Source organism: Cohnella rhizoplanae (assembly GCF_948329515.1).
GTDB lineage: Bacteria > Bacillota > Bacilli > Paenibacillales > Paenibacillaceae > Cohnella > Cohnella rhizoplanae.
The window spans coordinates 1-57671 of the sequence record NZ_CAOJCN010000031.1 but is presented as its reverse complement, the minus strand read 5'-3'; the positions used below and the strand labels follow the sequence as shown (position 1 = coordinate 57671).

The following is a 57671-nucleotide window of genomic DNA, read 5'->3' as shown; positions in this document are numbered from 1 at the left end:
GACGTGACCGGACTCGCGCTGGATGAGGTCTCCGATGACGTCGTTCGGCACCCTGCCGCATAGCGCGCCCTGCCACTGCCCGCCCGCCGCGATCGGCAGGATGAAGAGCAAGGTCATCTTGTCGTGAAAAGCGGACGAACGAGGCCCGATCGCCTCCGTCAACGGATCCGGGAACGGACCGAACAAGCAGGGCCGCGCGGCATCGCTCCCGCTCCGTGCATAGTCCAAGCCGGCCGCGAATCCCGCATCGGTCCCGTAGGCTCGCCCCGTGTGCGGCGTATACGTCGAATACGAGACCTCCCCCTCGCCGTCGAGCAAGAAAATCTCCGTGAAATCCGTCGCCCGCGTATAGGCCGAGCCGACCAGTTTATCCAGCACCTCGGGAGCGATCCCTTCGCCGGACCGGGCGTTGCCTATGCCAACCGAACGCAGCTGCTCCAGCAGCCGGTCCAGATGGCGCCAGTAATCGGTCGTCCAATCCTTGAGAAGCTGCATCCGCGTCTCGGCGATGCCTTCGAATATCTCCTCGACATCGCGTTTTAACTTCCTGTTGAGCCTGTACGACCACCATAACGGGAGACCTTTTTTCACTCCGAGCCAGTCGAACATGCCACCCACCCCTTTTTCTATATATGGTGTTAGTAATTATATCATCATTCGACAACGCTTTCCTTAATTTTCCGAACATTCTACGGAAGAAATGAATTAATGTTATGATTTTTGACGTAAACAACTGGAAGAACAAGAAAAAACCCGTCTCCTGTGCGGAAACGGGTCGAATAATCAAAGATACTTAACACAGCGATCGCGGAGAACCGTGATTACTTGGTCAGATCCTCGACGAACTTCGGCAGAGCGAAGGCTGCGTGATGCAGGCGGGGCGTGTAGTACTTCGTGTCGAGCTCCGGCAGCTTGGACGCGTCTACCTGGAGCGGATCGTGCTTTTTGCTGCCCATCGTGAAGGTCCACAGACCGCTCGGGTAGGTCGGGATGTTCGCCGTGAACACGCGCACGATCGGGAACACTTCCTTCACGTCGCGATTGACGCTCTGGATGAGCTCGGCTTTGAACCAAGGGTTGTCCGTCTGGGCGACGAACAGGCCCTCTTCCTTGAGCGACTCGTAGATGCCTTGGTAGAAGCCGCGCGTGAACAGATGAGCCGCGGGGCCGACCGGCTCGGTCGTATCCGCCAGAATGACGTCGTACGTGTTCTTATGATCGAGAATATGCTTGAAGCCGTCATTCACCTGCACGTCGACCCGCGGGTCTTCGAGCTTGCCGGCGATCGAGGGCAGGTATTGCTTGGAGTACTCGATGACCTTGCCGTCGATGTCGACGAGGACCGCCTTCTTGACCTTCGGATGCTTCAGCACCTCGCGGATGACGCCGCCGTCGCCGCCGCCGACGACCAGCACCTGCTCCGGATTCGGGTGCGTGAACAGCGCAGGATGCGCGACCATCTCATGGTAGACGAACTCGTCCTTGACCGTCGTCATGACCATGCCGTCCAGCACCAGCATGTTGCCCCACTCTTCCGTCTCGATCATCGCCAGCTCTTGGAAATCCGTTTGCTCGTGCACGTATGTTTGCTTGATCTTCGCCGTAATGCCGAAGTTTTCGGTCTGCTTTTCGGTGTACCACAATTCCATGGAGGACATGGGATCCCTTCTTTCCTGTCGGATTCGACTGAACAAGTTGTATTATAGGGGATCGTGCGTAAAAAGCAATGCGGATTTGGACGGGGCTGGAATAAGAGGAAGCCGACTTTTCCATAATAAGGGGTGATCGTGCGAACGGAAAACGAAGGAGGGGTCGAAATGGATATGCGTACGGGCGGAAGCGCGCCGGTGCCTGAGGTGCCTGCCTCGGCAGGCATGGCAGCCCAGTCCGAACGCGGAGCGGGCCGCAAGCGGGCGGACGGCGGCAAGCGACGCCGGCTCGGATGGCGAATGGCGCTCGGCATCGCCTGCCTGCTGATCGCGGCCGTCGTCGCCGCGGCCGAACTCGCGCTCCGGTTCGGCAGCCTGCCGATGGCGGAGATGCCCCAATCGACCCGAATCTTCGACATGAACGGCCAGTTGCTCTCCTCCCAACAGGGCGGCGTAAACCGGCGGACGGTGGCGCTGCGCGACATCTCGCCCTGGCTGACGAAGGCGACGCTGGCGATAGAGGATCGGCGGTTCTACTCGCATGCCGGCGTCGATCTGCGCGGACTCGCGAGGGCGGCGTGGGTGGACGCGCGGCACCTGTCGCGCGAACAGGGGGCCAGCACGCTGACGCAGCAGCTCGCGCGCAATCTGTACCTGAGCCACGAGCGCACCTGGACGCGCAAGGCCAAGGAAGCATGGTACGCCGCGATGCTGGAGCGCAAGTACAGCAAGGACAAGATACTAGAGATGTACCTGAATCAGATCTACTACGGCAACGGCGCGTATGGCGCCGAAGCCGCGGCGCAGCTGTATTTCGGGAAGCCCGCGTCGTCGCTCAGCCTGGCCGAGGGCGCGCTGCTCGCCGGCATCCCGAAGGGACCGCGCTACTATTCCCCGTACACGCGGCTGCCCCAGGCGCTCCAGCGCCAGCGCATCGTGCTGCAGTCGATGGAGGAGAGCGGCGCGATCGATGCGGAGCAGCGGCGGCAAGCGCTCGCGGAGCATGTCGTCATCCGGCCGATGCCCGACAATCGCGGACAGAGCGCGCCCTACTTCGCGGATTACGTGCGGAAGCTGGCGGCCGGCAAGCTCGGCATCGAGGAGCGGCTGCTGAACGAGGGCGGGCTGCAGATCTATACGACGCTGGACAGCCGGATGCAGCGCGAGGCGGAAGCGGCCGTGGAGAAGCAGATGCCCAAGAACAGCCAGCTGCAGGCGGCGCTCGTCTCGATCGATCCGTCGACGGGATACATCAAGGCGATGGTGGGAGGCCGCCATTACGTGGATAATCCCTACAATCGCGTGTTCGCGGCCACGCGCCAGCCCGGCTCTTCGTTCAAGGCGATCGTCTATGCCGCAGCGCTCGACAGCCGCGCCGTCACCGCGGCGACGACCTTCCGCAGCGAGCCGACCGTCTTTTACTACGACGACTACCGCAAGGTGTACCGGCCGAGCAATTACAACGACCGATACTTCGGCGCGGACATCGGCTTGCGGCAGGCGATCGGCGCCTCGGACAACATCTTCGCGGTGCAGACGCTGATGAAGACCGGCCCCGAGTCGGTCATCGCCATGGCGCGCAAGCTCGGCATCACCGCCAAGATGAACGCCGTGCCGTCGCTCGCGCTCGGAACGTTCCCGGTGAGCCCGTACGAGATGGCGTCAGCCTACGCCGTATTCGCGGCCGGCGGCGTGAAGCGCGAGCCGACGGCCATCCTGCGCATCGCCGACAGCGCCGGCCATACGCTGTACGAAGCGCACCCGGAGGCCAAGCAGATCGTCTCCCCCGCGCTATCCTACGTCCTGACCGACCTGCTGGGCAGCGTGTTCGAGCCCGGCGGCACCGCCCGGCGCGTCGCGCACCTGCTGCACCGGCCGACGGCGGGCAAGTCGGGCACGACAAGCTCCGACGCCTGGTTCGTGGGCTACACGCCGGACCTGGTCACCTCCGTCTGGGTCGGCTACGACAAAGGCAGGGCCATCACCTCCAGCGAAGCGCACCGGGCGGCCCCCATCTTCGCGGAATACACGGAGGAGGCGCTGGCCGGTGTGGAGCCGCACGCCTTCGCGATGCCCGAGGGCGTCGTCGCCGCGGACATCGATCCCGCCTCCGGACTGCTCGCGTCGGCGGCCTGTCCGGCGCGCGTACACGCGGCTTTTCTGGCCGGCACCGAGCCGACCGGCACCTGCGGCGAAGATCCGGAGGCCGCGACGAGGGACGACGGCGCGCCGAAGTCGCTCTGGAGCAGGCTGCGCGGCTGGTGGAAGAGCTAGCGTGCCAGGTGCACAACCTCACAGCACCATGCCATGGGCTGCATTAAGACGTTGGCGCATCTCTATTTCTGGTGTGGGGCAACTTTTCCAACAAATAAGAAGTTGACGCATCACTATTTCGGACGCGACACGAATTTTCGGTCAATTAAGACCTTGGCATATCGCTATTCGGGACTTGAGGCCGTTTTCCGGTAAATAAGACGCTGACGTATTACTACTCCGGGCAAAACCGGCTTTCCCGGCAATATGTACGTTGGTGAATCGCCTTATAGACAAACAAGACTGCCGCAGCTCGCACAGGGGCCCCCTGTCGGCACGGCAGTCTTTTTAACGGCATTTAAATTTAAGCCAATTGATCCTTTAAGCCAACTGATCCTTCAGCGCCTGCGGCGAACGATCCCACCACTCGATGTTGTGCGATTGCAGCAAGTTGCGCAGCGCCGCCTTGTCCTGCTCGCCCAGCTCCTCGAGCAGAAACTTGCGCTTAAGCGAGCGGTCCATGCGGTTCACGTGCTCGGCCAGCAGCTTCCAGCCGCGCCGCGCTTCGGTATCGATCAGCATCTCGCACGCGGCTGCGCCGCCGTAGAAGCTGCCGCGCTCGTCGCGGTCGACGGCGACCCAGACGATCCACACTTGGCGGCCGTTGGGGACGTTTTCTTTTTCGGGCGAGAACTTGATGCCCTTCTCCACCTTGCTCTTGGCGTGCATCGCTCCTACGTCGATATACGCCTCGCCGCCGTCGATGATGACGGGCGACACCTGGCTCAGATCGATGCTGCCGGCGCCGAAGCCCTTATGCTCTTTATTGCTCACTACATTCAGCGCCAGCTTTTTCTTTTCCGGCTTGGGCTGCTGATCGTTTGCGTTTGTATCCACCTGTAATCCTCCATCCGCACGGGTACTGCTTTTATTGTAGCGAAAAGCGGTCGAAAATGCATCCGCCCTCGGATCCCGGGCGAGGACCGCGGCGGATCGCCCGCCCCTCCCGCCAGCGCCCCTGTCCGGCGTACGCCAATAGCGCCTTCCGGAGGGGAAAGGCGCTCTCGTTCAAAAGTCTGCTTAATATTCGGGAATGGCGATCTTGGCGAACACCTTGCCCGCCGTATCCTCCAGAGACTGGACGACTGGCGAATAAGCCCCGTACATCAGCTTGTACCTTGTCTTCAGCAGCGCGACCGCAGGCGCGTCCGCAGACGACGCTGCCACGATGCGCTGCACCGCCGTAATTTCCTTGACGCCGTCACCGTCGAGATCCCCGATATCGTACTTCGAGACCGGCTCTACCCGCGCTTCTCCCGCTGTCCCGCCGTGCAGCACCGCAGCCAGACCGCTGACCGGATCCTTGAAGCGTATCCCGCCGGACGGGTCGCGATCCAGCTCGTACCGCCGTTCGAGTTCAGGATCCGTGAAGGAAGGATCCGTCACGTCATATAGGGGAAGGTACCGGTTGAAAACCTCATAGATGCCAAGCCCAAGCGCCCCTTGGTTTGCGCCGGCGCCTTTGCGGTAGATCAGCAGCTCCGGTTCCCCGTCGCCGTTCACGTCCTCCAGCTTCGCCGCGGGCGTCTTGGCGAACGCGACCTCCGCGCCTTGCATCAAGGCGAAACGCGTCGCGCCGTCCTGCGAGATGCGCCAGCGAATAGGCTGACCGCTCTCGTCCAGATCGGCATAGATGGCAATATGTGCAGAACTCGCAGCCCAGTCTCCCGATGCCGCGGTCCCGGAATACACCTTCTCGCTCTTCGCGATCGGCAGCGTGCCCCCTTCGGAGACGGCCGGGGCGAGGGGCGGAGCCGCAAATTGCGGTTCGGCAGCCGCAGCGGCGGCCGACGTTGCGGTCAGCGCTCCCGCTGCCAGCAGACTGAGTACCGGTTTGGTCCATTTCATGTCCATCCCTCCTCGTATAAGAGTGTGTACCCATTATATGAGGAGGGCCAACCTTATAGACTTGCTTGTCCACGCAGGGGCGGTACGAACATACTCGCAGCGCATAGTGAAGTCCGCCGCTCGGCGGCATCGCGCTTCGCGGCGGACCTATATCTTTTATTCGTTCCAGAGTTTAATGCGTTCCTGAAGCAACGCGCTGAACTCTTCTTCCATCTGATGAACGCCGGCTTTCTCCAGATCGGCGATGAACTCCGCCCATACTTCCTCGAAGCGCTCCGGCTTCGCAAGAATCATCTCCGGCACTTTTTTCTTCACGATATCCTCGCACTTCTGGGCGATGACAGCCGCATCCGAGTCCTGAGGAATGTTGATCTGCCACGCCTTGCCCCACGGCTTGATCGGGAATTCGCTCTCCGCCGGATACAGGTCCTTCCACATCTTGGCCCCGTAGCCTGCCAGCACGTCCTTCTCGACGTCGGTATAGTTAGCGATGATCGTGTCGATCGAATCCGGCGTATACGTCTGGCCGGACGGATCCTTCACGCCGATGCCGTACTGCGGGAACGGGAAGCCGTAAACGCCGATCCCGGTTTTCTTGAAGTAATCCGGGTCGCTCTTGCGCTTTTCCATTTCCTCGGGCGGGATGACGCGCTTGCCGTCTACGACCCGGTAATTCTCGCCTTCGATGCCCCAGTTATTCAGCACCTGCGCCTCGTCGGACGCCAGCCAGTCGAGGAATTTGATCGCCCGTACGGGATCTTTGGCCGTCTTGCTGATGCCCACGCCCCATCCCGCCGAATAACCGGCGCTTTGGAAATCGGCATACTTGATATCCTCGTTCAGCGTGATCGGATACATACCGTACATTCGCTCCGGCTTATCCTGTCTCAGCGCCTTCTCCGAATCGCCGTACTCCCACTTCGCGTCCGCTAGCGCCAGCACACGCCCCGATGCGATCTTCTCCGCGTACTGGTCGTACTTCTGCACGAAGCTCTCCTTATCGAGCAGCCCGATGTTGTTCATGTGATTCAGCCATTTGAAGTACTCCTTCTCCTCCGGCCGCATGTAGTGGAAGACCGCTTTCTGCGTCTCTGGATCCACATACCATTCGCCGTCGTCCGGACCGCCGGAGGCGAACAACGCCGGATTGGTGACGGAAATCTTGTAGCGCCAGTCGTCCGCCAGAATGGACAGGCCGATCGTCGGCTGTCCGTCGATCGTCGGATGCTTGTCCTTGTAGGTCTTGATGGCGCTCTCAAAATCCTGCAGCGTCTTGAGCTTCGGATACCCAAGCTCCTGCACGACCGCATGCTGCAGCTCGAAGCCGGTCTCCGGCGTCCAGCGCTGCTCGTTCACCCCGTAAGAGCCGACGAAGTAGATGGAGGGATCCTCCTTGCTCCAGCGGAGCCGCTTCAGGTAAGGGCCGTAAAGCTTCTTCAGATTCGGGCCGTACTCCTCGATCAGGTCCGTCAGGTCCAGATAGGCGCCCGCGTCGACGAGAACATTCTCGTTGCCGTGCCCGTAGATCAGATCCGGATATTCGCCGCTCGCCGCCATAAGAGAAACTTTTTGTTTCTCGTCGCCGACGACGAACTCCATTTGCAGCTTGACGCCCGTCTCCTCCGTAATTTTTTTGCCGACGGGACTCTCCATGTTCTCGTAATTCGGGTTCGCTTGCGGCATGTACATCGTTAACGTAATCGGCTGTTTGTCGTCCGCCGAGGCGGCGCCGGACGCGCCGCCCGATGCCGCGGATTGCCCTTCGTCGCCGGAACTGCATCCAGGGGTCGCAGCCAGCGCTACCGCGAGCGCCATGCCGGCCCACGCAGGCCTTTTCCATCTCTTGACCTTCATCTTTTTAACCTCTCCCTTAACTCATGTAGATTATATCGACACACAGGCTCGGCCTGTCGATACCGTTCGTCGCGCTCAGCTTTTCACGGCCCCGAGCGTAAGGCCTTTAACGAAGTAATTTTGCAGGAACGGATAGACGACCAGAATGGGGACCGTCGCCACGATGGTGATGGACATGCGGATCGATTCCGGGGATACCCGGTTCGCGAGCTCCTGCCCGCCGTGGACCGCGGCCGCGTTCCCGCCGGATGCCGACGTGTTCTGAAGAATCTTCATAAGCTCGTACTGCAGCGTGGTCAGCGAGGTGCGGCCCCCGTTGTACAGGAAGGTGTCGAACCAGGCGTTCCACTGTCCGACCGCCAGGAACAGGGCGATGGTGGCAAGCACGGGCTTGCATAGCGGCAGGATTACTTTGGCGAAAATCTGCAAGTCGTTGGCGCCGTCCAGCTTGGCCGACTCCTGGAGCACGAAAGGGAGGCCGTCGATGTACGAACGGAGGATAAAGACGTTCCAGGCGCTGACGAGCCCGGGCAGGATATACACCCAGAAGGAATTAAGCAGGTGCAGATCCCGGATCAGCATATAGACAGGGACAAGGCCGCCGGAGAAGTACAGCGTGAACGCCAGCGCCAGCGATACGAATCTCCGTGCTACGAAATCCTTGCGGCTCAGACTGTAGGCGATCAGAGAGGCGCTGAACAGCCCGGCGAACGTGCCCAGCACGGTGCGAAGAACCGAGTTGCCGAAAGCCGTGAGCAGGTTCGAATACTGAAAAATCGTGCGGTAATTGTCAAGCGTGAACGACCGCGGCCATAAATAGATGCCGCCGCGCACCGTGTCCGCAGAATCGTTCAGCGAGATGGCCAGAATGTTGATGAACGGGTACAGGGTCACGACGCCTACCGTCGTCATTAACGCGTACAATAGCGCCGTGAAGATCCGGTCCGACGCTTTTCCTCCGGACTTGACTGCGGTCTGGGGCATGAAGTCCTCCTCTCTCCGGCCGTCCCGCGGATCGTGACGCGGGACGGCGCGCGTTTTTTTTAAATCACGCTTTCCTTGGTCATTCGCTTGAAAATGCCGTTCGAAATCAGAAGCAGGACGATGCTGACGACCGAGTTGAAGATGCCGATCGCCGTCCCGTACGAGTACCTGCCAACCTTGATTCCATAGTTAAGTACGTAGAGGTCCAACACTTCGGAATAGTCGCTGACGATCGGGTTGCCGAGCAGGTACTGCTTTTCGAAGCCGATACTCGTGAGCCAGCCGATGGAGAGGATCAGCATAACCATGATCGTCGGGCGAATCCCCGGAAGCGTGATATGCCACATCCGCCTGAAGCGTCCGGCCCCGTCCATCGTAGCCGCTTCGTGCAGCTCGGGGTCGATGCCGACGATCGCCGCCAGGAAGATGATCGAGTTCCAGCCTGTCTCCTTCCACATGTCCGACATCGTCACGACCCCCCAGAACCAATGCTCCCTAGCCATGAACTGGATCGGTTCGTCCGTCAGATGCAGCAGCATCAGCAGCTCGTTGACGATGCCGTCGACGGACAGCATCTTGGTGACCAGTCCCGCCACGATGACCCAGGAGACGAAGTGAGGCAAGTACGCGATCGTCTGGATCGAGCGCTTGAACACCCTCCCGCGCATCTCGTTCAGCAGCAGGGCGAACGCGATGGGCACGGTGTAGCCGACGAATAGGCCGAGCAAGCTCATGCCGAGCGTATTGCGCAGCACCAAGTAGAAGCGCTCGTCCGCGAACAGCTCCGCGAAGTGGGACAGCCCGACCCATTCTTGGTCGCCGAAGGCGCGCCCCGGCCTGAAGTTCTGGAAGGCCATCGTCCATCCCCACACGGGGAGATAGTTGAAGACAAAAATCCACAAGACGAACGGCACGGACATCAAGAACAGCCACTTCTGTTCCCTCCACAGCTTAAAGGAAGTCCCGCCTTTTCTGACTCTCTGCACCCTTTGCTCCCCCCTCGTGTAATGCGCTTTCATTAACTGATCTCAGGTTATCAGCGGCGAGGTTAGCCGCACACCCGGCAGATTGGCGTTCTTATCCCGTGACAATTCGAGATGCGGCGGCATAAAAAAGAGCCTGCCCTTCGGCAAGCTCTCCTTGTTATAAAAATAGTCAAACCGTCCGGCCCTTCTCCGTTCAATCGGCGCCGGTCTCCCGCTTGTACCGGGAAGGCGGCATGCCGACGTACTTGCGGAATTTGCCGTTGAAGTATTCGACATTGGCGTAACCGACCATCTCGGCGACTTTGCCCACCTTGTGGCCCTGCGCCAGCAGCGCCTTCGCCCTGTCCATGCGGACGCGGTCCAGATAGGTGTTGAAATACTCGCCCGTCTGCTGGCGGAACAGCTTGCCGAGATACCCGCTGTTGTAATGATACAGCTCGGCCAGCAGCTCCAGCTTCAGTTCCTGGTCGCAGTTGGCGCGGATAAACTCGAGCATGCCTTGCAGCGTCGCGTCCGGACGGCTGCGCCTAAGCGCTACGGCCCATCGTTCGAGACGGCCGGCGAACGCTTCGAGGAGCGCGTCCAGCGTCTCGTGGCGCCCCCAATCGGCCGAATCGCCGGCAGGCGCATCGGGCGCGTCGGCCAGTTCCCCGTAGGACGCCGTCAGCCGCCTGCGCAGCGCCATATCCACCATGGCGATCCGCATCTTGATCGCCAGCTCCGCTTCACTCTCGCTCGCGATCAGCCGAACCGCCTCTTCAGCGGCGGCACGCAGCGTATCCGCCTGCCCGGAGCCGACCGCCAGCGCGAGCCGCTGCGCGAGCGATTCCGCGTCGAACGTTTGCCGGCGCGGCGCCGCTGTCGCATGCCCGGCCTCGCTTCTGCCGGCGACGGTCTCTCCGGCCGCATCGTTAGCCGGTTGGGCGCCGGATTCGCGGACGTCGATCCAGAACCCGGCGCCCGACCGGCTGACGAACGGATTGCGGGCGAGCCGAAGCAACTGCGCGCAGGTAGCCGCCCACTCGGAAGACGACGCTAGCAGCGGACCGGCATAGACGGCGATTCTCCCCCCTTGCGCCTCGAACAATTCGACCACGCTTCGGATGAGCGGCTTGACCGATGCGGCCGTCACGCCGTCGCCCAGGACCATCAATACAAACTCTTCCACGGGAAGCGCATGGACCCCCTCGCGTTCCGCCGCAGCGCCGCGGAGCAGCTCTTTGAGCGCTATGCCCGCCACGGCGTCAGCCTTCCGGCCATCGATCGCCACGAGCAGCAGGCGGCTTCTGCGCCACGGCAGTCCCAGCAGCTCCTCGCCTCTGCGCATGATCTCCGGATCTAACGCGGCCCCCTTGTCGGTTGCTAACCGCAGCAGCAGCGCTTCCCGTTCCTGCGCCTCTCCTTCTTCCGCCCGGGCGATGATTCGGCGCTCCTTGTCCAGCTCCGCGCGAAGCTTGCCCATCCGTTCCGCGAGTTCTTCCGGGTCGATCGGCTTGAGCAGATATGCCGACACGCCTTGTTCGATCGCCTGCTGCGCGTATTGAAAATCGGAATAGCCCGTCAACAGCACAAAGCGGCAGGTCAGACCCGCTTCCCGGGCATCTGCCAACATATCGAGCCCGCTGCGGCCGGGCATGCGGATATCGGCCAGCACCGCGTCGGGCCGGAGGGCCAGGCACATCTCCGCGCCCTGCCGGCCGTTGGCGGCTTCGCCGCACAGCTCGAAGCCCTGCTTGCGCCAGTCGATCAACGTCTTCAACCCTTCCCGGATCGCGGGCTCGTCATCCACGATCAGCAGCCGGTACATCCATCTTCTCCTCCTCCACAGGAAGCTCTAAGGTGACGATCGTTCCCACGCCGGGCTCGCTCTCGATCTTGACGCCCCACTCCGGGCCGTAAGACATTCTGATCCGCTGATGCACGTTACGCAGTCCGATTCTGAAGCCCCCTTCCTCCTCGGCAGCGTCCAGCTCTCGCCGAACCCGCTTCAGCTTGTCCTCGGTCATGCCGACGCCGTCGTCCATCACCTTGAGCTGCAGACGGTCGCGATCGGCGAAGGCCTGCACGGACACCGTACCGCCTGCCTCTTGTCCTTCGAGTCCGTGTATGACCGCATTCTCGACGACCGGCTGCAGCAGCAGCCGGTACAGCTTGCAGCGCAAAGCCCGCTCGTCGGCATCCAGCGTATATCTGAGCCGTTCGCCGTAGCGGAATTGCTGGATGCTCAAATAATGCTGCAGCATGTCGAATTCCTCGGACAGGGGCCGCAGTTCTCCGCCGATCTCCAGACTCTTGCGCATCAGCTGGCCGAGCTGCAGAACGGCGCGGGCAATCTCCGCGTCTCCCCGGACATGGGCCTTCATGCGTATCGACTCCAGCGTGTTGAACAGAAAGTGCGGGTTGATCTGGCTGGCCAGCAGCCGGAGCTTCGTCTCCTTCTGCTTGAGGAGCAGCGCGTTGCGCTGATCGTTCGCTGCCGTCACTTCCTCGAGGGAACGCCGGAGATCGCCGACCATCATATGAAAATGACGGGACAGCTGGCCGATCTCGTCCTCGCCGTCGATGGCCGCGAACGCAAGGAAGTTGCCCGAAGCGACCTTCTTGATCTCGGTGTTCAGCTTGCGGATCCGTTTGCCCAGCAGACGCGTGAACAGTACGATGAGCAGCGCGGCGACGCACAGGCTGAGCAGAATGATGAGAAAAGCCACCCGGCTGATGCGATTGGCATCCTTGACGATGTCGTGGACCGGAACGATGGACACGATGTCCAGTCCGCCGGTGCTGGCCTCGGGCACGTAGCGCTGGGCGAGCACCTTGGAGGGCTCGCCCTCGTAGACGGTCTCGAACTGCCTGAGCCCGGTCCCGGCCGGCTCCATCTGCAGCCCCAGCTCCCGCAACGTCTTCCCGATTCTCTCCGCATTGTTCGAAGCCGCGACGTATCCGTCGTCCGTCACGAGCAGCGTGTCTCCGTGCGCCCGGGAGAATACGCTGCGCAGCCGCTCCGGGTCGACGCCCATGATCAGCACGCCGTAGCTACGCTCGTCCCGGTAGGTGATCGTACGAATCAAACTAAGCCGATACCGCCCCCCGCGGCTCGCATCGGGAATATAGCGCCACACGATACGCCCCTGGGCCTCGAGCGCCTCGGCATACCAGGGACGGGCCGCAACCTCCGCGTTTTCCGCAAAGAACTCCCAGTTGTCCAGCAGCGTATCGTTCCGCGTGTAGAACCGAACGGAATTAATCTCGCGGTATAACCGTTTGTAATCGCGAAAGGCCGTGAATTCCGAATAGGCATTGACGACATCGAACGTGCTCTCGAACCGCGTATTGACGATCTTGCGCAGCTTCTGGTCGATGAGCGCCTGATTCGAGAGATCGATCGGCACGCGCATCAACTCGGACGTCCGCTTGCGGACGTCCTCGACATTTCCCGTCGACTCGCTCACCGCCTCCGCCAGCGCCTTCTCCCGGAGCGTCTTCGTCAGCATCAGGCCGACGAGCAGCACCGGGATGACGACGACCACGATATAAGTAAGCAGCAGCTTCTTCTGAATCGTGGTATTGACGGCAAAATGACGGATGAGCGCCCTCATGCTTGCGCCAGGGGAGAGGAGACGGGCATCCAGTCCAATACGCGCGCCAGGCGCCCTTCCCAGAAGTTCCAATCGTGGCCGCCGGGGCTCTCTTCGTAATGCACGGACAAGCCCCGGCCCTCGCAGTGGTCGCGGAATCGCCTGCCGCTCTCCAGGTGCCTGACGTCCTCGGCCCCGCAGCATTGATACAGCATCGGATGCGGAATTCCGCTGGACGCGAGCCGGTCCGCCAACGCGAACAGATCGTTCGCGCTGCCCTCGAGCTCTTCGCGGCTGCCGAAGATGTTCGCATAATCGGGCGGGCCCGATGCGTACTTGCCGACCGGATCCAGCGCGCCGGAGAGGCTGGCTGCCGCCGCGAACCGGTGCGGCCGGCGCAGCGCCCATTTGAAGGCGCCGTAGCCGCCCATCGACAGGCCCGCGACGAACGTATCCTCGCGCTCTTCCGATACCGGGAAGCAGCTCCCGATCAGCTCCGGCAGCTCCTCGCTAAGGTATGTCCAGAAGGACGGACCGCTTTTCATATCCGTATAGTAGCTGCGATGGACCTCCGGCATGACGACGGCCAGTCCCCGCGCCTCGGCCAAACGCTCGATCGAGCTTCGCCTCAGCCAAGCCGAAGAATCGTCGCCGAGACCGTGCAGCAGGTACAGCACAGGGTGCAATCTCTGCGGGCTCGTCCGCTGCGCGCCGGGATAGACCGGAGCGGGGAGCAGCACCTGAACCCCTACGGACATGCCGAGCACTTGCGAATAAATGTGGCCTTGCCACCAGAGCATGATGGGCCTCTCCTTCTTATGTCCGTTTTGTAAGTTAGATTCATGAACGTTCGCGGCGGAACGAATCACTCAAATTGTAAAATAAGCGTTCGTCGCCGTCCATGGCCGCGTAAACCTAGCGGATCCGATCGGGCAGAAGCCGGTCTGAAGCACGAACGAACCGAGAAAGCCAGTTCTACCAAGGCTCGCCGGACTTCGGCCGGCCAGCTGCCGCCATACGCCTCTAATTGTAAGGGGGTAACCGGACGGATTGAGAGGGGATGGGCGAAGTTGTGCCAAGCCCAGATATAATCCGCGGACAACCCACATATACATCTGCTAGACGCTTGTCAACGGGAGGGTTACCGTCATGCCCCAACGCCCCATTTATCGTATCGCCGCGCTCGGCGTCGCCGCCGCCGTGCTGCTCGGCTCGGCCAGCTTCGGATTCGACGACGCCTGGCAATCCCAGTTCACCCTGCCCGCCTATGCCGCACAAGATCCGCTGACGGCGCAGTCCCCTGACACGGCTGCGGCGGCAGATCCTTCCGCGGATCCGGCCGGGGCGCCCGCAGCGTCTCCCGCGGCCGACGGGCAGCGCAGCGCCGCCGCGGCGCCCCAAGCGCAGCCGTCGCCGATCCCGGCGCAGCCGCAGTCCGTATCCCTCAGCAACCGAATCGTCGATTACGACATCTCGGTCAAGCTGCTGGACGACGGACGGCTCGCCGGCTCCGAGACGCTGACCTGGAAGAATCCCGGACGCAAGGCCGTGACCGATCTTTATCTCCATCTATATCCGAACGCATTCGCGCCCGGCAGCACGTTCCTGAACGAGTCGGACGGGCAGCTGCGCGGCGTGAAGATGACGCCCGGCAAGGACGGCGCCATGGAGCTGACCGAGCTCGCCACCGAGGACGGCGAGACGCTGCTGCCTCGTCTCCGGTACGTCCAACCCGACGACGGCAACGCCCAGGACCGGACGCTGGTGGGATTCCGGCTCCCCAAGGCCGTCGCGCCGGGCCAGAGCGTCACCGTCCGCATGAAGTTCGACGTCAAGCTGCCGCAGGTGTTCGCCCGGATGGGCCAAGCCGGAGACTTCGTCATGGCGGGCCAGTGGTTCCCCAAGGTCGCCGCCTACGAGACGGCCGGCGTCCGCGGACGCACGGCCGAAGGCTGGGATCTCCATCAGTACCACGGCAACTCGGAGTTCTATTCGGACTTCGGCGTTTACGGCGTGAAGATCGACGTTCCCGAGGACCGCATCGTGGCGGCGACCGGGTTCCAGTACAAGCAGCCCGTCGTGAAGGAAGGACGGAAAATTTATCAGTTCTACGCCGAAGACGTTCACGATTTCTCCTGGTCCGCCTCTCCCCGCTTCGTGACCGCGGAGGACTCCTTCTCCTCGGCCGGCGTGCCCGGCGTGCGGATCAAGCTTTATCTCGATCCGCTGCACGCGGGTCAGGAGGCGCGCTACATGCACGCGGCCAAGTCCGCGCTGGCCAAGCTCGGAGAGTGGTACGGCGACTATCCGTACACGACGCTATCCGTCGTCGTCCCTCCCCCTGACGCGGAAGGCGCGGGCGGCATGGAATACCCGACGCTCGTCACGGGCGCGGCGGCCAAGAACGACAATCCGGGCTACGAGCTCGAGCGCACCCTCGTACACGAGATCGCGCACCAATATTGGTACGGCATCGTCGCGTCCAATGAATTCGAGGAGGCGTGGCTGGACGAGGCGTTCACGTCCTACAGCGAGGATAAGCTGATGGCGGCCATCTACGGCGTCTCGCCCCGCACCCCCATCGAGTCGTTGTACATGACGAACCCCAAGCCGCTCAAGCTCGATTCCTGGGCCTACGGCAGCTCGGACGCCTATGCGGAGAACGTGTACATGCGCGGCAAACTGGTGCTCAAAGCCATCGAGACGTTGACCGGGGAAAAGACGATGTCGAAGATCATCCGGTCTTATTTTCAAAAATACAAATTCAAGCACCCGGACAGCCAGAGCTTCCAGCGCACCGTCGAAGCCGTCACCAAGGAAGACTGGAAAGACTTCTTCCATGCCTACGTGTACCGGGGCGAATCGGCCGACTTCGCGGTGGCCTCCGTCCGCACCGAGCCGGACGGCGAGGGCGGGTATCAGTCCTTCGTCCTGCTCACGAGGACCCAGGGCAGCCCGCAGGCCGCGACCGTACAGTTCGGCTTCAAGGACGGCAAGACCGTACGCAAGACGTGGGACGGCGTCCAGAATCATATCCAGATCCGTCTGCAGTCCGCGGCGCCGCTGTCGTACGTGTCGGTCGATCCGATGCTGGACGTCGTGCTCGACCACAGCCGCTACGACAATTACCTGAAGGCCGAAGCGCCGAAGCGCCAGCGGACCAAGCTGGACGTGACGCTGGGCCAGCTGATCGACGCGATCGTCGGCAGCATGGCCTGGTGAAGAGGAGGAGCCGATATGAACGACGCGATCCGGATAGGCTGGGAAACGACCAAGCGGCATAAATACGTGCTCGTCGCCCTCTTCCTGTACCGCTTGCTATGGGGATTTTTTCTCTACCGCTTCATCGACTCGGTCGTCGCCCCGCTCCTCCTCCGCTACCCCGACGAGCATCCGCTCGGCGCGGCGGCCAAGCAGCTGTTCGCGGTCGAAGCCCAGTTCCGCCTGCTGAAGACGGATCTGGCCGACGGCACGCTGCTCATGCTGGGCGGCATGCTGCTCCTCCGGATGCTGCTGACGCCGATCCTGAACGCGGGGCTGTACTATTCCTTCACCCACGCGGAGGACGCGAGGGGAACCCAGGTCCTGCAAGGCATCAAACGCGCATGGAAAAAGGTATCCCTCCTGTACGGCGCCGAAAAGCTGCTCGCCCTGGCGCCCGCGTGCTGGCTGGTCCCCTTCGGCCGCGCCGCCTATCTGAGCGAGCCGAACGCGGAGTCCTGGCTCGGCCAGATGCTCCCCTATGCGGCGGGCTGGGCGCTCTGGATGCTGCTGGTGCACCTTCCGTTTCTGTTCATGCAGTTCAGCGCCGCCGCCGGGGACAGCCCCTGGCAGGGCGCGCTCCGCTCGCTGCGCCGCCTGCTCCCCTTGCTTGGCGTGACGGTCCTGCTGCCGCTCCTCTCCCTGCTCGGCTCCGCGGCCGTATCCGCTGCCGCCTTCCTCTGGACCGGCTTGCTCGTGATCGTGCTGAACCAGGCCTTCCACTTCGCCCGGTCGACGATCGCGCTCTGGACGGCAGCCTGTCAGCATCGGCTGTGGCAGCGCGAGGAAGCTTGAACGCTCTGGTTAAATAAGCAAGAGACGACGCTCGGTTCATCCCGCGATGAACCGAGCGCCGTCTCTTTTTTTCGTCCGCTATTAATATCGAACGAGAGGGCGGCATAGACTACGTTCATACTCTTGCGACCGCAGCCTTGTCGAAGACTTGCTCCCTCTTAATCTTTCTCATTTATTCATAGGCCTGGCCTCACCTTCGCTTGCAGCCCGCAGCCCTTGTCGCGCTTAGGTTTCGAGACTTCGCCAGCATATTCCTTTTAATTTGGGACATTAAGGAATTCTAATCTTTAAGGAGCAGGAGTTGGGGCCTAAAAATCGAATTTCTAAAGCTAAGGTGCGAAAACTGCCGAATTCCCGCGCACTGGGAAACGGGGGAACCAGTCTTTACCGGGTGAATTGACTTTGCTCGCCGCAGAAGTCATAGGGAACCTTCAACCGAACCCTCCAGCTAACCTCGTAGGCACTTGGAAGGAGCTTGACGTTTTGCGTAAAGTTTCAGTCATCATTCTTGCTTTAACCTGCTTGCTGGCCTTCCAGATGGGCAGCGCGTCTGCCGCGTCCAAGCTCGACTCGACCGTCTCCAAGCTGATCGGTATCGATTACGATTACGGCGGCACGACGACTAGCGGCTTCGACTGCTCCGGATTTACGGCCTATGTATTCAAGAAGTTCGACGTCAAGCTTCCACACTCGTCCAAGGGCCAGTACGGCATGGGCGCCAAGGTCGCTCGCGACGATCTTCGTCCGGGAGACCTCGTATTCTTCAATACGAGCGGCAGCGGCGTATCGCACGTCGGCATCTATGTCGGCGACGATAAGTTCGCGCACTCGGCTTCGAAGGGCGTTACGATCTCGGATCTGGACGACAAGTACTATGCGAAGCGCTATCTGGGCGCTCGTCGCGTGATGGATTCCGATACTTACACTTCCGTGGCGATCGACCACGTGTAAGCGCGGACGTAGTGGAGTAGCTTAGGCAGAGACCCGCCCACAGAGCGGGTCTTTGCTGCTGCATGGAGTGAAATGGAGAGGTTACTTAGGTTGTACCCTGTCCAAGCGGGGCTTGAAACAGGCCCGCAAAAAAGTTTTATGATTTAATAAGGAGCTCCGGCATGACGCCTGAGCTCCTTTTATCATTCATTTCCTCCAGGGATAATCGGCGCCCAGACGGTCCGCTTCCTCGGACTTCACGCGGCCGCCGTAGCGGGCTCTGCCGTACAATTCGCCGAGCTGTCCCGACTTGCGGGCCAGCCAGCCGCCGGCGGCAGGCCTATCGGCCCGGGCCTTAGGCGCTTCGTCCTTGCCCTGCCATTCTTCGATCGCCCGGATCGTCTCGGTCGGCGTGCGCGATTCCTCATGCGCGTACCCTTCCCCGACGGCATCCGCCAGCGCAGCCGCATACAAGCTTCGCACCCGCTCCTCGGGCGGCAGCGCCGACCATTCGTCGAGCCTTAGCGCGCGCTTCGCCTTCGGACGGCGGCGAGAGAACAATCTCGCCAGCAGCTTTTCCCCTTGCAGCAGGCTCTCGCGCTCCTCGGTGTAGCCGAGGTCCGCCTCGCCCGCGCGCTTTCCTCCGAGAAGCTTGTCGTACCACGCCTTGACCCGCTCGGAGATTCGCCGCCACCATACGGCGTTCAACAGATAACGGCGCGCCAGGAAGTAGACGACGGCAAGCGCCAGCAGCGCGAGCGCTACGTACACGGCGTACTCCAACCATATCCAGAGCCGGTTGGGGCCTTGGTCCTGCTGCGGAATTATCGGCGGCCGAGGCGGCGCCTCGGGCTCCGGCACGGATTCTGGAGCAGGCTCGCCCGCGGGCGCGAGCGCGATAAGCCAACGGATGAACCTGGCGACCTGCGGCCAGATCGGCACCCCTGCGAACGGGAGAAAGACCAGCGCGACGACGAGGCCCCACAGCGCAAGGTATCGCTTGCCGGCGACCGCGAGCCGCCTCGTGACGAGTCCGGCATATAGGCCGGCCTCGGCCAGCGAACGCGCCTGCAGAAAGTACAGCGCAGCCGCCAGCCAGCCGATTCCCGCTGCAAGCAGCAGCGGCTTCGCGCCGGCGGCGATGCCCAGCGGTGAAGCCGCAGCGAGGACGAAGGCGTGCAGGCCGACCGCGGTAGAGGCGCGCACCGTGCGCGCCCAGTCGCGGCGGGCGCCCCACGACAGCACGCCGACGGGCAGGACGAGCCACAGCAGCCGCGGATTGGACATGCCGGCGGCGGCGGCCGTCGCCGCGATGAGCGCGAGATGCGCGAGCGACGCAGGGAACTTGCGGCGCAGGAGCGCGGGGAGGGCGCGCCCCGCAGCGGCGCCCAGCCAGGCGAAGCCGACCCACCCGGCCGCGGGCAGCTCCAGGTCCGCGTAGCCCATGAGCAGAAGCAGAATCGGATATACCGCGAGCGCGTCGGCTAGACTGCGGAGCGCCAGCTTGATCGTGCCCGTCGGCTGCGCCGGATCGCTGGTATGCGTCGAATTCGACTGTTGCGCCGGGTCGGTCGGATAAGTCCGTTCTATTGAATTCATGGCGTCCCTCCGACGGCTTGGCGCATAGCCGGACGGTCCTTATACAGCAGCATGACCTCCACCCGGTTGCCTGCCTGCCGCAGTCTGCGCACGGCCAGCTCCTGCTTCGGCGTCAGAAACGCCGTGATCAGCAGCAGATTCGCCCCCCGCATGCGGGAGCCCAGCAGCTCCTCGAGCAGATAACTCAGCTCCAGGCGAACGACGGGCTCGAATCCCGTCATCGCCTCCAGCATCGCGTAGAGCTGGCCTTTCCCCCGCGCCGGCTCGATTCGCAGCGGGATCGTCTCGTCGCCCTGAACGCGCCCGTTGTAGATAAGCCCCGCTCTTCCCCCGCCGTCGAGCGCCTGCTTGGCGACGGAGGCCGCGAGGCTGATGGCCTCTTCGAACTTTTCCAAGGCGATCCGCCTGTTCGTCGACGCATCGGCGACCTCGGCGTTAAGCAGCACGGTCACGTCGCCGCCGATCATCGTCTCCCGGCGGTTCACGAGCAGCTCGCCCGTCTTCGCGGTGGCGCTCCAATTCACCTGCTTCATGGGGTCGCCGCCGCGGTAGGCCCGTACGCCCGCCGTGTGGTAATGATCTTCGCGAAAAGCGTCCGGCGAGCTCATCGCGCTCTGCACCCAATCTCTCGCCGCCCGCGGCAGCTCCCTGACGCTCAGCAGCCTCGGATATACCGTCACGGCGCAGTCCGAGGCAACCTGCAGCGAGCCGGATGTCATGCCGAGCAAGTCGCCGTGCGTAATCGTGAGCGTGGGGACCCGGTATCGTCCCCGGTGCAGGCAGGCGACCTCATGCCGCCTCACCAGCTTCGTGTAGGGCCCGAGCGTGAACAGGCTCGCATGATTCTGCAGCGTCTGACCCACGCTGACGGCCAGATCCGCGGTCTCCTTGCCGAATCGCAGCGCGGACGGCATCTGCGTCTCGACCCGCAGCCAGGGCAGCGGCAGCCACTTGGCGTTGACGAGCCGCTCCTCCATCCAGATCCGGTCCCCCGCGTACGCCCTGGGCGCGCTAAATCTGCGTTCATACCGGATACGCCGCAGTCCGAACCGCCGGAACAGCAGCCGCTGCGCCATCGCGACGACGTAAGCAACGATCAGCAGCCTGAGGATCGGCATGCGCTAAGCGTATACCGCGTCCTGCTCGGCAGGCACGGGAATCCGGCTCACGATCTCGCGTACGATCGACTCCGCGCGGCCGCCGCCGGCCAGTTGATCGTGGAGCACCAGGCGGTGCGCGAGTACGGGTACGGCGAGCGCCTTCACGTCCTCGGGCAGCACGAAGTCGCGGCCGCGGAGCAGCGCCCTCGCCTGCGCGGCCCGCATGAACTGCAGGCTCGCGCGCGGGCTGGCGCCGACGGCCGTGTCTTCGCTGTCGCGGGTGGCGGATACGATCGCGAGCATGTAGCGCAACACGTCGTCGTGGCAGCGGACGTCCCGGAGCGTCTCCTGGAGGCGGAGGACCTCGTCCAGCGCGAGGACGGGCTCCGCGGCCGCGAGCGGATCGCCGCCCATGAAGCGGCGCAGGATCTCCGCCTCTTCGCCGGCGGAGGGATAGCCCATCGGGACGCGCAGCATGAAGCGGTCGAGCTGGGCTTCGGGCAGCGGGAACGTCCCGTGGCTCTCCACCGGGTTCTGCGTCGCGATGACGAGGAACGGCCGGGCCAGCGGATACGTTTCGCCGTCGATCGTCACCTGCCGCTCTTCCATGCTCTCGAGCAGGCTCGACTGCGTGCGCGGCGTCGCCCGGTTCAGTTCATCGGCCAGCAGAATATGGGTGAAGACCGGCCCTTTCCTCAGCTCGAAGGCGCCCGCCCGCTGATTGTAAAAGTTGATGCCCGACACGTCCGACGGCAGCAGGTCCGCCGTGAACTGAATGCGTTTGAACTCGCAGCCGAGCGACCTCGCGAGCGACTTGGCGAGCAGCGTCTTGCCCGTGCCCGGCACGTCCTCAAGAATGATATGCCCCGAAGCGAGCAGCGCGATGAGCGCATATTCCGCGGCCTCGGGCTTGCCGACCACGATCGCGGCGATCTGATCGAGGACGCGGCCGGTCTTGTCCCGAACTTCCCCCAGATGAACCATGGATGAGAACCTCCTTCACCTCAAACGCTTTCATTTTCCAGCTATCTTCATATTACAGAGGCCGGGGCGGAATAACAAACATGCCTTACCCGCCGGTCCCGCGCGCTCTAAAGATCCAACCAAAAAAGGCCGCCTCCCCCTTAAGGGGAGACGACCCTGACAGGTCAACCCTATACGACCGCCGCGGCTAACCGGCCGTCTTCGCGTACCGCGGACGGACTCGCCGCGGAAGCCGCCGGCGCCTGAGCATGACCCTCGGCCAGCCCGTAAGGCAGGCAGAGCGGCGCGCCCGTGCGCGGATCCGGGATGACGTCGGCGTCGATGCCGAATACGTCGCGGAGCATCGCAGGCGTCATGACGACCTCGGGATGTCCCTCGTAGAGCACCGTGCCGCGCTTAAGGGCGACCAGATGCTGCGAGAAGCGCGCCGCATGGTTGAGATCGTGGACGACCATGATGATCGTGCGCTTCTGCTCGCGGTTCAGCTTCTCCAGCAGATTCATGACCTCGATCTGATGAGCCATGTCGAGGAACGTCGTCGGCTCGTCGAGCAGCAGCACCTCGGTGCCCTGCGCGAGCGACATCGCGATCCAGGCGCGCTGCCGCTGGCCGCCGGACAGCTGGTCGACGGCGCGGTCGTGGAACTCGCCCATGCCGGTCGCCTGCAGCGCCCAGTCGATCATCCGGTTGTCCTCGGCGGACAGCGTGCCGAAGCCGCGCTGGTGCGGGTAACGGCCGAACGAGATGAGCTCCCGTACCGTGAGTCCCTCCGGGGAAGTCGGGTTCTGCGGCAGGATGGCGAGCTGCTTCGCCACTTCCTTGGTCGGCTGGCGGTGAATCTGCTTGCCGTCGAGGAATACGCCGCCGCTCTGCGGGTTCAGGATCCGCGCCAGCGACTTCAGGATCGTGGACTTGCCGGAGCCGTTCGCCCCTACCAGAGAAGTGATCTTGCCGTCGGGCACGGACAGATTGAGATTCTCCACAATACGCCGGCTGCCATAGGCGAGTGTCAGCTGATTCGTGCTTAACCGCGACATATCTTCACTCCTCCGGCGAACGGGTTCGCCTCTATGTTTGTCTATGATAATCGTTATCATTATCAATTCATAATAAGAATGATAATGGTTCTCAACCTTGAAGTCAACGATTTACCAGATTTGTTTTTGAATTTTTTGCGCGCAGCAGCTCCGACACGGTCACGAAGCTGTAACCTTCCTCGGCGAGCTTGGGCAGGATCACGCGCAGCGCGTCGATCGTTTGCGTCCTGCCGCTCACATAATCGTGCAGGAGCACGATGTCCCCGCCGCGCACGTCGTTCAGGATGCCCTTGACGATGTGACCCACGCCGGGACGCGCCCAATCGTCCGTGGCATGGTGCCACGACCAGAGCACCGTCATCAGTCCCTCCTCGCGCCCGACCGACAGCACCCGCGAATTAAAAAAGCCCTCAGGCGGGCGGAACAGGACAGGCATCGCGCCGGCGGCCATGGCGATGCTCTTCTGCGCCATCGAGATCTCGCCGCGGATCTGCGCGTCCGTGCAATGCAGCAGCATTCGGTGCGTGTATGTATGATTCGCGACCTCGTGTCCCTCCAGCGCCTCCCGCCTCACGATGCCGGGGTACTGCTCCGCCTTTTTGCCCGTGATAAAAAAAGTCGCGCGCGCCCCGTATTGCCCGAGCAAGTCCAGAATCGCCGGCGTATCCACAGGATCCGGACCGTCGTCGAACGTAAGCGCGATGGCTTTGCCTTCCACCGGAATCTCCCAGACCGCTTCGCCGCGCGACTCGTAATAAGCCCTGCCTTTGAACGCCGGCGTGCGCCCGGCAGCGTTAGAAGCGGACGCGGCCCCGGTCGCCGCCTCTCCGCTTGCAGCCGCCTGTCCCATCCCTGCCAAGATCAGGACGGACGACAAGACGAGCTTCGCTAGACCGCCGCTAATCGACTTCTTTCTTTTATTCGCGCCGACATGCCGCATCATCATGCTCCTTTCTATGGAAGAGGGAGCCCCGACGCGCGCCGGAGCTCCCGATTTTTCAATTCCCCGCGATGTTCAGAAGCCTTTGTATTGCGGCTCTTCCTGCTCCAGCTGCTGGACGCGCTGCTCCACTTGGTCGACGATCTGCTGCGTCTGAGCGGCAGCGTCGGTGAAGAGCTGCTTGGCCTGCTGATTTTGCGTGCCGATCGCGAATTGCTCCAGGCTGGCTTGTGCGCTCTTTAAAGAAGCGACGGTAGTTTTCACTTGAGATGCTACGGTCATGTCGATGTACGCCTCTTTCCGTCTTTAATGTTCCCGCGCTCGGGACTTATGTACTTTGCCCGTCCGCGCCTCCCCTCACAACTGCAAAAATTTGGTTAGCGGCCAATACCGGTCGCATTGCGGCTAAAAATCCGGTCCCCGAGGCATCCTCAATCTATACTGCCCGCCATTTGCTCAAGAGGAGGCGACCGCCGTGGCGAACAACAAGATCAAGAAACTGACTCCCGTGCAGCAGGAATACCGACAGCTTGCCCTGAAGCGGCAGCCCGCGCGTCCCGTCGCAATGAATTGCCTCCGCGCCTTCGTCGTAGGCGGCCTCATCTGCATCCTGGGGCAGGGCATCCAGGACGCGTTCATGCACTTCGCAGACATGACGCAAAAAGAGGCCTCCGCGCCAACGGTCGCCGTCCTGATCGCGATCGCCGTGGCGCTGACCGCGATGGGCGTCTACGATAAGTTCGGCCAATGGGCCGGGGCCGGCTCGGCGGTACCCGTGACGGGCTTCGCGAACGCGATGTCGTCCGCGGCCATCGAGCATCGCAGCGAGGGGCTCGTGCTCGGGACCGGCGCGAACATGTTCAAGCTCGCGGGTTCCGTCATCGTGTTCGGCACCGTGGCCGCGTTCTTTATCGGGCTCATTCGATTGGTATTCGGATATGGAAGGTGAGGGAGGCCCATGACGATCCTGAAAGGACATCAAAGCTGGCTGTTCCGCGACAAGCCCGTCATTCTGTCGGCGGCCACGGTCGTAGGTCCGTTCGAGGGACGAGGCCCGCTCGGCCATGACTTCGACATCGTGCATCAGGACTCGCTTGTCGGCCAGGACAGCTGGGAAAAGGCAGAACGCGCCTACCTTGAAGAAGCTGCCAAGATCGCGATGGAAAAGTCGGGCATGACGAAGGACCAGATCAGCTTCTACGTCGGCGGGGACTTGATGAACCAAATTACGAGCACCAGCTATGCCGCGCGGACGCTCGCGATGCCCTATATCGGCGTGTTCGGCGCTTGCTCCACCTCGATGGAGAGCCTTGCCGTCGCTTCCTACCTGATCTCCACCGGCGGCGCCAAATACGCGCTGGCCGGTACCTGCAGCCACAATTCAACCGCCGAGAAGCAGTTCCGCTACCCGACCGAATACGGCTCGCAGAAGCCTCCGTACGCGCAATATACGGTGACAGGCGCCGGCACCGCGCTCGTCGCGGGCGAAGGCGTCGGGCCCCGCGTCTCCGCGGCGACCATCGGCCGCGTCGTCGACATGGGCATCACGGATCCGTTCAACATGGGCGCGGCGATGGCGCCCGCCGCCGTCGATACGATCATCTCGCATTTTCGCGACCTCGGCGTCGGTCCGGACCATTACGACCTGATCGTGACGGGAGATCTGGCCAAGGTCGGCTACGAGCTCGCGAACGACCTTTTCGACAAGCATCGCATCCCGATGCACAAGACGCGTTACCGCGACTGCGGCATGATGATCTACGACTATGACAAGCAGATGGTGCAGGCCGGCGGCAGCGGATGCGGATGCTCGGCGGTGGTGACGTACGGGCACTTGCTGAAAAAGCTGCAAAAAGGCGAGCTGCGGCGGATTCTGGTGGTCGCGACGGGCGCGCTCATGTCGCCGCTGGCCCTTCAGCAGAGCGAATCGATTCCCGGCATCGCCCACGCGGTGGCACTGGAGGCGCCGGACACCATTTTGGAGAAAGAAGGTTAACGATATGCCGGTGTGGGGACACATCATATTCCGCTCGCTGGGCGCCTTGATCGTGCTCTTCGTCATGGCCAGGCTGCTCGGTAAAAAGCAGATCTCCCAGCTGACGTTCTTCGAATATATACTGGGCATCACGCTTGGCGAACTGGCGGGCTTCATTTCCACGGACATCGAGACCCATTACTCGCACGGCCTCATCGCGCTGGCGGTCTGGTTCGCCGTTCCCTTCTTCCTTGAATACTTGTCCATGAAGAGCATCCGTCTGCGTCATCTCCTGGAGGGCAAAGGGCGCGTCGTCATCAAAGAAGGCAAAGTCCTCGAAGATAATCTCAAAAAGGAGCATCTTACGACGGACGAGCTCATGGAGCAGCTGCGGGGAAAAAACGCGTTTAAACTGGCCGACGTCGAATTCGCGGTCATGGAGACCAGCGGCGAGCTGAGCGTGCTGATGAAGAAAGACAAGCAGCCGCTCACGCCCAGCGACATGGAGCTTCCCAAGGTGCACGAGGTCGAGCCGCAGGTCGTCATCATGGACGGCAAGATGATGAACGAACCGCTGGCCACCGCCGGCCTCAGCCCCGGCTGGCTCGCCGCCGAATTGGAGAAGATCGGCGTCACGGTGGATAACGTATTTCTCGGCCAGGTAGATGCTTACCAACAGCTATACGTCGACCTGTACGATGACAAGATCCAGGTACCGGTGCCTCAGGGCAAGGCGCTGCTGCTGGCCAGCCTCAAGAAGGCCGAGGCGGATCTGGAGCTGTTCGCCGTCGCGACCAAGGACGACAAGGCCAAAGCCATGTACACGCGCACGTCTGCCGCCCTGCAGAAGGTCATCGCGGATCTGAAGCCGATGCTCCAGGGCTGAGCCTGCAGAGGAGGATCAGTAAACGCGGCTGACGATATCCTCGAACTCGGGCTCCTCGACGTGCACGTCTGCGATGTCGCCCCACGCGGACAGCAGGCGCAGCACTTCCATCACGCCGATCTGCGCGCGGTTGAAGCTCACTGTCGCCTCCCGCTCGGCTACATCGATCACCTTGACCTCGGAGGGGGCGGATACGCCCTCTCCGATTCGCATGCCGGGCGCCAGCCCTATCGTCGTATCTCGGGCGTACGTCACGCTTACGGTCGTCGGCAGTCCGATCCGCTCGCGCAGCAGCGCCAGCCCGCCGTCGTACAGCATCTCGCCGCGGCTGATCACGATGACCCGATCGCACAGCGTCTCGATATCGTCCATATCGTGCGTCGTGAGCAGTACGGTCTTGCCGTATTCGGAATTAAGCAGCTTCAGATGATCCCGGATCTGACGCTTGGCCGCGGCGTCCATGCCGATCGTCGGCTCGTCCAGCACCAGAAGCGCCGGATCGTGTAGCAGCGCCGCGGCCAGATCGCCCCGCATGCGTTGACCCAGCGACAGCCGGCGGACCGGCGTGTCCCAGAACTCCCGCAGCTGCAGCACTTCATCCAGTTTCGACAGCTGCCGTTCCTTCTCCGCGGCGCCGAGCCGGAACATCGCCGCCAGAATGTCGAAGCTGTCCTTCAGCGGCAGGTCCCACCACAGCTGCGAGCGCTGGCCGAATACGACGCCGATGCGCCGCGCTACGCGCCGCCTCTCCCGCTGCGGGCTGAGCCCCGCGATCCTCACCTCGCCCGCGCTCGGGTGCAGGATGCCGCAGAGCATCTTGATCGTCGTCGACTTGCCCGCGCCGTTCGGACCGATGAAGCCGACGAACTCGCCTTCCTCCACGCGCATGTCCAGCGCGTTCACCGCCGTCACGACCTTCCGTTCGCGGGAGAACAAGGTTCTCACCGCCTTCAGCTTGCCCTCCTTGGGCAGCGCCGTAACGAAGGTCTTGCTTAATCCGCTAGCCTCTAACATGGCCATGATCATCCCTCCGGATTTAGTTTAGTGAATCCAATCAATTTCGTTAAACGCCGAGCTTAGTTTCCGCTGACAGTTGAAGCTACGTGTCTCGCACGCACATTAACGGAAATCAGTTCCGCTATCGGCCAAATCGCGTGCTCCGAGCCGGCCATAGCGGAAATTTGTTCCGCTAAGCACTGCTGCTACGTGTCTCGCACGCACTATAACGGAAATAAGTTCGGCTATCGGCCAAATTGCGTGCCCCAAGCCGGCCATAGCGGAAATTTGTTCCGCTAAACACTGCTGCTACGCTCTTGCACGCACTATAACGGAAATCAGTTCCGCTTTCTGCCAAATTGCTTGCTCCTAGCCTGCCATAGCGGAAATTTGTTCCGCTAACAGTCGTCGTCGCGTCCGTCGAGCCGTTCATCCTCACAGAACATTAGCGGTATCCGGCGCCTTCGGCACCCGCTTCATGTGCCCGTGCTCTGGTACTTGCGCACGCCCACGCGCCACAGCGCAAGCGCCGCCGCCAGAGACAGCGCGGCTACCGCGGCGGTCGCCGGAATCGTCCACCAGCCCCATTCGGACCGGACGATGAACATCGCGGGCACGTAGTTGATGAAGCCGAACGGCACCACGGTCAGGAGCAGCGTGCGGAGCCAATCGGGAAACAGGCTGAGCGGCAGCTGGCACGCCGTCGTCGACGCGTTGTCGGTAAGCACCGACAGATCCTCGGTGCGGGTCGTCCAGAAGCCGACCGCAGCGGTAGCAAGCCCCACGGCGAACATGATGACGGTGCCCGTGCAGACGATCAGCAGCGTGACGGGAATCGCGGCCCAGCCGACGGTTCCCTCTCCGAGCAGCTTGCCGAGACAGACGCCGAGCACGGTCAGCCCCTGGAGCAGCTCGCCGCCGATCATGCGCGTCCGCGACGTCAGCACGGACAGCAGGAGCGGCATTGGGCGCAGCAGCAGCTGATCCAGCTGGCCGTTCACCAGGTAGGGCTCGAAGTTGTTCACGGCAGAGCCGAAGCCCCGGTACAGATACTTCGCGGTCATCAGCACGCCGTAGAGATACCCGATCTCCCACACGTCCCAGCCTTCGATCGCGCCGAACGCATGCAGCACGACCGCCAAGCCCAGGAATTCGGCGACGGTCACGACGGACGCGAGCAGCGTGGTCAGCAGGAAGCTGACCCGGTACTGCATTCTCGCGCGCACGTTGATCTTGTACAGCATCCAGGAAATGCGCAGCCAGTTCATCCGCCCTGCACCTCCACCTTGCGGCGCACCGCCGACGTAGCCGCGACGCAGGCCAGCGAGAGCAGCGCGCACCAGACGAGCGGCGCGACGAGCGCAGCCGGCGCGGCCAGGCCGAGATAGGTTCGGGTGGGGATGTCGTTGAACACCGGGTAGGGAGACAGTCTCGATATCGTCTGCAGCCAGCCGGGCATCCACGCGATCGGCATGAGGAAACCGGAGAGCACGAAGCTAAGCGAGTAATTAAGCAGGCTGAACCAGCGGCTCTCCATCGTCCATAGCGCCGTCACCCCGATGCAGTACGAGATGCAGATCCCCGTGTAGGCGGCCATGAATAGCGCGACGAGCGTGCGCAGCCAGACCGCGGGATCGGTCGGCACCGGCAGTCCGAAGATCAGCGCGTAGAGAATGTACAGCGGAAGCGCGGTGAACAGGACGTTGTAAGCGGTCGAACCCGCCTCGCGTCCCGCCGAGAACGTGAACAGATGCACCGGACGGATGAGATCGGTCGCGATCTGTCCGGTCCGGACCCTGTCCTCCAAGCCGAGCCCATGCGAGGTGAAGGTCATCCACAGGATTACCTGGTTAAACGCCATGTAGGCGACCATCCCGTCCCTCCCGTATCCCTCGAGCTCGTGCTGCTCCCCGATCCCCTGCCAGATCGAGATGTAGATCATGCCGAATATAATGCTAGCGACGGTGCGTACGGCGTGCGAGGCCGTATATTGCAGGCGGCTCTCGTACGCGCTTCGGGCAAGCACCCATAGGACGGTCATATGAACCCTCTTTTCGCTGTAGAATGGCCCCTCCGGGAAGAGCATTCCAAATCATAACAAAAATGAGGAAAAAGACTAGACTATTCTTTTCCGGCGTGTTATTCTAATATTATAGATGTCAAGGACCCATACTTTCTTTTCGATCAGCCAACGCTGATCCCCCTCACTTAAAATTTGCCTAAAATCCGCCTTCGGCGGTTTTTTTTATGTTCCCGGCAAGATAATAACGCGCCGTGTGCGTAGCATACGTCCGGCGTCGACCGGCATAGGATAGTTCGAGCTTCGGCGGCTAGGTGCCAAAAAGTGGTTGTCGAAACGTGACATCGCTTGTAAAATCAGTATGACTCGGGGACAGGCTCCGCCCCCATCACGACCGCACTTTTGATACCGGGTTCGCACACTTCTTTGAAGATCTGAACCGTTCCGCTTATGTAGAACCGCCTAGCCAACCGGGATTGAGCCATTATCAGCATTAAAATTGACGCCTTTCCGCAAAGGGAGACTTGACGATGACATCCGACGATTCGAACAACGCGTGGAGCGGATCGGGGGCCTCGGACCCCGGACCCGCCCCGGATACAGGCGCTGCGGCGGACGCTTCGCCAGGCGCGTCCGCCGAGCCGGCGCGCGCGCACGAGGCCGCGGGAGCCGATAGCGGCAACCGCGGCGCAGGCGAGCATACGCCGGCGCATGGGGCGCAGGGGGCCGGTAGCGGCTTCCGCGCGGACGAGCCGCAGCAGCGGCAAGAGCCGTACGCGTCGCAGCCTTCGGCAGCGCCGGGCTGGCAGCCGGGCGGCGAATATCCGCCGAATGCAGGACCTCAGCACGCGTCGCACCATGCTGCGCAGCACCACGCGCCGCATCATGCCCAGCATCAAGGCGGCCACTATCCGCCGCCGCCTCCCAGCTCCGCTTATTCACAGCAGACGGGCTATGACCGGCACCAGCACGAAGCGGGCGGCGCGGCGCACTCGCCCCCATACCGCCCGCCGGGCTACGATTATGGCCGTCCGTATCCGCAGCAGCCGCCTGCGCGTTCGAACAGCAAATCGGTGGCGGGACTCATCCTCGGCATCGCGTCGATCATCATTCCTTTCATCGGCTTCTTCCTGGGCATCGTCGCCATCATCGTGTCCGCGATCTCGCTGAAGGAGATCCGCGCGCGCGGCGAGCAAGGCTCCGGCATGGCCGTCGCCGGCCTCGTGACCGGAATCGTCGGTACTTTGATTTACTTCGCGATCATCGTGCTGGTCATCATCTTCGCCGTCATCGGAGCGTCGGTGGAGAATAACTTCAACTACAACGACTACTCCAATATCCTCGACGCTTAATCTTAAAAAAAATCCCCCGCCAAGCGCCTTCGCCGGCGCCTGCGGGGGATTTTCGGTTATTCCTCGTAGATCTTCGACAACAAGGGGCCCAGCTCGCGGAGCGCCTCCTCCTCGCGTTCGCCGTCGACCTCCAGCGTCACTTCGTCGCCTTTGGCCAGGCCGAGCGAGAGCAGGCCGAGCGAGCTCTTGCCGTTAATTTTCTTGGTGCCCTTGATCAAGTTCACCTTGCAGTTGTACTGCGTCGCCGCATGGACGAAGATCTTGGTCGGACGCGCGTGGAAACCGGAAGGATGGATCACGGTAAACGTTTCTGACAGCATTAGGCATGACTCCTTTGTTCTACGAATTGTTGGACTTCCTCTTGCGTGCCGAGCTCGAGCGCTTCTTCGGCGAGCCGCGCCCATTCTTCCTTGGACAAGCGGCCGATCAGCTCGCGGGCGGGCAGCACGGACGACGCGCTCATGCTGAACTCGCCGAGGCCGAGGCCCAGCAGCAGCGGGATCGCCGTGAGGTCTCCGGCCATCTCGCCGCACATGCCGGCCCACTTGCCTTCGCGCTCCGCCGCCCGGATCACCATGCGCACGAGGCGCAGAATGGAAGGATGGTACGGCTGGTACAGGTACGATACGGCGTCGTTCATGCGGTCCGCGGCCATCGTATATTGGATCAGATCGTTCGTGCCGATGCTGAAAAAGTCGACTTCCTTCGCCAAGTAATCCGCGTTCAGCGCAGCGGCAGGAATCTCGATCATGATGCCGACCTCGATATCGTCCGACACGGGCACGCCCTCGCGCTCAAGTTTGGCGCGCTCCTCGGTCAGGATCGCCTTGGCCTGACGCAGCTCGCTTGCCACCGCGATCATGGGGAACATAATGTTGAGCTTGCCTGCCGTGCTGGCGCGGAGCAGCGCCCGCAGCTGCGTGCGGAACACGTCCTCGCGGCTCAGGCAGAACCTGAGTGCCCGCAGGCCGAGGAACGGATTGCTCTCCTTGGGCAGCGACAGGTACGGCAGCTCCTTGTCGCCGCCGATGTCCAGCGTGCGGATGACGACGCGTTTGCCGTTCATCTTGCCCAGCACATGGCGGTAGGTCTCGTACTGCTCTTCCTCGGTCGGCAGCGAGTTGCGCCCCATGTACAGGAATTCGGTGCGGAACAGCCCGACGCCGTCGGCGCCGTTCTCGATCGCCTTCGCGACGTCCTCGACGCCCCCGATGTTGGCGGCGAGCTCCACATGGACGCCGTCGGCGGATACGGAAGGCTGCGCCGCGAGCCGCTTCAGCTCGGCTACGCGGGCGTCGTAGGCTTCCTTCTTCGCGCGGTAGGCCGCGAGCTCATCGTCGCTCGGATCGACGATGACCCGTCCCTCCGTCGCGTCCAAAATGATCGTCGCCCCGTCCGGGACGTCCGCCGCGGACTTGCCCGCCCCGACGACCGCCGGCAGCTCCAGCGATCGCGCCATGATCGCCGAGTGCGACGTGCGGCTGCCGATCTCGGTGACGAAGCCGCGCACGTAGCCGAGGTCGAGCTGAGCCGTATCGGACGGCGTGAGATCCTGCGCCACGATGACGGTCTCTTCGCGAATGCCGGACAGCGCGGCGTACGCCTTGCCTTGGAGCAAGCTCATCACCCGGCCGGAGACGTCCAGCACGTCCGCCGCCCGCTCGCGGAGCATCTCGCTGTCCATGCCGCGCAGCATCTCGACGATCATGCCCGTCACTTCGTGCAGCGCGTATTCCGCGTTCAAGGATTCATTTTCAATCTGCTCCAATACCGCATCCACGAGGTCGGGATCGTCGAGCAGCATCAGGTGCGCCTCGAATATCTCGGCCTTCGCCGTGCCCAGACGACGCTCCGTCGACTGGCGGATCGCTTCGATCTCCGTCTTCGCCTTGGAGACGGCCGCGCGGAAGCGCTCCGCCTCCGCGGAGGCGTCGGCAACTTCGGCGCGCTGCGGCGTCACCGCGGCGGCGTGCGCATACCTGAACGCCTTGGCGATGGCAATGCCGGGAGAAGCGGCTATGCCGGTTAATGGTTGGGACATAAGGCATCTCTCCTTTTTATATAAAAGCGGCCGGAGGCGAACGTCGGCGGACCTTCAGCCCGGCGCCTGCGCCGCGAGGGCTTCGTATTGCCGGACGGCGAGCCGGTGCAGCGGATGCTCCGGCGGCAGGGACGTATACGCCGTCAGCGTCTCCGCGACGCCCTTATCCTGCAGCGACCGCTGCAGTTCGGCAGACTCCGGATCGTCCGGGTAGTCGAAGCGCAGCGCGGCCGCCATGACCTTGGCCAGCGCCGCTGGCTCCATGCCCTGCTCGTGCGCCTGAAGGGCGGGGCTGACGAGACGGTCGCCCGGCGACAGCTTGCGGATCGGCGAACGGCCGACGCGCGCGATCTCGTCCGTCAGATGCGGATTGCGGAAGCGCCCGAGGATCGTCTCGATATACTGCCGATGCGTATCGGGATCGAAGCCGTGTTTGCGGATGACCACCGCGCCGGTCTCGTCCAGCACCGCGCGCACCTCGCCCACGAGCGCCTCGTCCGCCATCGCCTGCTGGATCGTCTCGTAGCCTTTTAGATTACCCAGGTAGGCCGCCGAGGCATGGCCCGTGTTGACGGTGAACAGCTTGCGCTCGATATACGGCGTCAGATCGTTCACGTAGTGTACGCCCTCCACCCGCTTGAAGCCGGAGAACATGGCGGATTCGTCCACCGCCCATTCGTAGAAAGGCTCGACCGTCACGGCGAGCGGATCCTCGTTGTGCTGGATCGGCACGATCCGGTCCACCGCCGCGTTCGGGAAGGCGCAGACGGCGTCCGCCTTGCGCCGCGTCTCCTCGTCCAGATGTCCATACACATGCGCTTTGAGCTGGGCGCTGCCGCCGATCGCGTTCTCGCAGGCGATCAAATGGAGCGGGCCCGCCCCCGCTGCGATGCGCCGCTCGATGCCTCGGGCGATGCCGGCGGCGATATGCTTCAGGATGTTCACGCCGACGGCGGTCGTGACGAGGTCCGCCTCGGCCACGGCGGCGGCGACCGCCTCCGGATCGGAGCCGTCGATCGCCGTGACGCCGGAGACGCGCAGCTGCTCCTGCTTGTCGTCGGCCAGCGTCACCGTATATTCGCCGCGCTCGCGAAGCGCGTCCACCAGCGTCTTGTTGACGTCGGAGAACACGACCCCGTAGCCGGCGCCGGAGAGCAGCAGCCCGATGAAGCCCCGGCCGATGTTGCCGGCGCCGAAGTGAAGGGCCTTCATGCCTCTGCCCCGCTCTCGAAGATCTCGATCATCTCCGCGGGCGTCTTGGCCGCCAGGATGCGCGCCATGTTCTCGTCGTCCGAGCAGATCATCGCCACGTTCGTCAGAATGTCCAGGTGATCGTCGCCGATCGCCGCGATGCCGATGACCAGGTGCGCTTTCTCGCCGTCGCCGAAGTCGACGCCTGCCGGCAGCTGCACGATCGAGAGGCCCGTAGACTTGATAGTGCCTTTGGATTCGCTCGTGCCGTGCGGGATCGCGAGTCCGCCGCCCATATAGGTGGACAGAGAATTCTCGCGTTCGATCATGCTGTCGACGTAAGCGGGCTCTACGTGCCCCGCTTCCACCAGCAGTTGACCCGCAAGGCGGATCGCTTCGTATTTGTCGCCGGCGGATGCGTTCAATTTGACTTTGTTTTCGGACAGGATGCTCATATCGGTCACTCGCTTTCGGTTTTAGTGTAAAAAAAGTTCCTGAGGTTCCCCGCCAGCCGCTCGCGGATCGCCGCTTCGTCGCCCGCCTCGAGCAGCGCGACCGTCTCCTCGTCGAGCAGCATCGCGCTGATCTCGCTTAATACCTCCAGGCTCTCGCGCGTCAGCGCGCGGGGAGCCAGCATCAGCAGGAAGCGGTCGAGCTGTGCCGTCGGCTCGCCTTCCTGCGGCAGCGCGATCGGATGCCGCAGCCGGTACAGCTTGAGCGTCGAGCCGAGAATCTCCGGCGCCCGCGTATGGAAGAGCGCGAGTCCGGTGCCGGGGATTATCTGGCTGCCCTGCGCCTCGCGCCCCAGCAGTCGGTCGCGTACGGCGGCGGCGCCGTTCACCAGACCCAGCGCTTCCTCCTGCCGGCAAGCGACGTCCAGCGCCGCGAACAAGTCGCTCGCCTCCTCGCCCAGCTCGATCGTCCGGAATCCGCCGACGATCGATACGATCTCGCCGAGCGTCGTCTGCAGACGCTGCAGCCTGGCGAAGGCGTCGGCCGCCGCCGCGGCAGGATAGCCGACGTCTCCGCGCCGGGCTGCAGCCCGCTCCCGGCCCCACGGCGCCTCGCGGACGAACGAGCGCAGCCGGTCCGCCTCTGCCTGCGTGAGCAAGGGACTGACTTTGATATAATGCCCGGCGTCCAGCGGCAAGTCGATCGTAGAAATAATAAGGTCGTACGCGTCCTCGTCCAGACGGGCGGCCTCGTACCAGGACACCCGGTCCGCGACCTCGATCTGGGGAAGCTCCTTGCGAAGCCGCATCTGCAGAAGCTTGGAGGAGCCGATCCCGCTCGTGCACACGAGGATCGCGCGCACGCCGCGCTGCAGCTGCTTGAGCCGCTCCTGGGACGCGCCGAAGTGCATGACCAGGAACCCGACCTCCTCGTCCGGAACGGCCAGATGCGGCAGCGCCAGGTCTGCGGCCTCTCTAACTGCGGCGAACAACCCCCCGTAATCCCGGCGAATCTGCTCCAGCAGCGGATTGCGGATGCGCTGTCCGTCGCCGAGCCGCTGGATCGCTTGCTTCAGATGCTCGAACAAGCCGTCTCTGAGCGACCGGTCCTCCTCGTAATCCATACCCGAACTAGCCTGGACCGACCGGATCAGCTGACGGACCGCATCCGCCAGCGCCAGATCGTCGCCGGGCAGCAGCGCCATATCCTTGCCGTGCGCGTCCTGCAGCAGCTCGGCGATATACGCGGTCTCGGCCGGACCGACGGCCACGCCGGGACGCCCCGATAGCAGCTCCGCCAGCTTGGCGGCCTCGTCCGCTGCGCGCTGCGCCGGTGATCCCCCGTGCGGCGGCGGATGGGACGGCACGGGCGCTCCTGCCGCCGATGGCGCCGTTCGGCCCTGCCGGATTCGATGCAGGGCGATGGAGAGCCGGATGAGCAGATCGGTGTAGACCTGCTCGTTCAGGTTGCCTGCCCATCGGCTCTCCAGGCTCCACAGCGCGCTCTCGATGTCGGCCATGTCGTCATGGCCCGCCAGGTCGAGCAGCATGCGGTCCAGCGGATGCGGCGGCGGCTGGCTCCGGCTGGCGATCAGCTCCGCGTCGTCGAGCCGCAGCTTGATCAGCTGCCGGATCGTCTCGCGCAGCTCCGCCTCGCCGCCGCTCAGCTCGACGCCATAGCCTCTGCGGCGTATGAGCAGGACGCCATAGCGCTCCACCCACCCGGCCAGCTCCTCGAGGTCGCTGCCGATCGTCTGCACCGTCACCTTGAGCTCGTGCGCCAGCGCGAACTGCTTGACAGGCTCTCGCTCCCGCAGCAGCAGGCAGAGCAGATAGATCTGGCGTTCGTCCGGAGAGAACTCCGCCTCCTCCGACGCGGTCACGATATCGTGCAGGCGGGCCAGCGCCGCCTCGTCGCCGTGCAAGGCGATGCCCGAGCCGGACTTCTTGACCAGCGACACCGCCTGGCCGGCCAGCAGATCCTCCACGGCGGCCAGTTCGCGGTGCACGGTGCGCGAGCTGACCTGGAGTCCGGCGGCCAGCTCGGCGGCCGTCATCTCCCGCCCGCTGCGCAGCAGCAGCTCGAGGATGCGCCGGGTTCGGTTGGATACGCTCATCGACGGATCATTCCTGTCTATCCAAAATGGGCTGAACGCCGGCGTAAACTACGCCAGCGTCAGCCGTATCGATATGGGGGAGCATGCTGCCTTCAGGCCGGCATACGTCCGCCGGCCTGACGCGCGGCCGATCAGGTCAGCCTGTTCACCAGCACGTCGTATTCCGGACTCTTGAGGAAGTTGTCGATGGAGATATGCTCGGCGTCCGGCGCCTTCTCCCTGGCGCGATCCGTGAGCGATTTGTGCGTGATGACGATGTCCGCGTCTTCCGGAATATCGCTGATCGCGGTGTTGATAACCGTGATGTCCGAGCCCGCGGCCTTCATTTTCTTGCGCAGAATCGACGCGCCCATCGCGCTGGAGCCCATGCCGGCGTCGCAGGAGAAGACGATCTTGCGCACGTCCTCTTTGCCGTTAGCCGCGGAGACCGCGGATTGAAGCCCTGCGTCGACGACCGCCGTATCCGGCATCGCCGATCGCGATGCGCCGGTATCGGATGCGGTCCCGGCGCCGGACGCGGAGACCGCCGGGCTGGCCGATACGCCCGGGCTTGCCGCAGCAACCGCCGCGGCCGGCGTGCCTGCCGCCTTCATCGCCTTCATGCGGTTCTGGGCTTCCTCGATATCCTCGTCCTCCGCATTCTTCTTGGATGTCTTCAGCAGCAGCGCCGAGACCGCGAAGGATACGATGCCTGCCGTGAGCACGCCGCTCAGTACCGACAGCAGGCCGCCCTTCGGCGCCATCGCGATATAGGCGAAGATGCTGCCCGGCGAAGGCGGAGCGACCAGACCGGCGCCGAAGAGCGAGAAGGTGAACGTGCCGGTCACGCCGCCGGCGATGACGGCGAGGATCAGGCGCGGATTCATGAGGATGTACGGGAAGTAGATCTCGTGAATGCCGCCGAAAAAGTGGATGATCGCCGCGCCGGAAGCCGATTGGCGCGCGGAGCCGCGTCCGACGAGCATGTAAGCCAACAGGACGCCGATGCCGGGGCCGGGATTCGACTCGAGCATGAACAGGATCGACTTGCCGGTGCGCGACGCTTCGTCGAGCGCGATCGGGCTCAGCACGCCGTGATTGATCGCGTTGTTCAGGAACAGGATCTTGGCCGGCTCGATCAGGAGGTTCGCGAGCGGGATCAGATTGTGATTGACCAGGAACTCCACGCCGTCCGACAGCCAGGACGTCAGCTGCTCGATGATCGGCCCGATGCCGGAGAAGGCCAGCAGCGTCAACGCCGCGCCGATGATGCCGAGCGAGAAGTTGTTGACCAGCATCTCGAAGCCCGCTTTGATCTTGCCTTCGACGGACTTGTCGAACTGCTTCAGCACCCACGCCGCGAGCGGACCGCAGATCATCGCGCCGAGGAACATCGGAATGTCGGTACCGACGATGATGCCCATCGTCATGAGCGCGCCGATGACGCCGCCCCTTGTCTTGTGTACCATGGTGCCGCCCGTATAACCGATCAGGATCGGAAGCAGGTACTTGATGATTGGATCGACGAGCTTCGCGAGCTCCGAATTCGGCGCCCAGCCGGTCGGTATGAACAATGCGGTGATGATGCCCCAAGCAATGAACGCTCCGATATTCGGCATGACCATGCCGCTCAGGAATCGTCCGAACTTCTGGACGCCCACTCTTATTCCACCGCTAGAAGCAGAATGTCGTGCTTGCTCCATTTCGGTTCCTCCTTAGATTAACCGCTTTCTTTTTGCGGGAATCCGCATGCGGCCGATATGTATTTATGGTACCCCTTGCCCAATCCGGCGACAACAGAAGGATACCGCGATTTTGTCAATCATACTGTTGACAGCTTTTGATTTTTTTATGAATCCGGGACCGGCATTCCCCCCTTCTATCGCGGTTTTCGCAGACGTAAAAAAGAACGGCCGATGAGGCTCCGGCCGTTCTTTTTCTTGAAGGTTCCGCGCTAGCTAACCTATCCTCCAAGCCTCAGTTATTCCATCGCCGCAGCGGCCGTCACCGCCTTGCCGGATTCGCGCGCGGCTCTCCCCGATCGCTTGTAGAACAGCAGCGTCGCCACGAACGCGGCGCCCAGCATCGCGGCATAGACGTACAGCACCGGAGTCAGATGCGCCCCGAAGTCGTCCGGCGTCGCGATCGGGCCGCCCTGCCGGAAGACGAGGCTGCCGATGGCGATGCCGAACACGCCGCCCAGCTCGCGCGTCGCGTTGGAGACGCCGCTCGCTTCGCCGGAGGACGATTCGGGTACGGCGGAGAGCACTCCCTCGGACAGCGGCGTGAGGCTGAGCCCCATGCCTAGGCCGGCCAGCACCATCGCGGGCGCCAGGTAGGCAAAGGAGAATACGGCGCCGTTCGCCAGGATCAGGATCGCGAACAGGCACAGCGCGACCGTCTGAAGCAGCAGGCCGGCGAGCAGGACCCGCCGGGTGCCGAGGCGGCCGATGAGGAGCCCCGCCAGCGGCGCCGCGATCATCGTGGCGCCGGTCCAGGCCATCTCGCGGACGCCCGCGCCGAGCGCGGAGTAGCCCTGCGCCTGCTGGAGGAACAGCGTCAGCAGGAAGATCGCGCCGAAGATGCCGGCGTACAACCAGAACCCCGTGACGATCAGCGCCCCGTAGTCGCGATTCTTGAACAGCCGTAGCGACAGCAGCGGAAAGGGGTGACGCCATTCCCAGGCGATGAACGCGGGCAGCAGCGCCACGCCGCCGGCCAGCGAGCCCCAGACCTCGAAGGCGCCCCAGCCGGCTTCATTGCCCCGGACGAGACCGAATACGATGCCGAGCAGCGCGGCCGCGATCAGGAGCAGCCCGACGATATCCAGGCGCTTCTCCTCGCCCTTCGACTCGCGCAGCCAGAGCCAGCCGCAAGCGACAGCGAGCGCGCCGATCGGCACGTTGATCCAGAAGATTGTCTGCCAGGGAGAGCCGTTCACGATAAGCCCGCCGACGAGGGGGCCGGTAGCGAGACCAAGGCCGGACACGCCGGACACGATCCCGATCGCGGCGGCTCTGAACTTCGGCGGGAACGCGGCGCTGACCAGCGTCAGGCTGATCGGCGCGATCGCCGCGCCGCCTACGCCTTGCAGCGCTCTGGCGAGCGTAAGCCCGAGCGCATCCGTGCTCAGCGCCGAGGCCAGCGAGCCCAGAGTGAATACGGCGATGCCGATCAGGAACACTCTTTTCCGGCCGTACCGTTCGCCCAGCATGCCCAGCGGGATGAGCAGCACGGCGAAGGTCAGCGTGTAGCCGTTGGTGAACCACTCGAGATCCGCGATGCCCGCGTCGAACGACTTCTGAATCGAAGGCAGCGCCACGCCCAGCACCAGCGTATCCAGCATGACCATGAACAGCGCGAGGCAGATGATGACCAGCATTCGGTTTCTTTGCAGCGTTGACATTGAAATCACTCCTTATTTATCGATAAATAAATTAACGCCCTAAAAGAACCGCCAAGCGCCAGGCCCGGCGGTAATAACCCCTTCTACTCCGTCTCGCACCACGGCAGCAGCCTCGGCAGATCCAGCACCTGGGACAGCGCGATGAGGAGGCCCGTACCGATGAACATGCCGGCTTCCCCGTTCGGATTGGGAATGCCTGCCTGCGCGAACCTGCCGCCGACCCGCTCGTGAATCAACACGAACTTCGCCTTCACTTCCTCGCGGATCGCCGGCTCGGGGATGGAATAGGCTTGCATGACGAGCAATATCTCGTTGCGATGCGTGACCAGCAGCTGTTCGAACGCGTAGCCCATCCGATGGGCGAGCTCCTCCGGAGGGCTCTCTACGGCGGCGAAGGCATGCGTCAGGCGATTGAACCCTCTGTCCAGCACGGCGAGGAACAGCTCTTCCTTCGTCCTGAAGAAGTGGAATACGTAGGGCTGCGTGACGCCCACGGCCTTGGCGACCAGCGCCGTCGTCGTCTTGTAGTATCCCAGCTGCGCGAACAGCTCTGCGGCTGCGTCGAGGATCTGATCCTTGCGCGTCGCGGATGTATCGTCCTTGGGTGACATTGCGGCAGCTCCAAACTGTTTTTATTTATTAATAAATAAATATCATGCGGAAGAGCCGCCTGTCAACTCTTCTTTGCCCCGACTTACGCGAATCGCTTATACATATACGACCTCCGTGCCCGCGATAAAGTCGTGAATCGACCGTTTGTCCGCACGCAAGCCCACCATGAACGCGCTGACGATCGTGCCGACGCCAAAGGTGAAGCCATAAACGAGGCCGGCCGCGATCGTGCGCAGCAGCATCGTGCCGAGACCCGGAGGCTCGCCGTTCAGCCGCTGGATGCGAATTCCGCAGATCCGCTTGCCTACCGTAAAGCCGGCCCAGAGGAAGGGAATCAGCAGCGCGTAGAGCAGCATGACGACGTTGGAGAAGCCTTCGGCCGCCCGGCCCTCCAACAGGAGGCTTCCCACGATACCTACGGGTATACCCACGATAATACCGTCCAGCAGCAGCGCGCCCAAGCGAATCCAGAAGCCCGCGTTCATGCGCGAACACCTCTTTTCTTTGCAGTCTGACGAATGTTTAAGCTTATAATATGGGTGCTCTACGGCATGCTATTCCTGAAGCGCGCGAGCGCCGCAGAAATAGCCATGCGGCCGGGAGGCTTTGACGCCCGATTTTTGATAATATAGGAGTACTCGCACAAATCCGGAGGTCGCTGCCTTGGACTACATCATATTGGATATCGAATTCAACGGGCGCAAATTCGCCAGCGAGCTGCCGATGGAGGTCATCGAGATCGGAGCGGTGCGCCTGAACGGGGAGCTTGCCGCTGTGGACGAATTTTCGGCGCTGATCAAGCCCGTCTACTTTTCCAAGCTTAATAGCTTTATCAAGAAAAAGACCGGCATCCCGCAGGAGGACATCGACCGCGCGAGCGGCTTCGTGCCGGTCATCCGGTCGTTCCTGACGTGGCTCGGCCGCAGCGAGGAATGCCGATTCGTCACGTGGGGCGGCGAAGACTTCAAGCGGATCGTGCTCGATACGCGCATGCACAAGCTCGACGACGCTTATTGGATGTCCGCCGTCTACTACGATCTGCTTAAGGTCTATCTGCGCGGCCGCGGGCTGACGAACGACGTCAGCGTCGAGGCGGCGCTCGAGGATCTCGGCATTCCGTCCGAGGGTTCCGCCCACCGGGCGCTGGACGACGCGCGGATGACGGCGGAGATCTTCCGCAAGACGTTCGCCGTGCTGGATCCTGAATCGGACGCCAGGCAGTACAAGGACACGTTCAGCAACGCGAAGGAACGGCGCACGGTCAAGAACGCGATCCGGCTCGCGCAGTCGCAGAAGTTCGAGCTCAACTGGGAGCTGCTGACGGAGCATGTGCTTGCCGGCAAGATCGACCTCGCCGACCCGCGCAAGGCCGCCGAGTTGAAGGCGTACTTCGAAGCGGAGGCCGCCAAGGCGCCCAAGCCCAGAGGGCAGGGACGTCCGGGACGGGACGGGGGCGGCGGCAAGGCCGAATCGCGGCAACCGGATGCCGGAGGTCCGGGAGAAGGAAGCGCGGAGGCGGAAAGCATGCAGGCTGAGCGTATGGAGACGGATCGTGCGGAGGTGGATCGTGCGGAGGTGGATCGTGCCGGTGCCGAGCGCTCCGATGGCCCGGGTGACGGGAGCGCGGTGTAAATCTCCCTATGCGCGTATATAACGCGTCGCATGGCAAAGAGGCTTGATTCGCGGAAGCGGATCAGGCCTCTTTGCCATAGAGCAATGCGCGCGCGTTATGCCTTTTTATTCCGCATGGCCTTGAGCACCTTCACGCCCTCGACCTCTCCGTCCGTGAAGCGGCCGTAATCCTCGGACTCCTTGGGCACGAGCGCGACCTTTCCCTCCGCATTGAAGTGCAGTCCCCAGCCGTACTTCTTCGGCAGCATCGAAGCGCGCATGCAGGCCTTTGGTTTGCCGAAAAATTCAGCCCGCAACTCCGCTTCCCGCGCTTCCCGCTCCTCGGGCGTCAACTGCTTGTGGCGGACATACGTCTCGAACAGGATCTCCTCCTGCGTGTGCGCGTACGGCTCTCCGGCGATCATCTCGTACTCGATGCCCGGCTTCGTCTTGCCCGAGGCCTTGTCCGGCGGCACCGCCCCATACTCGACCGGGCAGTCGTCGGACACGGCGATAAAGGTGTTGTAGTAATTCCACTCCATGGCTGGCGCTCCTCCCGCTTCGTTAGCTTAGAACCCGAATCGATCTCCTTGGCCGAAAATACCATATTTGGACGTCCCGCACAATGGTATTTGTCAGCCCGCCCGCATGAAGCTGCCTCCTCTGGCTGTCCTCATAAAAAGAGGCTGCCCCTGGTCGCCTCGACGACCTGGAGATAGCCTCAAGCATGCATACTAAATTTACGGGTTAGCGAAGCCTAGCGCCTGAAGCATGCGCAGCGTCATGGCCGAAGCCTGCGCGCGGGTGGCACCCAGCTTGGGGGCAAAGGTATCGGCGTCCATGCCGGTCACGATGCCCTCGCTCACGGCGAAGGCTGCGGCGTCCGCGGCATAAGGCGCGATCTCCGCCCGGTCGGCGAAGGCCGACAGCGCGCGGTCCGCCTGCTCGGCGGTCAGCGCCGCGTCCTGCCCCGCGAAGCGCATCGCGCCCGCGACCATCGCCGTCAGCTCCTGCCGGGTGACGGCGCGCTGCGGCTCGTACGCAGCGGGGGAAGCGCCCTTGACGATGCCCGCATCGACGGCGGCTTGGAGCTCGCCCGCGTACCAGGCGTCCGCCTTCACGTCGGCGAAGCGCCCGTCGTACGCGGCGGGCAGCAGGCCGAGCGCCCGGACCAGCATGGCGGCCATCTCGGCGCGCGTCACGCCGGCATCGGGCGCGAACTTGCCGCCGCCCTGGCCCTTGAGGATCTGCTGCGAGGACATGTACCCGATGGCACCGCTCGCCCAATGCCGCTCCGGCACGTCCGCGAACGCGGCCGGCGCGAAGACGATCGCGGCGTATACGCTGTTGCCGCTGCGCATGAGGGTGATCTTGAGCTTGCCGTCGCCGGCCGGGAATACGAGAGTCGGCACATGGCGGATCGAACCGTCGTCCGCGTAGACGACGCCCGCCACGGAAGAGGCGAGGCTCGCATCGCCTTGGAGCAGCAGCGTGCGCTCGACATACGTGCCGCCGAAGTCGTCCAGCGTCACCGACTTGCCGCCCGATACCGCCCTGATCGCGAACGCGACCGGCGACCCCAGCAGCCTGCCGCCTGCACGGTCAGCCGCTTCGCCGATCGCGGCGCTCTGCGCCGCAGGCGCCAGCACGATCGCGATCTTCAGCTCGACCGGCGCGTCCGCGCCTGCGCCGAGCAAGCTGCGCAACTCGCCGAGCTTGAACAGATCGGCCGGCAGCGCGTACTCGACGGGGCCCGCGGCGATCCTGAACGCCGCGCCCTCTCCCTTGGCGGCCAGCTCGCCGAGCAGGTCGGCGGGCAGCGTGACTTCCGTCGCCGGCGCATCGCCATCCGCGCGGACGACAAACGTTTTGTCGGCCGACGCCCGGATCGCGGCGCGGGCGGCTCCGAGATCGACGGCGACGAGCGCCTTGCCGTCCGCGAACGTCGTCTTCACGCCCGCGCCGTTCGTCCCCGAGGGCTGCGCGACGACGATGCCGCCGGGTTCGTCCTGCTTGGCGAACGCCTCCGCCATGAGCGGCGCGCGCGCCGCGGGATCGGGATTCGGCACGACCAGGTCATAGTCGCCCGACCGGTCAGGCAGCACTACCGCATAGCGGCCATCGCCGTCCGTGTATCCGTAATCGACCAGCTCCGGATCGTCGCCGGCGGTCTGCGCCTGGACGCGGACGTTCGCCAGCGGCTGTCCCCGATAGACGACGGTGCCCGTGTACGCGTAGCCAGGTTTAACCTTGACCGCATCCAGGCTCAGATCCGCCTGCGCCACGGCGAATTCCCGTCCGAGCGCCGGGACGTAAGCGCCCTGAGGCTTGACGTCGAGCACATAATCGCCGTCCGGCAGGGTCGCCTCGAAGGCGCCGTCCGCGCCGGCCGTCAGCTCCGTCACGGATTCCAGCGTCGACTTGTAAATCAATACTTGGGCCCGCAGCGGGACGCCGCTCTCCGTCGTCACCGTGCCGGATACGGCATGGCCTCCCGGCGCGGCTGCGGCAGCCGAAGCCGCCCCCGCCGCGCCGAGCTGGACCGCCAGCGCGAGCGCCAGCATCCATACCGCCGCGAGGCGGGACTTGCCTTTACTCAACCGTCTATTCATATGTGCGCGCCTCCACCATCGGCATTATTGTCGTACCAGCGAGAAATCGTCGAAGTAGACGTCTCCTTGCAGCCCGTTCATATACAATCTGACGCGTGCTTTGGCGGTGCCGGCAGGAGCCGTCTTCTCGCCGTGAACGCTCACGAACGCGTCGGACGCTTCGCCGATATCCGCGATCCATTCTTCGGATAGCTGGGCGTTCGCGGCGTCATAGAACACCAGCTTCACCTGTACGTTGCCCTCGCCCGTCTTGGCGGCCAGCTTGACGTAGCCGTCCACCGCATAGGTTTTGCCCGCGATCGCCTCGGCGTCCTGATAGGCCTCGAACCACTGCGAGTCGGTCGTCAGCACGCGCATGGACGCCGCCCCCGTGCGCTTGACCTGATCGGTCCATTGGCACAGCCATTCCTTCTCGCAGCTCCAGATCGCCGTCTTCCACGCATCGTTGTGATCGTCGAAGCCCGGGTTCAGCAGCAGATTGCCGGACGGCCCTGCGGGCTCCTGGGGCTCCGTCACGCCGCCGCCCGCTGAAGTCAGCTTGAAGTCGTCGAGGTAAGCTTCGCCCTTGAAGCCGTTGGCATACAGCAGCACCCGGACGTACGCGGTATTCGCGGGGGCGGTCTTCGTGCCGTGGATAGGAACGAACGCATCCGACGCCGCGTCGACGTCCGCGATCCATTCCTCGGACAGCTGTTCGTCCTCCGCGTCGTAGAACGCCAGCTTCGCCTGAAGCTTGCCTTCGGCCACGGAGGCCGCCTTCACATAACCGTCGAGCGAATATACGCTGCCGGCCACGGCCAGCGCATCCTGGTACACGCCGAACCACTGCGCGTCCGTCGTGACGACCTTCATCGCGGCGGTGCCGTCGCCCGTCGTCCGTTTCGCGGCGGCCTGATCCGTCCATTGGCACAGCCATTCCTTTTCGCAGGTCCAGGCAGCCGTTTTCCAGGCATCGTTGTGCGCGTCGAAGTTCCCGTTCACCAGAAGGTCGGCCGCAGGCTCGCCCGGCCCTTCGTTCCCTCCGCCGTTGCCGTACGAGCGGATCGAGAAGTCGTCAAGGTTGATCTTGGCGTTCAGCCCTTCGATGTAGACATACACGCGCACCTTGCCCGTATGCTCCGGCGAGCGGAATACGCCGTAGACGTTCTCGTAGCCTTGGGTGACGCCGTTGTAGACGGCGACCATCTTGTCGTCCAGGATGCTGCCCACGGCGTTGAGGAACTGAATGCGGATCTTGACGGAAGCGCCGTCGTTGCGCGAGACGTTTAAGTATCCTTGCAGCTCGTAATCGGTGCCCGGCGATGCGGCGGCTGCGGTCGATTGAATGCCGAACCAAGCGCCCGTCGTATCGTCGATCTTCATCGAGGCGCTGCCGGAGCGCTTCTCCGCGGCGTCGGTCAGGCAGTATTGATCCTGCTCGCACAGCCAGCTCGCGGGCTTGCCGTCGACCGCGTTCTCGAAGCCCGGATTCGCCAGCAGATTGTCCGACATCTCAGGCGTCCCGGTCGTCACGTCGAGCGCTTCGCTAGCCGTCGAGACGTTGAGCGACGCATCCTTCGCCTTGATCGTATACGCGTAGGTCGTGCCGGGGCGCAGGCCGTCGTCCTGGAAAACGGTGTCCCTCGTCGTACCGACCAGCAGGCCGTCGCGATAGATCAGGTAGCCGTCGACCGCGCGGTCGTCCGTGGACGCCTGCCAGGTTAGGTCCGCCGCGTTAAATGTGGCGCCTGTCGAGTCTACATCCGCCGGCGTGCTTGGCGCTTCGACGTCGCGCGTCAGCGTTGTCGCCTGCACGGCCTGACTGGCTGCCGAAACGTTGCCTGCCGCGTCGCGGGCGCGGACCGTATACGCGTACGCCGTGCCGGGCGCGAGCATCGTGTCCTTGAAGGAAGTCGCCAATCCGTAAGTGCGGCCCGCCAGCCGGTCGCCGCGGTAGACGTCATAGCCCGCGACGCCGATGTTGTCCGTCGAAGCCGTCCAGGCGAGCTTGACGGTATCCTCCGTAGGCGCGCCCGAGACGGCGGCGTCCGCCGGGACGGACGGCGCCTTGCGGTCGACGGCGGCCGGGACCGGGCGGCTGCCCGGCGAGGCGACCAGCGCCTTGTGGCTCACCGCTTTGATCGCGATGTCCCGCGAGAACGCCGGCAGCGCCAGCGTCAGCCCGTGCGCATTGGCGTTCGCCCTGACGACGGAAATATTCTCTCCGGTGTAGGTGTTATAGTAGGTGACGTTGTAAGGGCCCGGCTTGAGACCGGGTACCGTGACTGTGCCTTGGTCAACCGTGCGGGGAGACAGCTCGTCATACGGCGCGGCCGTATCGTGCACCCAGAGCAAGGCGCGGTCGCTCGTCGCGAACCCGCCGGCCTGCAGGTCCTGCGCCTCGCCCTGATCGCCCAGGTCGACGAACGGCATGCCGATCAGCCGGCTCTCCTCGGGCCGGATGAAGTCGGCCAGATGCTTGTACTGAGCCTTGTACGCGTCCGGCATATCGAAGCCGGTCTCGAAGATCCACCACAGGTTGGCTCCCACAGCGCCGGAGCGGAAGACCGGGGCCCATACGCCGTCATGCACGTAGTTGAGAAGATTGGCATCCTGCGTCGTGTCGTTGCCGGTCTTGCCGGCTTCGCCGATGAAGACGGGCCGATCGCCGAACGGCTTCAGCGCGTCCAGGTTGCTTTTCCAAATATCGACGATCGCGGAGCTGCCTTCGTACAGATGCTCGTTGACGACGTCCAGCGTGTCCAGGCCGTCCCACGAATCCTGCGTCGCGTGCTGCTCCGCGTGATCCTTCCAGGCGAAGCTCGTCGTCGTCGGATGCTTGTAGAAATCCCAGCTTTTCCAGTACGTGTCCATGGACCGGTGCCAGCTGTCGCGGATGTCCGCCGTCGTGTCGACGCGGTTGTCGGACTCGTTCCAGTACTCCAGCATGCCGAGCGAGGTGCTATATCCCCAGCGGGCGAAAATGTAGCGCAGCAGGCGCTGCTGGTAGGCGATGGCGTCCGGGTTGTACCAGAAGTCGGTGTCGTTCTCCTTCCAGTCGGACGTGCCGCCGTTGGCGCGGTTGTAAGCATGGTAAGCCCAGTCGTAATAAAAGTCGCCGAAGCTGTTCAGGGTCAGCATGATGTAAAGATCGTGGTCTTCGGCGGATGAGATGACCTCGTCCATCCGGTCGAGGTTCTCCAGGTTGTAATCGCCGATGCCCTTGTAGGTCATCTCGATGCCGCCCTGGGTCGTCGTCACCGGACCGTATTCGGGCGAATAGTTGGCCCACCAGCAGCTGAGCCAGACGCGCATGACGTTCATGCCAGCGTCCTCGTAGCCCTGCATGGCGCCCGTGATCTCGTCCGGCGTGCTCCAGGCGTAGTTGGTGCCGAGCAGCGTGATCTGGCTGCCCGTGCCGTCGACGAAGCGGTCGCCGGACACGTTCATGAAGCCTCTGCCCGGCGCGGGGGCGCCGGCCGTGAAGCTGTAGGTGTCGCTATCGGCGGTCCCGTTGTTGTCCGTCACGCTCAGCGTGATCTCATGCCGGCCGGGCTGCCTTGGAGCGTAGCGGACCGCCCAGCTCGGCGACGCGTCGCTGCGGTAGAAGCCGGGCACCGTCTCGACGGCGCCGTCCGGGGTCTTCACGGTGGCCCGGACGTCGACCTCCTCCGGATCGAAGGGGTTAGCGTACGTGCTGCTGAGGTTAAAGGTCAGTTCCAGCTTGCCGTTCAGCGCGGGCGCAGCCGTATTCATCGTGACGTCGAGGATCTCGGTCGGCGCGACGACGACCTGCTGGGCGACAGCCTGCGCAGAGAGCGAAGCGACGGCTGAAGCGGAGGTCGGGAAAGCGCTTACGTTGCCGGCCGCCAAGGGCCATGTCAACGTAAATGCGAGCAGCGCGGCGCCAAGGCGTGCGGCGGTACGGCCGAGAGGGCCTACGCGTCCGGGCAAGGCGAGCTTTCCGGATGGACCGTTCCGGCCAGGCGAACCGGCATCCCCTTTTCCGCGGGGCGCCCGGTCGAGAGAATCGTGCGTAGTGCTGCTAGGCATAGTAGCCAGTAACCTCCTTGGGTCGCATGAGGACCGATTTCCCCTCATTTTCCGGCCAATCCGCAGCGACGGCAACCGTGCAAGTCCGAGATTTACACCCTTCAAATCCGCGATCGGACAAGAAAAAACCGCCAAGGGCATGGCCCGACGGTGAAAGTGACACGCATGAACGCATGCTTTGCTCCTTCGCTCGCAGTTTGCTCGCCGTATCGGCCCCATCCTGCTCCCGCCAAGTTCTTCGATGATCGCGATCACCGCGACCCCCTCGCCTACGATCGCTCTCCGCTCGCCGCGCGCGGCGCCTTCAGATAGCCTGCCTCCAGCTCGCCCGCCGGCATCGGCCGGTCGATGTAGTAGCCCTGCGCAATTTCGCAGCGAAGCTCCCGCAGGCGGGCCATCTGCGCGTGCGTCTCCACGCCTTCCGCGATGACGCGAAGCGCCATCCCCTGGGCCATCTGGATGATGGCCCGCGTGAGCGCCTCGCTTTTCGGATCCGTGGTCAGCTCGGTCAGGAAGCTCTTGTCGATCTTCAGAATGTCGATCGGCAGCTGCTTCAGGTAGCCAAGCGCGGAGTAGCCCTTGCCGAAGTCGTCGATCGCGATGCGGAAGCCTGCCGACTTGAGCTCGCGCAGCGCCGCGATCACCGCCTCCATATCCACGATGCCGAAGCTCTCCGTGATCTCGAGCACGATCTGCCGCGGCTCGCAGCCAGCCTTGCGCACGATGTCGCGGATCGTGTCCGCCAGGTCCGGCGCCATGAATTGTCTTCCGGACAGGTTCACGGCGATCGCGGGCACCTCCCTCGCCTCCCGGACCCAGACGCCGAGCTGCCTGCACGCCTCCCCGAGCGCCCATTCGCCGATCTCGCGGATCAGGCCCGTCTCCTCCGCAATGGGGATGAACTCGGACGGCGGGATCATGCCCAGCTCGGGATGCCGCCACCTGAGCAGCGACTCCATCCCCTCCAGCCTGCCGCTCTCCAGCCCTACCTGCGGCTGATAGACGAGCCGCAGCTCCCCGCGCTCGACCGCGAACCGAAGCTCGCGCTCCAGCCGGAGCTTGCGCAGGAAGGCGCTGCTGATCCCTTCGTTGAACACCTGAGGCCCCGTTCCCTGCGACTTGGCCTCGTACATCGCCAGGTCCGCGTGCCGCATGAGCGATTCCAGATCGTGGCCGTGATCCGGATACAGGCTGATGCCGATGCTGGCCGTCATATAGATCTCGTTGTCCGCCCCGTCAAACGGCCGCTCCAGCAGCTCCGTCACCCGCCGCGCCGTCTCCAACGCCTCGTCCGCGCGCTTCAGACCCCGCAGGACGACGATGAACTCGTCGCCGCCCAGCCTGGACACGATATGCTCCGCCCGGACCGCCCGCTTCAGACGCTCGCCCATCTGCCGCAGCACCTTGTCGCCCGCGTCGTGGCCCATGGAGTCGTTAACCGACTTGAACCGGTCGAGGTCGATGAAGAGAACGCCGAGCCGCTCGCCGCTCCTCCCGCAGCCGTCCGTCACATCCTGTAGCATGTCCTGCAGCAGCGCGCGGTTGGGCAGGCCCGTGAGCGAGTCGTAATGCGCCAGATACTTCAGCTTGTCCTCCGTTTGCTTGCGCTCGGTGATATCCTTGAACATGCCGATGTAGTTGGTCACGTTGCCCTTCTCGTCGCGCAGCGTCGTGATCGACAGGAACTCGGGGTACAGCTCCCCGTCCTTCCTCCGGTTCCAGATCTCGCCCTGCCATCTGCCGTGTTCCCGCAAGCTCTCCCACATGCGCGCATAGAAATCCCTGCCGTGCCTGCCGGAGCGCAGAAGGGCCGGGGTCCGACCGCCGGCCTCGGCTTCCGTATATCCGGTGACCGCGGTGAACGCCCGGTTGACGGACAGAATCCTGAGCTCCGTATCGGTGATCATGATGCCTTCTCCCGCATGGCTGAACACCTGCGCGTGCAGCCTGAGCTTGGAAGCCGCGCTCTTGTATTCGGTCAGGTCGAGAAACATCGCCATATAATACTGCAGCGCGCCTTCCTCGTCCTTGACCGCGGAGATCGACAGCCACTGCGGATAGACCTCGCCGTTTTTGCGGCGGTTCCAGATCTCGCCCTTCCATTTGCCGTCGAGATGGATCGCAGCCCACATCCGCGCGTAGAATTCCGGAGGCTGGCAGTCCGACTTGAGCACGCTCGGGGTGAGCCCGACGACCTCCCGCTCTTCGTAACCCGTTATTCTGGAAAAAGACGCATTGACCTGGATGATATGCGCATGCCGGTCCGTAATCATGATTGCTTCCTGCGAATCGCGGTAGATTCGAGCGTAGAGAGGCCATAAGTCCTCGTCGCTCCCTGCTCTGCCGGCCATTTCCGAATATCCGCTCATGCCAACGCCCCCTGATGCCGCTTGCCCTCGCGCCTCGCTTGCCTGACTTATATGCATTTATGCGTTAGACCAATCCGATCGCAGCGAGCTTCGGCCCGATCCGCGCGTCCGCGCCGCGCAGCTCGAGCCGCGCGCCGATATCCGCGGACAGGTTCCTCACGGCCAGCAGCAGACCGAGACCGGAGCTGTCCAGGTCCGTTACCTCTTCCATCCGGAAAACGATGTCCGTGACGCCGTCCGTCAGCTCCGGGAACAGCCGGTTCCGGAGCTCGACCGCTTCCGCAACGCCGATCCTGCCTGACGGCGCGAAGATCACCGCACCGCCTTCGCGCCTGATATCGCATTTCATGTCGAACCTCCCGCGCGGTCCTTAGCCATGTCGTCCGGATTCGACGGACCACGGCAGAATTAGGTAGCTTTTTCATATATACACCCGTCGCGGTTCCGCTGTATGTGACAAATATCACGATTCTTCCATTCGACACCGCTCCGCGGCAGGATGTAGAATCGGATTATGGGTCAAGCAAAGGAGACGGACGATCATGAAACTCGGGTCATGGAACGTGAACGGGCTGAGGGCCTGCGTGAACAAAGGCTTTAACGATTACTTCGCCGAGCTGGACGCCGACCTGTTCTGCGTGCAGGAGACGAAGCTGCAGGAAGGCCAGATCAGCCTGGACCACGGGGAGCAGTATGCGCAGTACTGGAATTACGCGAGGCAAAAGGGGTACTCCGGCACCGCCGTGTTCGCCAAACGGAAGCCGTTGTCGGTGCGGTACGGCATCGAGGAGGACGCGGAGGAAGAGGGCCGGATCCTGACGCTGGAATTCGAGGGCTTCTACCTGGTTAACGTGTACACGCCGAATGCACGCCGGGATCTGTCGCGCCTCGAGCTGCGCTTGGAATGGGAGGACCGGTTCCGCCGCTATCTGACGGAGCTGGATGCCGTTAAGCCCGTCATCGTCTGCGGCGACCTGAACGTCGCCCACGAGGAGATCGATCTGAAAAATCCCAAGCCGAACCGTGGCAACGCGGGCTTCACCGACGAAGAGCGCGGCAAGATGACCGAGTTACTCGCTGCCGGGTTCGTCGACACCTTCCGCCACCTGTACCCGGACCGGACCGACATGTATTCCTGGTGGTCCTATATGCCCGGCGTGCGCGCGCGAAACGTCGGATGGCGCATCGACTACTTCCTCGTCTCCGCCCGTCTCGCCCCCCTGGTGCGCGAGGCGTCGATCGACTGTCATATCTCCGGGAGCGACCACTGCCCCGTGCTGCTCGAGCTGGACGATTCGGTCTGGATCGGCAAGGAGCTTGCCGAATAGGGGCGAGGCGCAGGGCGCGCCCTGCTCCCCTATGCCGCCAAGTCAGCCCGATATCTCGACGGAGAAGCTGACGATCTGCACCATGACGGGCGTGCCCGCGATCAGGATCGAGCCCCCGGGGTCGATCGTCAGAGCGGCGGGGGTCAGCGCGTAAACGTCCGCGGTCTGCGGCACGCCGTTCAGATACAGCATGGAATAGGCGTGCGGCCCAAGACCTTCAAACGCCGCCGCGGGCACGCCGTTGACGGTGAATTGACCGGCCCCCAGCGCGATCGGGCTGCTCGTATCTTCTTCTATAGCGGAAATGTAAAGCACGTTGCTCGGGAGAACGGCGGTGTCGGCAGGCAGCGGTCCCGGAGGACCTTCGGGACCGACGGGTCCTGCTGGGCCGGCAGGTCCTTGGGGACCGGCGGGGCCTTCAGGACCGGCGGGGCCTTCAGGACCGGCGGGGCCTTCAGGACCGGCGGGGCCTTCAGGACCGGCGGGGCCTATCGCTCCCTTGGCACCGGCGGCTCCCGCGGGACCCGTCTCCCCGGCAGCGCCCTGCAGTCCCGCTCCCGTCGGGCCAGCCGGCCCTGCAGGTCCCCGCTCGCCGCGCTGCCCCGCTTCGCCCTGCAAGCCCTGAATCCCCTCAGGTCCTGCATCTCCCCGCAAGCCCTGAACGCCTTGCGCCCCCGCGTCCCCATGCAAGCCTCGAAGACCCTGAGCCCCCTGCTCTCCTCGGATCCCTGGCGCTCCTGCGCCGCTCCCGGACGGAACCGTCCGCCCGCTTCGACCTCTCGTACGCAAGGCCCGCCGCTTAAGCTTCGCCGGCGCGCTGCAGGGCCCCCGCATCGCGCTGCGCCGCTCTGACGCGCGGCACGGCCGCTTCGCCTTATCCGTCTTACCGCCGCTGCCGCGGCACGGCCGGTTCGCCCCTTCCGCCTTGCCGGCGCGAGCTCGCGAACGAGAGCGCCGGCGCCTTCGGGCCGCTCCCCCGCGCTGTGCCGTACCACATTTGCATGGAATACCCGTGATCCCCATCGCCGCCGTCCCTCCTTGTTCCCGCTATACATCCGCAGCACGCCTCTAACCGTCCGGTCCGATATACGCGCGTCTTGCCGTTAGGCTATTGTATGCGGCGTCCGCCGAGTCGGCGTTGGGCCGCTAGCGGGGGTGAGACGCCAACGAATTCCGCGCCAATATGAGCCGGATGACGCGGTCGATCTGCCGTACCGATATGGCTTGCAGAAGCATGTACTATAGATAAAGCCGAGGCTCCCAAGGCAGTCCGTTCGGCGTGGGGGAGGTGAATGCGCATGCCCGTCATTAAACCCGTTATCATCGCGGTCGCCAGCGCCCCCGTCTCCACCGGCGGCGTCATCACGACGACCGTCAGTCCGACCGTGGCCCGCTTCTATGCCGCGATCACGGCCGCCATGATCGTCGGCGGCGTGACGACCATCCCCGCATCCAGCTTTCTCGACGACGCCGACGCGCCCGTAGCCGCGTTGCCCGTACCTGCGGTCAACGGCTACTACAACGTCTATATCAACGGAATCCTGCAGCAAGGGGGATTGTCCACGTTGACTACCGCTGACCTGGTGCTGGCTTCGGGAGATTTCGTGGAAGGCACGCCGGTACTGCTCGAGACAGGCACCTTCGGCGGCGACTCGACGCTGACGACGCAGCCGACCATCTCGGCTCCGACGATCACGATCGTGTCTTAACCGTCAGAATCGCAGAAGGCCGGCGCCCCTTGGGCCCGGCCTTCTGCGCGTGCAATGCGTGATTTTATGAACGGATGAACTGCTGCGTCCAATAGCTGCGATACTCGGAATCCGTATAGTAGGCGTAACCGATGCCGATCTGGTCGTATTCGCCCAGCATGTTGGTCAGGTGGCCCGGGCTGTTCTCCCAGGCGGTCACGACGGACGCAGGCGTCTCTTGCCCTGCGGCGATGTTCTCCGCCGCCGCCCGGTACTGGATGCCTTGGTCCCGCATCATCTCGAACGGATCGCCGTAGGTTGGCGAGTCATGGCTGAAGTAACCTTGCTCGCCCATGTCCGCCGACTTCAGCCGTGCGACCAGTGACAGCGGCACGCTGAGCGCGAACGGCTTGGCCTTGCCGTGCCGCGCGCGCAGGTCGTTGGTCCGGAAGAACGCTTCGATCTCCTCGTTCGACAGCTTGAACAGCTCGCCCGCCAGCGCGTACTGCTTAAACGTCATCTCAGGCGCGGAGGCCGACGCCTCCACCTTAGAGATGATCGCCGTCGAGGTCGCCTGCCGCCACTCCAGCGCCTGCCCCGTCAGCTCCGCGCTCGCCCGCAGGGGGATCATCGTGCTGCCCTCCAGCAGCTGCGCGGCCACGTCCAGTTTCACCACGTACGCCGACGACTTGCCGGCCGCGTCCGTCAGCGTCCGCTCCACGTAAGGCGAGCCGATCTTCAGCTTCAGCACGGTGCCGCCCCGCTCGCCCTTCATCGTCGCCGTCACGACCCGCGCGTCCGGGTCCCAATCCATCCGCGCGCCCATCGCTTCGAGCAGCGCGCGGGCGGGTACGAGCATGCGCCCCGCCTTGATGACCGGCGCCGCCTCTGCGAAGACGACGGCCTTGCCGCCGACGATCGCGTTCGCGGCACCCGCCGCCGATGCCGAACCTGCGCCACCGGGCAACTGCACCGCCAGACCGGCCGCCAGCAGCAGCGCCAGTCCCGCCTTGCTCATCCAACCGTACCGGCTCATCCGCATCGCCTCCCTCATGGTGTCTATTTACCCCTATGCTAGAAGGCCGCACCCGAGTTGCGCTTCTACCGTTCGCCGAGCAACAGCCGCGTGTACGGCGAGTCCGCGGGCAGCATGATGACCGGCTCGCCCTTGAACGTCGTCGTATAGCTCTGCAGCGTGCGGTACAACTTGTAGAACTTCGGATCCTTGCCGTAAGTCTCGTTGTAGATGCGCGCCGCTTCCTTCTCGCCCTCGGCCACGATCTTCTTGGCGTCGGCCTCGGCCTGCGCGATCAGCTCCTGCGCCTGACGGTCCGCGTTGGAGGTGACCTTGCGCGACTGCTCGTCGCCCTCGGACAGATAGCCGGCCGCGATCGACTGTCGATCGGAGATCATGCGGTTGTACACGCTCTGCTTGTTCTCCTCCGGCAGGTCCGTCTTCTTGATGCGCACGTCGATGATGTCGATGCCGTAGTTCTGATTCTCCGCGACGTCCTTGACGATCTGGGTGATCTCGTCGTTGATGTCGCCCCGCGCCGTCGTCTCGCTGATGATGCTGCCGTACTCGATCTCGGACAGCTTGCGCCGCACCGCGTTGTAGACGGCGTCGCCGATGCGCCCCTCGGCCGCCGATACGGTCTGCAGAGAGCGCAGGAAGCGGTGCGGATCGTCGATGCGCCATACCGAATAGTTGTCGACGATGATCGGCTTCTTGTCCTTGGTCAGAATCGTCGTCGGCTGGCTGTCGTAGATGCGCTGGTACTTGGGCAGCGTGCGCACGGATTCGATGAACGGAATCTTGAAATGAATGCCGGGAGACTGGTGGATGCGCGTGGCCTCGCCGAACTTAAGCACGACCTTGTACTGCCCCTCGCCGACGACGAACATGGAGCCGGAGAGGAGGATAATGAGCAGAAGCGCGCCTATGCCGGTCGTAATCCATTTGCGGGTCGTCATTGTCCGGCACCTCCCTGGGCTGCGTTAGGCTGCGTCGCGGTGCCGCTCGAAGTCGTCGCCTTGGCGCCGCTGTTCTTAAGGAAGCTGTCGAGCGGCAGGTAATTCACCGTATCCCCGCTGCCGTCGGTGACGATGACCTTGGCGTTCGGCAGGATCTGCTCGAGCGTCTCGAGCACGAGGCGGTCTGCGGTGACTTCCGGATTTTTAGCATATTCATTGTAAACGGCATTAAACTGCGCCACGTCGCCCTGCGCATTCAGGATCCGCGACTTCTTCTGCGCCTCCGCCTGCTCGATGAGCGCCTGCGCCTCGCCCCGCGCCTTGGGCAGCCTGTCGTTCACGTACTTCTGCGCCTGGTTGATCTTGGTGTTCTTCTCCTCGCGCGCGTTGGTGACTTCCTTGAACGCCGTCTGCACCTGGCCTTCGGGCGGCTCGATGTCCTGGAACTTGAGATCGATGATCTGAATGCCCGTGCCGTACTTGTCTTGGATCTCCTCCAGCTTCTTCTTGACGTCCGTCTGGATGACCGTCTTGCCCTCGGTAATCGCGTAGTCCAGCTTGGTCGCGCCCATCACCGAACGGATCGCCGCGCTGGCCGAGTTCCTCAGGAATTGCTCAGGGTCGTCGATGTTGTACAGATAGTCGCGGATGTTGGCGACCTTCCACTCGATGACCGCGTCCGCCGATACGATGTTCTCGTCGCCAGTAATCATGAGCGCCTCGGATTCGACCGGCGTCACCTTGCCGCCGCTGTCCTCGCGGTAACCGATGTGCAGCTTCTGCGTCAGGTTGGCCGGCACCTTCACGACCCGCTGGATCGGCGACGGCAGCTTAAAGTGCAGGCCCGACTTCTCCTGCGTCGCCGTATACTTGCCGAACGTCAGGATCGCCGCCTGCTCTTGCTCCTGCACCGTGTAGAACGTCGTCGAGCCGATCCAGATCACGATAACCGCCGCGATGCCGATGACGATGAGCCGCCACGTCCGCTTGGGCAGCTTAGGCATCTGGTACGCCTGCTGCGTCTTGCCGCCTTGAAAGACTTCCATGTGCGCATTCCCCTCCCATGTGTGTGTAGGAGTACATACGCCGGAAAGGCGGAAGGGTTGCTTCGGAATTGCGCCCGGGCGGGATGGATTGGAGCGCGAAATGGCGGGCACTGGCGGGGCGGGTGGCGC

Annotated in this window: 48 protein-coding genes and 1 riboswitch (1 of these 49 running past the window's edge); of the genes, 11 read left to right on the top strand and 37 right to left on the bottom strand. The window is 63.4% G+C overall.

The annotated features are described in order from the left end of the window. Nucleotides 1–609, bottom strand: partial view of a methyl-accepting chemotaxis protein gene (locus tag PQG80_RS26490; protein WP_271754733.1) — the start only. 1617 nt of this gene lie to the left of the window's left edge; only the first 609 of its 2226 coding nucleotides appear in the window; it begins with the start codon at nt 607–609; the stop codon falls past the left edge of the window. Between the two features lie 212 nt (nt 610–821). Next, nucleotides 822–1649 (bottom strand): polyamine aminopropyltransferase, encoded by an 828-nt coding sequence (gene speE / locus PQG80_RS26485; protein ID WP_090117678.1) that lies wholly within the window; start codon nt 1647–1649, stop codon nt 822–824. A gap of 168 nt (nt 1650–1817) precedes the next feature. Here speE and PQG80_RS26480 point away from each other — a divergent pair, with 168 nt between their 5' ends. After that, nucleotides 1818–3923, top strand: coding sequence for a transglycosylase domain-containing protein (locus tag PQG80_RS26480; protein WP_271754732.1), 2106 nt, complete (start codon nt 1818–1820; stop codon nt 3921–3923). 360 nt (nt 3924–4283) lie between these two features. Here PQG80_RS26480 and PQG80_RS26475 read toward each other — a convergent pair whose 3' ends face one another. From PQG80_RS26475 to PQG80_RS26440, 8 genes are all read right to left on the bottom strand, one after another. Continuing rightward, entirely contained in the window at nt 4284–4799 is a 516-nt protein-coding gene (locus PQG80_RS26475) for a YwhD family protein (RefSeq protein ID WP_271754731.1), read from the bottom strand. Nucleotides 4800–4982: 183 nt separating this feature from the next. Continuing rightward, nucleotides 4983–5810 carry a hypothetical protein gene (locus PQG80_RS26470; protein ID WP_271754730.1) on the bottom strand — a complete coding sequence of 276 codons (828 nt, stop codon included), beginning with the start codon at nt 5808–5810 and terminating at the stop codon, nt 4983–4985. 156 nt (nt 5811–5966) lie between these two features. Next, entirely contained in the window at nt 5967–7664 is a 1698-nt protein-coding gene (locus tag PQG80_RS26465; RefSeq protein ID WP_271754729.1) for an ABC transporter substrate-binding protein, read from the bottom strand. A gap of 75 nt (nt 7665–7739) precedes the next feature. Then, nucleotides 7740–8648: a carbohydrate ABC transporter permease gene (locus tag PQG80_RS26460; protein WP_271754728.1), complete on the bottom strand. Its 909-nt coding sequence runs from the start codon at nt 8646–8648 to the stop codon at nt 7740–7742. Between the two features lie 59 nt (nt 8649–8707). Then, complete coding sequence (locus PQG80_RS26455) at nt 8708–9667, bottom strand: ABC transporter permease (RefSeq protein WP_271754727.1); 960 nt, start codon at nt 9665–9667, stop codon at nt 8708–8710. 160 nt (nt 9668–9827) lie between these two features. Continuing rightward, nucleotides 9828–11441, bottom strand: a complete 1614-nt coding sequence (locus PQG80_RS26450; RefSeq protein ID WP_271754725.1) for a response regulator — start codon at nt 11439–11441, stop codon at nt 9828–9830. Next, nucleotides 11416–13230 (bottom strand): sensor histidine kinase, encoded by a 1815-nt coding sequence (locus PQG80_RS26445; RefSeq protein ID WP_271754724.1) that lies wholly within the window; start codon nt 13228–13230, stop codon nt 11416–11418. The genes PQG80_RS26450 and PQG80_RS26445 overlap by 26 nt, the downstream gene beginning before the upstream one ends. Next, nucleotides 13227–14009, bottom strand: coding sequence for an alpha/beta hydrolase (locus PQG80_RS26440; protein ID WP_271754723.1), 783 nt, complete (start codon nt 14007–14009; stop codon nt 13227–13229). Before PQG80_RS26440 ends, PQG80_RS26445 begins: the two co-directional genes overlap by 4 nt. 349 nt (nt 14010–14358) lie before the next feature. Here PQG80_RS26440 and PQG80_RS26435 point away from each other — a divergent pair, with 349 nt between their 5' ends. From PQG80_RS26435 to PQG80_RS26425, 3 genes are all read left to right on the top strand, one after another. Next, the gene (locus PQG80_RS26435; RefSeq protein WP_271754722.1) at nt 14359–16431 is read left to right on the top strand and encodes a M1 family metallopeptidase; all 2073 of its coding nucleotides are present in this window, start codon (nt 14359–14361) and stop codon (nt 16429–16431) included. A gap of 15 nt (nt 16432–16446) precedes the next feature. Beyond that, the gene (locus PQG80_RS26430) at nt 16447–17265 is read left to right on the top strand and encodes a hypothetical protein (protein WP_271754721.1); all 819 of its coding nucleotides are present in this window, start codon (nt 16447–16449) and stop codon (nt 17263–17265) included. Nucleotides 17266–17599: 334 nt separating this feature from the next. After that, a riboswitch (cyclic di-AMP (ydaO/yuaA leader) is annotated at nt 17600–17743 on the top strand. Between the two features lie 5 nt (nt 17744–17748). Next, nucleotides 17749–18216: a C40 family peptidase gene (locus PQG80_RS26425; RefSeq protein WP_271754720.1), complete on the top strand. Its 468-nt coding sequence runs from the start codon at nt 17749–17751 to the stop codon at nt 18214–18216. A 186-nt stretch (nt 18217–18402) separates the two neighbouring features. Here the strand turns inward: PQG80_RS26425 and PQG80_RS26420 are convergent, their stop codons facing one another. From PQG80_RS26420 to PQG80_RS26395, 6 genes are all read right to left on the bottom strand, one after another. Next, nucleotides 18403–19794 carry a hypothetical protein gene (locus PQG80_RS26420; protein WP_271754719.1) on the bottom strand — a complete coding sequence of 464 codons (1392 nt, stop codon included), beginning with the start codon at nt 19792–19794 and terminating at the stop codon, nt 18403–18405. Next, on the bottom strand, nt 19791–20912 hold the full coding sequence (locus PQG80_RS26415; RefSeq protein ID WP_271754718.1) for a DUF58 domain-containing protein: 1122 nt from the start codon (nt 20910–20912) through the stop codon (nt 19791–19793). Before PQG80_RS26415 ends, PQG80_RS26420 begins: the two co-directional genes overlap by 4 nt. 3 nt (nt 20913–20915) lie before the next feature. After that, nucleotides 20916–21878, bottom strand: coding sequence for an AAA family ATPase (locus PQG80_RS26410; protein WP_271754717.1), 963 nt, complete (start codon nt 21876–21878; stop codon nt 20916–20918). A gap of 170 nt (nt 21879–22048) precedes the next feature. Continuing rightward, on the bottom strand, nt 22049–22915 hold the full coding sequence (locus PQG80_RS26405; RefSeq protein WP_271754716.1) for an ABC transporter ATP-binding protein: 867 nt from the start codon (nt 22913–22915) through the stop codon (nt 22049–22051). A gap of 103 nt (nt 22916–23018) precedes the next feature. Continuing rightward, nucleotides 23019–23861, bottom strand: a complete 843-nt coding sequence (locus PQG80_RS26400) for a polysaccharide deacetylase family protein (protein ID WP_271754715.1) — start codon at nt 23859–23861, stop codon at nt 23019–23021. A gap of 69 nt (nt 23862–23930) precedes the next feature. Then, the gene (locus PQG80_RS26395; protein ID WP_090117637.1) at nt 23931–24137 is read right to left on the bottom strand and encodes a DUF1657 domain-containing protein; all 207 of its coding nucleotides are present in this window, start codon (nt 24135–24137) and stop codon (nt 23931–23933) included. Between the two features lie 193 nt (nt 24138–24330). Between PQG80_RS26395 and spoVAC the strand changes: the two genes are divergently transcribed. From spoVAC to PQG80_RS26380, 3 genes are read left to right on the top strand one after another with little or no spacing between them, the layout of a single operon-like run. Further along, nucleotides 24331–24804 carry a stage V sporulation protein AC gene (gene spoVAC, locus PQG80_RS26390; RefSeq protein ID WP_271754714.1) on the top strand — a complete coding sequence of 158 codons (474 nt, stop codon included), beginning with the start codon at nt 24331–24333 and terminating at the stop codon, nt 24802–24804. 15 nt (nt 24805–24819) lie between these two features. Then, nucleotides 24820–25851 (top strand): stage V sporulation protein AD, encoded by a 1032-nt coding sequence (gene spoVAD, locus PQG80_RS26385; protein ID WP_271754735.1) that lies wholly within the window; start codon nt 24820–24822, stop codon nt 25849–25851. Nucleotides 25852–25855: 4 nt separating this feature from the next. Further along, nucleotides 25856–26716 (top strand): DUF421 domain-containing protein, encoded by an 861-nt coding sequence (locus tag PQG80_RS26380; protein WP_271754713.1) that lies wholly within the window; start codon nt 25856–25858, stop codon nt 26714–26716. 15 nt (nt 26717–26731) lie between these two features. On the opposite strand, the gene PQG80_RS26375 is transcribed toward PQG80_RS26380, so the two are convergent. The 3 genes from PQG80_RS26375 to PQG80_RS26365 all read right to left on the bottom strand — a co-directional run bounded on the left by PQG80_RS26375 (nt 26732) and on the right by PQG80_RS26365 (nt 29753). Continuing rightward, nucleotides 26732–27730 (bottom strand): ABC transporter ATP-binding protein, encoded by a 999-nt coding sequence (locus PQG80_RS26375; protein WP_271754734.1) that lies wholly within the window; start codon nt 27728–27730, stop codon nt 26732–26734. Between the two features lie 458 nt (nt 27731–28188). Continuing rightward, nucleotides 28189–28980 carry an ABC transporter permease gene (locus PQG80_RS26370; RefSeq protein WP_271754712.1) on the bottom strand — a complete coding sequence of 264 codons (792 nt, stop codon included), beginning with the start codon at nt 28978–28980 and terminating at the stop codon, nt 28189–28191. After that, entirely contained in the window at nt 28977–29753 is a 777-nt protein-coding gene (locus PQG80_RS26365) for an ABC transporter permease (RefSeq protein WP_271754711.1), read from the bottom strand. The genes PQG80_RS26370 and PQG80_RS26365 overlap by 4 nt, the downstream gene beginning before the upstream one ends. A gap of 509 nt (nt 29754–30262) precedes the next feature. Here PQG80_RS26365 and PQG80_RS26360 point away from each other — a divergent pair. After that, the gene (locus PQG80_RS26360) at nt 30263–31084 is read left to right on the top strand and encodes a DUF4190 domain-containing protein (protein WP_271754710.1); all 822 of its coding nucleotides are present in this window, start codon (nt 30263–30265) and stop codon (nt 31082–31084) included. Nucleotides 31085–31140: 56 nt separating this feature from the next. On the opposite strand, the gene PQG80_RS26355 is transcribed toward PQG80_RS26360, so the two are convergent. The 9 genes from PQG80_RS26355 to PQG80_RS26315 form a co-directional block, all read right to left on the bottom strand. Beyond that, a complete protein-coding gene (locus PQG80_RS26355; RefSeq protein WP_271754709.1) occupies nt 31141–31404 on the bottom strand; it encodes an HPr family phosphocarrier protein in 264 nt (87 codons plus the stop codon). Continuing rightward, nucleotides 31404–33125 (bottom strand): phosphoenolpyruvate--protein phosphotransferase, encoded by a 1722-nt coding sequence (gene ptsP, locus PQG80_RS26350; protein ID WP_271754708.1) that lies wholly within the window; start codon nt 33123–33125, stop codon nt 31404–31406. Before ptsP ends, PQG80_RS26355 begins: the two co-directional genes overlap by 1 nt. Nucleotides 33126–33179: 54 nt before the next feature. Next, a complete protein-coding gene (locus PQG80_RS26345; protein ID WP_271754707.1) occupies nt 33180–34337 on the bottom strand; it encodes a mannitol-1-phosphate 5-dehydrogenase in 1158 nt (385 codons plus the stop codon). Further along, a complete protein-coding gene (locus PQG80_RS26340) occupies nt 34334–34771 on the bottom strand; it encodes a PTS mannitol transporter subunit IIA (protein WP_271754705.1) in 438 nt (145 codons plus the stop codon). The genes PQG80_RS26345 and PQG80_RS26340 overlap by 4 nt, the downstream gene beginning before the upstream one ends. A 5-nt stretch (nt 34772–34776) precedes the next feature. Continuing rightward, nucleotides 34777–36885, bottom strand: a complete 2109-nt coding sequence (locus tag PQG80_RS26335) for a BglG family transcription antiterminator (RefSeq protein ID WP_271754704.1) — start codon at nt 36883–36885, stop codon at nt 34777–34779. Between the two features lie 131 nt (nt 36886–37016). Next, nucleotides 37017–38567, bottom strand: coding sequence for a PTS mannitol transporter subunit IIBC (locus PQG80_RS26330; RefSeq protein ID WP_271754703.1), 1551 nt, complete (start codon nt 38565–38567; stop codon nt 37017–37019). Between the two features lie 278 nt (nt 38568–38845). Further along, nucleotides 38846–40270 carry an MFS transporter gene (locus PQG80_RS26325; RefSeq protein ID WP_271754702.1) on the bottom strand — a complete coding sequence of 475 codons (1425 nt, stop codon included), beginning with the start codon at nt 40268–40270 and terminating at the stop codon, nt 38846–38848. A gap of 83 nt (nt 40271–40353) precedes the next feature. After that, the gene (locus PQG80_RS26320) at nt 40354–40881 is read right to left on the bottom strand and encodes a TetR/AcrR family transcriptional regulator (RefSeq protein WP_271754701.1); all 528 of its coding nucleotides are present in this window, start codon (nt 40879–40881) and stop codon (nt 40354–40356) included. 96 nt (nt 40882–40977) lie between these two features. Then, nucleotides 40978–41367 carry an RDD family protein gene (locus tag PQG80_RS26315; protein ID WP_271754700.1) on the bottom strand — a complete coding sequence of 130 codons (390 nt, stop codon included), beginning with the start codon at nt 41365–41367 and terminating at the stop codon, nt 40978–40980. 178 nt (nt 41368–41545) lie between these two features. Between PQG80_RS26315 and PQG80_RS26310 the strand changes: the two genes are divergently transcribed. Next, the gene (locus PQG80_RS26310) at nt 41546–42514 is read left to right on the top strand and encodes a 3'-5' exonuclease (protein ID WP_271754699.1); all 969 of its coding nucleotides are present in this window, start codon (nt 41546–41548) and stop codon (nt 42512–42514) included. 95 nt (nt 42515–42609) lie between these two features. Here PQG80_RS26310 and PQG80_RS26305 read toward each other — a convergent pair whose 3' ends face one another. The 5 genes from PQG80_RS26305 to PQG80_RS26285 all read right to left on the bottom strand — a co-directional run bounded on the left by PQG80_RS26305 (nt 42610) and on the right by PQG80_RS26285 (nt 51855). After that, complete coding sequence (locus PQG80_RS26305) at nt 42610–43035, bottom strand: DUF6157 family protein (protein ID WP_271754698.1); 426 nt, start codon at nt 43033–43035, stop codon at nt 42610–42612. Between the two features lie 198 nt (nt 43036–43233). Beyond that, nucleotides 43234–45105, bottom strand: coding sequence for an S-layer homology domain-containing protein (locus tag PQG80_RS26300; protein WP_271754697.1), 1872 nt, complete (start codon nt 45103–45105; stop codon nt 43234–43236). A gap of 24 nt (nt 45106–45129) precedes the next feature. Next, a complete protein-coding gene (locus tag PQG80_RS26295; RefSeq protein WP_271754696.1) occupies nt 45130–49137 on the bottom strand; it encodes a DUF5060 domain-containing protein in 4008 nt (1335 codons plus the stop codon). 269 nt (nt 49138–49406) lie between these two features. Then, nucleotides 49407–51506 (bottom strand): EAL domain-containing protein, encoded by a 2100-nt coding sequence (locus PQG80_RS26290; RefSeq protein WP_271754695.1) that lies wholly within the window; start codon nt 51504–51506, stop codon nt 49407–49409. 64 nt (nt 51507–51570) lie between these two features. Continuing rightward, on the bottom strand, nt 51571–51855 hold the full coding sequence (locus PQG80_RS26285; protein WP_271754694.1) for an STAS domain-containing protein: 285 nt from the start codon (nt 51853–51855) through the stop codon (nt 51571–51573). Nucleotides 51856–52048: 193 nt separating this feature from the next. Here PQG80_RS26285 and PQG80_RS26280 point away from each other — a divergent pair, with 193 nt between their 5' ends. Further along, nucleotides 52049–52834: an exodeoxyribonuclease III gene (locus PQG80_RS26280; protein WP_271754693.1), complete on the top strand. Its 786-nt coding sequence runs from the start codon at nt 52049–52051 to the stop codon at nt 52832–52834. A gap of 42 nt (nt 52835–52876) precedes the next feature. Here the strand turns inward: PQG80_RS26280 and PQG80_RS26275 are convergent, their stop codons facing one another. Continuing rightward, nucleotides 52877–53524, bottom strand: a complete 648-nt coding sequence (locus PQG80_RS26275) for a DUF4183 domain-containing protein (RefSeq protein ID WP_271754692.1) — start codon at nt 53522–53524, stop codon at nt 52877–52879. Nucleotides 53525–54132: 608 nt separating this feature from the next. On the opposite strand from PQG80_RS26275, the gene PQG80_RS26270 reads away from it, so the two are divergent. After that, on the top strand, nt 54133–54543 hold the full coding sequence (locus PQG80_RS26270) for a DUF4183 domain-containing protein (RefSeq protein WP_271754691.1): 411 nt from the start codon (nt 54133–54135) through the stop codon (nt 54541–54543). A gap of 64 nt (nt 54544–54607) precedes the next feature. Here PQG80_RS26270 and PQG80_RS26265 read toward each other — a convergent pair whose 3' ends face one another. The 3 genes from PQG80_RS26265 to hflK all read right to left on the bottom strand — a co-directional run bounded on the left by PQG80_RS26265 (nt 54608) and on the right by hflK (nt 57542). Then, nucleotides 54608–55558, bottom strand: a complete 951-nt coding sequence (locus tag PQG80_RS26265; RefSeq protein WP_271754690.1) for a stalk domain-containing protein — start codon at nt 55556–55558, stop codon at nt 54608–54610. 65 nt (nt 55559–55623) lie between these two features. Next, nucleotides 55624–56496 carry a protease modulator HflC gene (gene hflC / locus PQG80_RS26260; protein ID WP_271754689.1) on the bottom strand — a complete coding sequence of 291 codons (873 nt, stop codon included), beginning with the start codon at nt 56494–56496 and terminating at the stop codon, nt 55624–55626. Then, a complete protein-coding gene (hflK, locus tag PQG80_RS26255; RefSeq protein ID WP_271754688.1) occupies nt 56493–57542 on the bottom strand; it encodes an FtsH protease activity modulator HflK in 1050 nt (349 codons plus the stop codon). Before hflK ends, hflC begins: the two co-directional genes overlap by 4 nt. Nucleotides 57543–57671: the final 129 nt, after the last annotated feature.

Coding starts and splice junctions, on each gene's coding strand:
- PQG80_RS26335 (WP_271754704.1), bottom strand. CDS start 36,885: ATGAGCGTATCCAACCGAACCCGGCGCATCCTCGAGCTGCTGCTGCGC.
- PQG80_RS26460 (WP_271754728.1), bottom strand. CDS start 8,648: ATGCCCCAGACCGCAGTCAAGTCCGGAGGAAAAGCGTCGGACCGGATC.
- PQG80_RS26285 (WP_271754694.1), bottom strand. CDS start 51,855: ATGAAATGCGATATCAGGCGCGAAGGCGGTGCGGTGATCTTCGCGCCG.
- PQG80_RS26305 (WP_271754698.1), bottom strand. CDS start 43,035: ATGGAGTGGAATTACTACAACACCTTTATCGCCGTGTCCGACGACTGC.
- PQG80_RS26375 (WP_271754734.1), bottom strand. CDS start 27,730: ATGTTAGAGGCTAGCGGATTAAGCAAGACCTTCGTTACGGCGCTGCCC.
- PQG80_RS26480 (WP_271754732.1), top strand. CDS start 1,818: ATGGATATGCGTACGGGCGGAAGCGCGCCGGTGCCTGAGGTGCCTGCC.
- PQG80_RS26370 (WP_271754712.1), bottom strand. CDS start 28,980: ATGAACTGGCTGCGCATTTCCTGGATGCTGTACAAGATCAACGTGCGC.
- PQG80_RS26360 (WP_271754710.1), top strand. CDS start 30,263: ATGACATCCGACGATTCGAACAACGCGTGGAGCGGATCGGGGGCCTCG.
- PQG80_RS26355 (WP_271754709.1), bottom strand. CDS start 31,404: ATGCTGTCAGAAACGTTTACCGTGATCCATCCTTCCGGTTTCCACGCG.
- ptsP (WP_271754708.1), bottom strand. CDS start 33,125: ATGTCCCAACCATTAACCGGCATAGCCGCTTCTCCCGGCATTGCCATC.
- PQG80_RS26265 (WP_271754690.1), bottom strand. CDS start 55,558: ATGAGCCGGTACGGTTGGATGAGCAAGGCGGGACTGGCGCTGCTGCTG.
- PQG80_RS26280 (WP_271754693.1), top strand. CDS start 52,049: ATGAAACTCGGGTCATGGAACGTGAACGGGCTGAGGGCCTGCGTGAAC.
- PQG80_RS26290 (WP_271754695.1), bottom strand. CDS start 51,506: ATGAGCGGATATTCGGAAATGGCCGGCAGAGCAGGGAGCGACGAGGAC.
- PQG80_RS26300 (WP_271754697.1), bottom strand. CDS start 45,105: ATGAATAGACGGTTGAGTAAAGGCAAGTCCCGCCTCGCGGCGGTATGG.
- PQG80_RS26455 (WP_271754727.1), bottom strand. CDS start 9,667: ATGAAAGCGCATTACACGAGGGGGGAGCAAAGGGTGCAGAGAGTCAGA.
- PQG80_RS26320 (WP_271754701.1), bottom strand. CDS start 40,881: ATGTCACCCAAGGACGATACATCCGCGACGCGCAAGGATCAGATCCTC.
- PQG80_RS26270 (WP_271754691.1), top strand. CDS start 54,133: ATGCCCGTCATTAAACCCGTTATCATCGCGGTCGCCAGCGCCCCCGTC.
- hflK (WP_271754688.1), bottom strand. CDS start 57,542: ATGGAAGTCTTTCAAGGCGGCAAGACGCAGCAGGCGTACCAGATGCCT.
- hflC (WP_271754689.1), bottom strand. CDS start 56,496: ATGACGACCCGCAAATGGATTACGACCGGCATAGGCGCGCTTCTGCTC.
- PQG80_RS26395 (WP_090117637.1), bottom strand. CDS start 24,137: ATGACCGTAGCATCTCAAGTGAAAACTACCGTCGCTTCTTTAAAGAGC.
- PQG80_RS26445 (WP_271754724.1), bottom strand. CDS start 13,230: ATGAGGGCGCTCATCCGTCATTTTGCCGTCAATACCACGATTCAGAAG.
- PQG80_RS26470 (WP_271754730.1), bottom strand. CDS start 5,810: ATGAAATGGACCAAACCGGTACTCAGTCTGCTGGCAGCGGGAGCGCTG.
- PQG80_RS26415 (WP_271754718.1), bottom strand. CDS start 20,912: ATGCCGATCCTCAGGCTGCTGATCGTTGCTTACGTCGTCGCGATGGCG.
- PQG80_RS26405 (WP_271754716.1), bottom strand. CDS start 22,915: ATGTCGCGGTTAAGCACGAATCAGCTGACACTCGCCTATGGCAGCCGG.
- PQG80_RS26380 (WP_271754713.1), top strand. CDS start 25,856: ATGCCGGTGTGGGGACACATCATATTCCGCTCGCTGGGCGCCTTGATC.
- PQG80_RS26315 (WP_271754700.1), bottom strand. CDS start 41,367: ATGAACGCGGGCTTCTGGATTCGCTTGGGCGCGCTGCTGCTGGACGGT.
- PQG80_RS26365 (WP_271754711.1), bottom strand. CDS start 29,753: ATGACCGTCCTATGGGTGCTTGCCCGAAGCGCGTACGAGAGCCGCCTG.
- PQG80_RS26330 (WP_271754703.1), bottom strand. CDS start 38,567: ATGGAGCAAGCACGACATTCTGCTTCTAGCGGTGGAATAAGAGTGGGC.
- PQG80_RS26440 (WP_271754723.1), bottom strand. CDS start 14,009: ATGCTCTGGTGGCAAGGCCACATTTATTCGCAAGTGCTCGGCATGTCC.
- PQG80_RS26345 (WP_271754707.1), bottom strand. CDS start 34,337: ATGAAGGCCCTTCACTTCGGCGCCGGCAACATCGGCCGGGGCTTCATC.
- PQG80_RS26450 (WP_271754725.1), bottom strand. CDS start 11,441: ATGTACCGGCTGCTGATCGTGGATGACGAGCCCGCGATCCGGGAAGGG.
- PQG80_RS26340 (WP_271754705.1), bottom strand. CDS start 34,771: ATGAGCATCCTGTCCGAAAACAAAGTCAAATTGAACGCATCCGCCGGC.
- PQG80_RS26410 (WP_271754717.1), bottom strand. CDS start 21,878: ATGGTTCATCTGGGGGAAGTTCGGGACAAGACCGGCCGCGTCCTCGAT.
- PQG80_RS26430 (WP_271754721.1), top strand. CDS start 16,447: ATGAACGACGCGATCCGGATAGGCTGGGAAACGACCAAGCGGCATAAA.
- PQG80_RS26325 (WP_271754702.1), bottom strand. CDS start 40,270: ATGTCAACGCTGCAAAGAAACCGAATGCTGGTCATCATCTGCCTCGCG.
- PQG80_RS26435 (WP_271754722.1), top strand. CDS start 14,359: ATGCCCCAACGCCCCATTTATCGTATCGCCGCGCTCGGCGTCGCCGCC.
- PQG80_RS26295 (WP_271754696.1), bottom strand. CDS start 49,137: ATGCCTAGCAGCACTACGCACGATTCTCTCGACCGGGCGCCCCGCGGA.
- speE (WP_090117678.1), bottom strand. CDS start 1,649: ATGGAATTGTGGTACACCGAAAAGCAGACCGAAAACTTCGGCATTACG.
- PQG80_RS26465 (WP_271754729.1), bottom strand. CDS start 7,664: ATGAAGGTCAAGAGATGGAAAAGGCCTGCGTGGGCCGGCATGGCGCTC.
- PQG80_RS26400 (WP_271754715.1), bottom strand. CDS start 23,861: ATGATGATGCGGCATGTCGGCGCGAATAAAAGAAAGAAGTCGATTAGC.
- PQG80_RS26420 (WP_271754719.1), bottom strand. CDS start 19,794: ATGAATTCAATAGAACGGACTTATCCGACCGACCCGGCGCAACAGTCG.